The organism is Azonexus sp. R2A61 (genome assembly GCF_021401135.1).
Classification (GTDB): Bacteria; Pseudomonadota; Gammaproteobacteria; order Burkholderiales; family Rhodocyclaceae; genus Azonexus.
On the sequence record NZ_JACBFO010000003.1, the window covers coordinates 1 to 56,351 of the forward strand.

53 protein-coding genes (1 of these 53 running past the window's edge) are annotated in these 56,351 nt (G+C 63.0%); 29 read left to right on the forward strand and 24 right to left on the reverse strand.

Features of this window, described 5'->3' with window-relative positions; genetic code table 11:
• Positions 1-245 precede the first annotated feature (245 nt).
• From htpG to L0962_RS09700, 4 genes are all read left to right on the forward strand, one after another.
• The gene (gene htpG, locus L0962_RS09685) at positions 246-2,162 is read left to right on the forward strand and encodes a molecular chaperone HtpG (protein ID WP_234086234.1); all 1,917 of its coding nucleotides are present in this window, start codon (positions 246-248) and stop codon (positions 2,160-2,162) included.
• Positions 2,163-2,274: 112 nt separating this feature from the next.
• Entirely contained in the window at positions 2,275-2,496 is a 222-nt protein-coding gene (locus tag L0962_RS09690) for a DUF3820 family protein (protein WP_234086235.1), read from the forward strand.
• Between the two features lie 63 nt (positions 2,497-2,559).
• Entirely contained in the window at positions 2,560-4,335 is a 1,776-nt protein-coding gene (locus tag L0962_RS09695) for a GspE/PulE family protein (RefSeq protein ID WP_234086236.1), read from the forward strand.
• A 77-nt stretch (positions 4,336-4,412) separates the two neighbouring features.
• Positions 4,413-5,186: an MBL fold metallo-hydrolase gene (locus tag L0962_RS09700; RefSeq protein WP_234086237.1), complete on the forward strand. Its 774-nt coding sequence runs from the start codon at positions 4,413-4,415 to the stop codon at positions 5,184-5,186.
• Here L0962_RS09700 and L0962_RS09705 read toward each other — a convergent pair.
• Genes L0962_RS09705 through nth form a run of 4 tightly spaced genes read right to left on the reverse strand, consistent with a single transcriptional unit; the run spans position 5,180 to position 7,934 of the window.
• Positions 5,180-5,833, reverse strand: a complete 654-nt coding sequence (locus L0962_RS09705; protein WP_234086238.1) for a hypothetical protein — start codon at positions 5,831-5,833, stop codon at positions 5,180-5,182. The genes L0962_RS09700 and L0962_RS09705 overlap by 7 nt on opposite strands.
• A gap of 40 nt (positions 5,834-5,873) precedes the next feature.
• A complete protein-coding gene (locus L0962_RS09710) occupies positions 5,874-6,305 on the reverse strand; it encodes a DUF1841 family protein (protein ID WP_234086239.1) in 432 nt (143 codons plus the stop codon).
• A complete protein-coding gene (locus tag L0962_RS18310; RefSeq protein ID WP_234086240.1) occupies positions 6,286-7,305 on the reverse strand; it encodes an FIST C-terminal domain-containing protein in 1,020 nt (339 codons plus the stop codon). The genes L0962_RS09710 and L0962_RS18310 overlap by 20 nt, the downstream gene beginning before the upstream one ends.
• Positions 7,302-7,934 (reverse strand): endonuclease III, encoded by a 633-nt coding sequence (gene nth, locus L0962_RS09720; protein ID WP_234086241.1) that lies wholly within the window; start codon positions 7,932-7,934, stop codon positions 7,302-7,304. Before nth ends, L0962_RS18310 begins: the two co-directional genes overlap by 4 nt.
• Positions 7,935-8,027: 93 nt before the next feature.
• On the opposite strand from nth, the gene L0962_RS09725 reads away from it, so the two are divergent.
• The 3 genes from L0962_RS09725 to L0962_RS09735 are packed head-to-tail and all read left to right on the forward strand — an operon-like array spanning position 8,028 to position 13,050.
• Positions 8,028-9,437, forward strand: a complete 1,410-nt coding sequence (locus L0962_RS09725) for a sensor domain-containing diguanylate cyclase (protein ID WP_234086242.1) — start codon at positions 8,028-8,030, stop codon at positions 9,435-9,437.
• Positions 9,434-10,453, forward strand: a complete 1,020-nt coding sequence (locus L0962_RS09730; protein ID WP_234086243.1) for a cytochrome-c peroxidase — start codon at positions 9,434-9,436, stop codon at positions 10,451-10,453. The genes L0962_RS09725 and L0962_RS09730 overlap by 4 nt, the downstream gene beginning before the upstream one ends.
• Positions 10,450-13,050 (forward strand): EAL domain-containing protein, encoded by a 2,601-nt coding sequence (locus tag L0962_RS09735; RefSeq protein WP_234086244.1) that lies wholly within the window; start codon positions 10,450-10,452, stop codon positions 13,048-13,050. The genes L0962_RS09730 and L0962_RS09735 overlap by 4 nt, the downstream gene beginning before the upstream one ends.
• Here the strand turns inward: L0962_RS09735 and L0962_RS09740 are convergent.
• The 8 genes from L0962_RS09740 to L0962_RS09775 form a co-directional block, all read right to left on the reverse strand.
• Complete coding sequence (locus L0962_RS09740; RefSeq protein ID WP_234086916.1) at positions 13,004-14,074, reverse strand: RNA methyltransferase; 1,071 nt, start codon at positions 14,072-14,074, stop codon at positions 13,004-13,006. The genes L0962_RS09735 and L0962_RS09740 overlap by 47 nt on opposite strands.
• Positions 14,075-14,099: 25 nt before the next feature.
• Positions 14,100-14,786, reverse strand: a complete 687-nt coding sequence (locus tag L0962_RS09745) for an electron transport complex subunit E (protein ID WP_234086245.1) — start codon at positions 14,784-14,786, stop codon at positions 14,100-14,102.
• Positions 14,783-15,445, reverse strand: a complete 663-nt coding sequence (gene rsxG / locus L0962_RS09750; protein ID WP_234086246.1) for an electron transport complex subunit RsxG — start codon at positions 15,443-15,445, stop codon at positions 14,783-14,785. Before rsxG ends, L0962_RS09745 begins: the two co-directional genes overlap by 4 nt.
• A complete protein-coding gene (locus L0962_RS09755) occupies positions 15,442-16,461 on the reverse strand; it encodes an RnfABCDGE type electron transport complex subunit D (protein WP_234086247.1) in 1,020 nt (339 codons plus the stop codon). Before L0962_RS09755 ends, rsxG begins: the two co-directional genes overlap by 4 nt.
• Complete coding sequence (rsxC, locus tag L0962_RS09760) at positions 16,458-18,185, reverse strand: electron transport complex subunit RsxC (RefSeq protein WP_234086248.1); 1,728 nt, start codon at positions 18,183-18,185, stop codon at positions 16,458-16,460. Before rsxC ends, L0962_RS09755 begins: the two co-directional genes overlap by 4 nt.
• On the reverse strand, positions 18,185-18,757 hold the full coding sequence (rsxB, locus tag L0962_RS09765) for an electron transport complex subunit RsxB (RefSeq protein ID WP_234086917.1): 573 nt from the start codon (positions 18,755-18,757) through the stop codon (positions 18,185-18,187). The genes rsxC and rsxB overlap by 1 nt, the downstream gene beginning before the upstream one ends.
• Before the next feature lie 5 nt (positions 18,758-18,762).
• Positions 18,763-19,347, reverse strand: coding sequence for an electron transport complex subunit RsxA (rsxA, locus tag L0962_RS09770; protein WP_234086249.1), 585 nt, complete (start codon positions 19,345-19,347; stop codon positions 18,763-18,765).
• Between the two features lie 71 nt (positions 19,348-19,418).
• Positions 19,419-20,465 carry a quinone-dependent dihydroorotate dehydrogenase gene (locus tag L0962_RS09775; RefSeq protein ID WP_234086250.1) on the reverse strand — a complete coding sequence of 349 codons (1,047 nt, stop codon included), beginning with the start codon at positions 20,463-20,465 and terminating at the stop codon, positions 19,419-19,421.
• Positions 20,466-20,573: 108 nt separating this feature from the next.
• On the opposite strand from L0962_RS09775, the gene L0962_RS09780 reads away from it, so the two are divergent.
• Genes L0962_RS09780 through L0962_RS09795 form a run of 4 tightly spaced genes read left to right on the forward strand, consistent with a single transcriptional unit; the run spans position 20,574 to position 25,124 of the window.
• Positions 20,574-21,956 (forward strand): TolC family protein, encoded by a 1,383-nt coding sequence (locus L0962_RS09780; RefSeq protein WP_234086251.1) that lies wholly within the window; start codon positions 20,574-20,576, stop codon positions 21,954-21,956.
• Entirely contained in the window at positions 21,953-23,203 is a 1,251-nt protein-coding gene (locus L0962_RS09785; protein ID WP_234086252.1) for an efflux RND transporter periplasmic adaptor subunit, read from the forward strand. Before L0962_RS09780 ends, L0962_RS09785 begins: the two co-directional genes overlap by 4 nt.
• Entirely contained in the window at positions 23,203-23,901 is a 699-nt protein-coding gene (locus L0962_RS09790) for an ABC transporter ATP-binding protein (protein WP_234086253.1), read from the forward strand. Before L0962_RS09785 ends, L0962_RS09790 begins: the two co-directional genes overlap by 1 nt.
• Positions 23,898-25,124, forward strand: coding sequence for an ABC transporter permease (locus L0962_RS09795; RefSeq protein WP_234086254.1), 1,227 nt, complete (start codon positions 23,898-23,900; stop codon positions 25,122-25,124). Before L0962_RS09790 ends, L0962_RS09795 begins: the two co-directional genes overlap by 4 nt.
• Positions 25,125-25,128: 4 nt before the next feature.
• Here L0962_RS09795 and L0962_RS09800 read toward each other — a convergent pair whose 3' ends face one another.
• The 5 genes from L0962_RS09800 to L0962_RS09820 form a co-directional block, all read right to left on the reverse strand.
• Positions 25,129-25,755 carry a YbaY family lipoprotein gene (locus tag L0962_RS09800; protein WP_234086255.1) on the reverse strand — a complete coding sequence of 209 codons (627 nt, stop codon included), beginning with the start codon at positions 25,753-25,755 and terminating at the stop codon, positions 25,129-25,131.
• Positions 25,752-26,489 (reverse strand): arginyltransferase, encoded by a 738-nt coding sequence (locus L0962_RS09805; protein ID WP_234086256.1) that lies wholly within the window; start codon positions 26,487-26,489, stop codon positions 25,752-25,754. Before L0962_RS09805 ends, L0962_RS09800 begins: the two co-directional genes overlap by 4 nt.
• 2 nt (positions 26,490-26,491) lie before the next feature.
• On the reverse strand, positions 26,492-27,196 hold the full coding sequence (gene aat, locus L0962_RS09810; RefSeq protein WP_234086257.1) for a leucyl/phenylalanyl-tRNA--protein transferase: 705 nt from the start codon (positions 27,194-27,196) through the stop codon (positions 26,492-26,494).
• A 67-nt stretch (positions 27,197-27,263) separates the two neighbouring features.
• The gene (locus L0962_RS09815) at positions 27,264-27,905 is read right to left on the reverse strand and encodes an ankyrin repeat domain-containing protein (RefSeq protein WP_234086258.1); all 642 of its coding nucleotides are present in this window, start codon (positions 27,903-27,905) and stop codon (positions 27,264-27,266) included.
• Positions 27,906-28,054: 149 nt separating this feature from the next.
• Positions 28,055-28,558, reverse strand: coding sequence for a C40 family peptidase (locus L0962_RS09820; RefSeq protein WP_234086259.1), 504 nt, complete (start codon positions 28,556-28,558; stop codon positions 28,055-28,057).
• Positions 28,559-28,695: 137 nt separating this feature from the next.
• Here L0962_RS09820 and L0962_RS09825 point away from each other — a divergent pair, with 137 nt between their 5' ends.
• The 4 genes from L0962_RS09825 (at position 28,696) to ppx (ending at position 34,397) form a co-directional block, all read left to right on the forward strand.
• Positions 28,696-29,691 carry an oxidoreductase gene (locus L0962_RS09825; protein ID WP_255680790.1) on the forward strand — a complete coding sequence of 332 codons (996 nt, stop codon included), beginning with the start codon at positions 28,696-28,698 and terminating at the stop codon, positions 29,689-29,691.
• Position 29,692: 1 nt separating this feature from the next.
• Entirely contained in the window at positions 29,693-30,808 is a 1,116-nt protein-coding gene (locus tag L0962_RS09830; RefSeq protein ID WP_234086260.1) for a diguanylate cyclase, read from the forward strand.
• A 51-nt stretch (positions 30,809-30,859) separates the two neighbouring features.
• Positions 30,860-32,755 (forward strand): propionate--CoA ligase, encoded by a 1,896-nt coding sequence (locus L0962_RS09835; protein WP_234086261.1) that lies wholly within the window; start codon positions 30,860-30,862, stop codon positions 32,753-32,755.
• A 133-nt stretch (positions 32,756-32,888) separates the two neighbouring features.
• Positions 32,889-34,397 carry an exopolyphosphatase gene (ppx, locus tag L0962_RS09840; protein WP_234086262.1) on the forward strand — a complete coding sequence of 503 codons (1,509 nt, stop codon included), beginning with the start codon at positions 32,889-32,891 and terminating at the stop codon, positions 34,395-34,397.
• Here the strand turns inward: ppx and L0962_RS09845 are convergent.
• Positions 34,394-34,912: a TetR/AcrR family transcriptional regulator gene (locus L0962_RS09845; RefSeq protein ID WP_234086263.1), complete on the reverse strand. Its 519-nt coding sequence runs from the start codon at positions 34,910-34,912 to the stop codon at positions 34,394-34,396. The genes ppx and L0962_RS09845 overlap by 4 nt on opposite strands.
• 218 nt (positions 34,913-35,130) lie before the next feature.
• On the opposite strand from L0962_RS09845, the gene L0962_RS09850 reads away from it, so the two are divergent.
• The 9 genes from L0962_RS09850 (at position 35,131) to dnaB (ending at position 42,327) form a co-directional block, all read left to right on the forward strand.
• A complete protein-coding gene (locus L0962_RS09850) occupies positions 35,131-35,880 on the forward strand; it encodes an electron transfer flavoprotein subunit beta/FixA family protein (protein ID WP_234086264.1) in 750 nt (249 codons plus the stop codon).
• On the forward strand, positions 35,880-36,812 hold the full coding sequence (locus L0962_RS09855; RefSeq protein WP_234086265.1) for an electron transfer flavoprotein subunit alpha/FixB family protein: 933 nt from the start codon (positions 35,880-35,882) through the stop codon (positions 36,810-36,812). The genes L0962_RS09850 and L0962_RS09855 overlap by 1 nt, the downstream gene beginning before the upstream one ends.
• A 9-nt stretch (positions 36,813-36,821) precedes the next feature.
• Entirely contained in the window at positions 36,822-37,487 is a 666-nt protein-coding gene (locus L0962_RS09860; RefSeq protein WP_234086266.1) for an energy-coupling factor ABC transporter permease, read from the forward strand.
• A 42-nt stretch (positions 37,488-37,529) separates the two neighbouring features.
• Entirely contained in the window at positions 37,530-39,278 is a 1,749-nt protein-coding gene (locus L0962_RS09865) for a FimV family protein (protein WP_234086267.1), read from the forward strand.
• Positions 39,279-39,425: 147 nt separating this feature from the next.
• Positions 39,426-39,797, forward strand: coding sequence for a 30S ribosomal protein S6 (gene rpsF / locus L0962_RS09870; protein ID WP_234086268.1), 372 nt, complete (start codon positions 39,426-39,428; stop codon positions 39,795-39,797).
• A 37-nt stretch (positions 39,798-39,834) separates the two neighbouring features.
• Entirely contained in the window at positions 39,835-40,149 is a 315-nt protein-coding gene (gene priB, locus L0962_RS09875; protein ID WP_234086269.1) for a primosomal replication protein N, read from the forward strand.
• Positions 40,121-40,396 (forward strand): 30S ribosomal protein S18, encoded by a 276-nt coding sequence (gene rpsR, locus L0962_RS09880; protein ID WP_234086270.1) that lies wholly within the window; start codon positions 40,121-40,123, stop codon positions 40,394-40,396. The genes priB and rpsR overlap by 29 nt, the downstream gene beginning before the upstream one ends.
• Before the next feature lie 18 nt (positions 40,397-40,414).
• Positions 40,415-40,861 carry a 50S ribosomal protein L9 gene (gene rplI, locus L0962_RS09885; RefSeq protein ID WP_234086271.1) on the forward strand — a complete coding sequence of 149 codons (447 nt, stop codon included), beginning with the start codon at positions 40,415-40,417 and terminating at the stop codon, positions 40,859-40,861.
• 59 nt (positions 40,862-40,920) lie between these two features.
• Entirely contained in the window at positions 40,921-42,327 is a 1,407-nt protein-coding gene (gene dnaB / locus L0962_RS09890) for a replicative DNA helicase (protein WP_234086272.1), read from the forward strand.
• A gap of 79 nt (positions 42,328-42,406) precedes the next feature.
• Here dnaB and L0962_RS09895 read toward each other — a convergent pair whose 3' ends face one another.
• The 3 genes from L0962_RS09895 to L0962_RS09905 form a co-directional block, all read right to left on the reverse strand.
• Positions 42,407-43,678 carry a transglutaminase-like domain-containing protein gene (locus L0962_RS09895; protein WP_234086273.1) on the reverse strand — a complete coding sequence of 424 codons (1,272 nt, stop codon included), beginning with the start codon at positions 43,676-43,678 and terminating at the stop codon, positions 42,407-42,409.
• 74 nt (positions 43,679-43,752) lie between these two features.
• The gene (locus L0962_RS09900; protein ID WP_234086274.1) at positions 43,753-45,171 is read right to left on the reverse strand and encodes a PhoH family protein; all 1,419 of its coding nucleotides are present in this window, start codon (positions 45,169-45,171) and stop codon (positions 43,753-43,755) included.
• Between the two features lie 25 nt (positions 45,172-45,196).
• Positions 45,197-45,652 carry a peroxiredoxin gene (locus tag L0962_RS09905; RefSeq protein ID WP_234086275.1) on the reverse strand — a complete coding sequence of 152 codons (456 nt, stop codon included), beginning with the start codon at positions 45,650-45,652 and terminating at the stop codon, positions 45,197-45,199.
• 78 nt (positions 45,653-45,730) lie between these two features.
• On the opposite strand from L0962_RS09905, the gene L0962_RS09910 reads away from it, so the two are divergent.
• Entirely contained in the window at positions 45,731-47,872 is a 2,142-nt protein-coding gene (locus L0962_RS09910; protein WP_234086276.1) for an ABC transporter substrate-binding protein, read from the forward strand.
• A 27-nt stretch (positions 47,873-47,899) separates the two neighbouring features.
• Here L0962_RS09910 and ubiG read toward each other — a convergent pair whose 3' ends face one another.
• The 3 genes from ubiG to L0962_RS09925 form a co-directional block, all read right to left on the reverse strand.
• Positions 47,900-48,604, reverse strand: a complete 705-nt coding sequence (gene ubiG, locus L0962_RS09915; protein WP_234086277.1) for a bifunctional 2-polyprenyl-6-hydroxyphenol methylase/3-demethylubiquinol 3-O-methyltransferase UbiG — start codon at positions 48,602-48,604, stop codon at positions 47,900-47,902.
• A gap of 63 nt (positions 48,605-48,667) precedes the next feature.
• Complete coding sequence (locus L0962_RS09920) at positions 48,668-49,330, reverse strand: OmpA family protein (protein ID WP_234086278.1); 663 nt, start codon at positions 49,328-49,330, stop codon at positions 48,668-48,670.
• Between the two features lie 55 nt (positions 49,331-49,385).
• On the reverse strand, positions 49,386-50,720 hold the full coding sequence (locus tag L0962_RS09925; RefSeq protein ID WP_234086279.1) for a TRZ/ATZ family hydrolase: 1,335 nt from the start codon (positions 50,718-50,720) through the stop codon (positions 49,386-49,388).
• A gap of 101 nt (positions 50,721-50,821) precedes the next feature.
• On the opposite strand from L0962_RS09925, the gene gyrA reads away from it, so the two are divergent.
• The 4 genes in view from gyrA to hisC are tightly spaced (at most 9 nt apart) and all read left to right on the forward strand, a layout consistent with a single transcriptional unit that may run on beyond the window.
• A complete protein-coding gene (gene gyrA, locus L0962_RS09930) occupies positions 50,822-53,440 on the forward strand; it encodes a DNA gyrase subunit A (RefSeq protein WP_234086280.1) in 2,619 nt (872 codons plus the stop codon).
• A gap of 1 nt (position 53,441) precedes the next feature.
• On the forward strand, positions 53,442-54,527 hold the full coding sequence (serC, locus tag L0962_RS09935) for a 3-phosphoserine/phosphohydroxythreonine transaminase (protein ID WP_234086281.1): 1,086 nt from the start codon (positions 53,442-53,444) through the stop codon (positions 54,525-54,527).
• A 4-nt stretch (positions 54,528-54,531) separates the two neighbouring features.
• A complete protein-coding gene (pheA, locus tag L0962_RS09940) occupies positions 54,532-55,635 on the forward strand; it encodes a prephenate dehydratase (RefSeq protein ID WP_234086282.1) in 1,104 nt (367 codons plus the stop codon).
• A gap of 9 nt (positions 55,636-55,644) precedes the next feature.
• Positions 55,645-56,351: the 5' portion of a histidinol-phosphate transaminase gene (gene hisC, locus L0962_RS09945; RefSeq protein ID WP_234086283.1), read on the forward strand. 382 nt of this gene lie beyond the right edge of the window; 707 of the gene's 1,089 nt are visible here — the first part of the coding sequence; it begins with the start codon at positions 55,645-55,647; its stop codon lies beyond the right edge, outside the window.

The following is a 56,351-nucleotide window of genomic DNA, read 5'->3' on the forward strand; positions in this document are numbered from 1 at the left end:
GAAACAGCAACGCGCCAATGATAGTGAGCTTCCGCTCGCGAAAGTAGGTCACCGCCAGGCTCCCCATAACACTCGAGGCCCGTTACAAATACGTAACGGGCCTCCGTGCGTCTACTCAAAAAATCCTCTCCGCGTCCACACCAAAAATAATCGCTCAGATACTCCTCGCACTCTTGAAAACGCCCGATTAGTCTCCATCTTCGAAAATACCTTTTCGTCGATATTTCGATTTAGGAGTTTGAAGCATGTCTGAGTCTGTCGCCGCAAGCCGCGAAACCCTGGGTTTCCAGGCCGAAGTCAAACAACTGCTGCACCTGATGATCCATTCCTTGTACAGCAACAAGGAAATCTTCCTGCGCGAGCTGGTCTCCAACGCTTCCGACGCCTGCGACAAGCTGCGTTTCGAGGCGCTCAACAACGCCGCGCTGTACGGCGATGACGGCGAACTGAAGATTCGCGTCGCCTTCGACAAGACAGCCCGCACCATCACCATTTCCGACAACGGCATCGGCCTGTCGCGCGAGGAGGCCATCGCCCACCTCGGCACCATCGCCAAGTCCGGCACCAAGGAATTCTTCTCGGCGCTGACCGGCGACCAGGCCAAGGATGCCCACCTGATCGGCCAGTTCGGCGTCGGTTTCTATTCCTCCTTCATCATCGCCGACAAGGTCACGGTGATCTCCCGCCGCGCCGGTCTGGCCGCCGATCAGGCGGTCAAGTGGGAATCGGCCGGCGAGGGCGAGTACGCCATCGAGATGGTCGAGAAGGCCGGCCGCGGCACCGACGTGATCCTGCATCTGCGCGAGGGTGAGGACGATTTCCTCTCCGGCTGGAAACTGAAGTCGATCATCCGCAAGTACTCCGACCACATCACCCTGCCCATCGTCATGAAGAAGGAAGAGTGGAAGGACGGCGAGCAGGTCGAGACCGACGAGGACGAAACGGTCAACCAGGCCAACGCCCTGTGGGCACGCGGCAAGTCGGACATCACCGACGAGCAGTACAAGGAGTTCTACAAGCACGTCGGCCACGATTTCGAGGACCCGCTGTGCTGGACGCACGCCCGCGTCGAAGGCAAGCAGGAATACACGCAACTGCTCTACATCCCGGCCCGTGCGCCGTTCGACCTGTGGGATCGCAACGCCCGCCACGGCGTCAAGCTCTACGTGCGCCGCGTCTTCATCATGGACGACGCCGAGAAGCTGATGCCGCTGTACCTGCGCTTCGTGCGCGGCGTCGTCGATTCGGCCGACCTGCCGCTCAACGTGTCGCGCGAGATCCTGCAGGAGTCGAAGGATATCGACAATATCCGCCACGGCTGCACGCGCAAGGTGCTGTCCATGCTGGAAGGTCTGGCCAATTCGGACGATGCGGCCGAGAAGGAAAAGTACACGACGTTCTGGGAAGCTTTCGGCGCCGTGTTGAAGGAAGGCGTCGGGGAAGATCAGGCCAACAAGGACAAGATCGCCGGCCTTCTGCGCTTCGCTTCCACGCATGGCGACGGCGACAAGCAGATCGTCTCGCTGGCCGACTACATCGGCCGCATGAAGGAAGGCCAGGACAAGATCTACTACGTCACCGCCGACAGCTTCAACGCCGCGAAGAACAGCCCGCACCTGGAAATCTTCAAGAAGAAGGGCATCGAGGTGCTGCTGCTGTCCGATCGCGTCGATGAATGGGTGGTCGGCCATCTGACCGAGTTCGAAGGCAAGCAACTGCAGTCCGTCGCCAAGGGCGGCCTGGACCTCGGTTCGCTGGAAGACGAGGCCGAGAAGCAGGAAGCCGAGAAGGCCGCGGACGAATACAAGGAACTGCTGGAGAAGGTCAAGACGGCGCTCGGCGAGCGCGTCAAGGACGTGCGCATCACGCACCGCCTGACCGATTCGCCGTCCTGTCTGGTGGCCGACGAATTCGATCCGTCCGGCAACCTGGCGCGCATGCTCAAGGCGGCCGGCCAGCCGGTGCCGAACGCCAAGCCTATCCTCGAGATCAATCCGCAACACCCGGCGGTGCTGCGTTTGAAGTATGAAGAGTCCCGTTTCGACGACTGGGCGGCCCTGCTGTTCGAACAGGCGACGCTGGCCGAAGGTGGCCAGCTCGATGACCCGGCCGGCTTCGTCAAGCGCATCAACGACCTGATGCTGGCGCTGTCGGGCAAGTAACTTTGCCCAAGGAAGTCCTGCGGTCGACGCCGCAGGATGGACAAAATCCTGCGGAAAACCGGTTTTCCCGTGGTCGACCGCAGGATTTTCAATTTTTTACCCCGGGCCGTTCATGACCCCGCTATCTCCCGATGACCTGCTGTGCCTGGTCAGCCTGACCATGCCCTACGGCAAATATGAAGGGCGCCTGCTGGCCGATCTGCCCGGACATTACCTTGGCTGGTTCGCGCGTGAGGGCTTTCCCAGGGGGGAACTGGGACGTCTGCTGGCCTTGATGTACGAGATCGATCACAACGATCTGCGCGGCCTGCTGGCGCCCCTGAGGCAGCGCTGAAGCTGCGGTCCGCGGCCGGTTGCAGCGGAATTCGGTGGCTAATGGCATGTTATATTGCCGGCCATGAATGACAAGACGGTTCATGAACATCGCCTGACGCTGGTCGAATTGCTCGACGGCTTGGTTGCCGACGGGATGGTCGATCAGGCCGATGCCGATGCGCTGAAGGCCGAACGGCGGCTGCACGGCGGCAAACTTCACCCGCTGGTCGTCATCGCCGACCAGAAATGGCGCCATCAAGGCCGTGTGCTCAACCTCGAAGCGCTGACCGAATGGTTCGCTGGCCGCTGCGGCCTCGATTACCTGCACATCGATCCGCTGAAGATCGATTTCACCGGCGTCGCCGAAGTGATGTCCAGCGCCTATGCCGCGCGTTTCGGCATTTTGCCGGTTCAGGTGACGACGCGGGACGTGGTGATTGCCACTGCCGAACCTTATGTCCGGGAATGGGAAGCCGAGCTGAAGCATATCCTGCGCAAGGATATCCGGCGGGTGATGGCCAGCCCTCAGGATATCGCGCGCTACCTGGTCGAATTCTTCAACCTGGCAAAATCGGTCAAGAAGGCCGTTGCCAAGGGCGACGTCACTGCCGGCGTGTCCAGCTTCGAACAACTGGTCGAACTGGGCAAGGGCAACCGCCAGTACGACGCCAATGACCAGCATATCGTCCATATCGTCGACTGGCTCTGGCAGTATGCCTTCGACCAGCGTGCTTCCGACATCCACATTGAACCGCGACGCGATCTCGGCATTGTCCGCTTCCGTATCGACGGCGTGCTGCATCAGGTGTATCAGATCCCGATGGCGGTGATGAACGCGATGACCAGCCGCATCAAGCTGCTCGGTCGCATGGACGTGATCGAGAAGCGGCGGCCGCAGGATGGCCGGGTGAAGACGCGTACGCCCGGCGGCCAGGAAGTCGAACTGCGTTTGTCGACCTTGCCGACCGCCTTCGGCGAAAAACTGGTGATGCGCATTTTCGATCCGGAGGTGCTGGTCCGCGATTTCCGCTCGCTCGGCTTTTCCGAAGAGGACCAGGCGCGCTGGCAGCAGATGACCGGATCGCCGAACGGCATCGTGCTGGTGACCGGTCCGACCGGATCGGGCAAGACGACGACGCTGTACACCACGCTCAAGCAACTGGCGACGCCGGAGGTCAACGTATGCACGATCGAGGACCCGATCGAAATGATCGAATCCTCGTTCAACCAGATGCAGGTCAATCCGGCCATCGAACTCGGTTTTGCCGACGGCGTCCGGGCGCTGATGCGCCAGGATCCGGACATCGTCATGATCGGCGAAATCCGCGATCTGGAAACCGCGGAAATGGCCATTCAGGCAGCGTTGACCGGACACCTGGTGCTGTCCACGCTGCATACCAACGATGCGGCGTCGGCGATCACCCGCCTGCTCGACCTCGGCGTGCCGGCCTACCTGATCAATTCGACGCTGCTCGGCGTCATGGCGCAGCGCCTGGTACGCACCCTGTGCCCGCATTGCAAGAAGACAGCGCCGATTACCGACGAGGAACGCAATGCCTGGCGATCGCTCGTCGCGCCCTGGAAAGCCGGCGAACCGACCCATCTCCACCACGCGGTCGGTTGCCTCGAATGCCGGATGACCGGTTACAGCGGCCGTGTCGGCATTTACGAAATCCTGCTCAACAGCCCCGACGTACGCCGCCAGGTCAAACCGGTCACCGAGATTCCGCGGGTTCGCGAACAAGGCTTCCGCGAAGGCATGCGCCCGCTGCGGATTTCGGGTGCCTTGAAGGTGGCGCAAGGGGTGACGACACTCGAGGAAATCATCAAGGTGGCGCCGCCATCGGATGACGAATAGCTATCCGTGTTGTCCGTTTCGCTGGTCAAGACATCATACTGGGTGGATAATGTGACCCCTTAACTTGAGGGGATATCATGGCCGTTGAACTGTTCAATGACGGTAATCACATCGTTCATGCCTTTTACGATCTGGTCGATGATTCCCCCGGCGGCGCCGTCCAGTGCAACCAGTTCCTGGTGGTCGACAGCGGTCACGGTGCGCTGATCGATCCCGGTGGCAACATGACTTACACCGGGCTGCTGATGGACATGCAGAAGTATTTCTCGTCCAAGGATCTGGACTTCATCCTGGCCTCCCATCCCGATCCGGACATCATCGCCTCGGTCAACAAGTGGTTCGTCGCGTCGCACTGCAAGGTGATGATTTCCAGCCTGTGGACGCGCTTCGTCCCGCACTTCACGACCGGCAAGGATGTCTCCGACCGGATTCTCGGCATTCCCGACCAGGGTGCGGTGATTCCGCTCGGGCAGTGCAAGCTGCTCGCGCTACCGGCGCATTTCATGCATGCCGAAGGCAATTTCCAGTTCTACGACCCGATTGCCAAGATCCTGTTCTCCGGCGATCTCGGGACTTCGCTGGTGCCGCACGAAAAGGCGGCCGAACCGGTGACCGACTTTCATGCTCACGTTCGCTACATGGAAGGCTTCCACAAGCGCTACATCGTTTCCCGCAAGGTCTGCCGTTACTGGGCGAACATGGTGCGGCAACTGGATATCCAGCAGATCGTGCCGCAGCACGGGGCGCGGTTCGTCGGCAAGCAGGCGGTGCAGGACTTTATTGCCTGGGTCGAGGGCATCGAGTGCGGTGTCGACTTGATGACCCAGAACCACTACCAGATTCCTCAGTAACTGCCTTTGTAGCCGCTGTTGTAGAACGGCGGCAGGCGGCCGACCAGTTCCTCGAGCAGGATCAGTTCGAGGTCGGTGTGGTTGATCACGCTCGCCGGCACCATCATCCGCTCGCCGTCGGCATGCAGGTACAGCGGATGGTCGTGATAACGGGTGGTGATCGTTTCCCGTTGTGCCGGATCCTTGTGCGGCACAACGTCCGCCATGCCGTAGCACAGGCAGAAATAGACCTTGTCCGCGGTCGATTCGATGTAGCAGCCGGTGCCGCGGATGCCGATGGTCGCGGTGGCGGTTTCCAGACGTTTGTCGCCCTTGCCGAACACCGACAGCAATTTGCCGTTGATGATGCGCAGTCCATCCTTGAGCCGGTCGGCTGCGAAGCTGACGACCGAGTCGTCGCGCTGCAGGTAGGCGTCCTGGCCGATCACGTAGATGGCTTCGCTGGCGGGGCCGGTGCTGACCGTGTCGCCGGGCTTGACCGGCATGCCGACGCGGGCCGGCTGTCCGTTGATGCGGACATCGCCCTGGATACGCTGGATGCCCGGTGTGGCAAGCTTGCGGCCGGCGGCCCAGGCGACATTCAGGACGCCGAGTCGGGTGGCCAGGGCGAGAGCGGCAAGCCGCTTGAGCGATAGACGGCGCGACATTTCTGCTCCGGAAGGATGGTTGACCGCAGGAACCGCGAGTCTAGCGCAGTCCGGCCTTGCGCTGGATCGCCTCGACATAGGCGGCGGCGTCCATCGGTCGGCCGCTGCGCTGCGCTTGCCAGATGGTTTCGCCCAGGCATTCGAGCAGGATGTGCTCGGCCTCGTGCGCTTCCAGGCGGCTGCGCAGCCGATCGTAGGCGGCGCGGATGCCGGGCGGCTGGTCGATGCTGGTCTGTTCGTGGATGGCGAGGTGCAGCGACAGGTGCAGGAAGGGATTCATGCCGCCGTCTTCCGGCGTCCATTCCTGCTGCAGCGAGTTTTCGGCATCGCCCAGCAGGGCGTGATATTCCGGATGGCGGGCGGCGATGTCGGCGGCGGCGACTTCGGCGCCGACCAGCGGCAGGCGTTCCAGGTGTTTCTTCCAGGCGGTGCAGAAGAACTGCCGGACCTGGTCACGGGTGGGGTTGAACATGGTCATTCTCGTGGATCAGCGTAAGGACGGCATTGTGGAACATCCGGTTGCCGGTGCGGGTATGGGCGATCTGCCCGATGCCGTAGGCGCCGAGCAGCGGCAAGCCGGGAAAATGCTCGCGGAAGGCGAGCAGGTCGCGATCGTCGTCGCCGTAGAACAGCGGGCCGCGACCGATGCAGGAAAACATCAGCGCGAAATCTGCCTGCCATGTCGGGTCGACCGCAAGCCTGGCCAATTGTTCGCGCATTTCGCGTTCGGCCTCCAGCGGTTGGCGCAGGGCCCAGTTCAGCGGCTGACCCGGGCTCGGCGGTTCGGCCAGCGTCAATGAGCCGTCGGCATTGATCGACAGGATCGGAATGCCGGGTTGTTCCGCTTCGGCGAGCAGGCACAGGCGATGCAGCGGCGGCCGTTCGCGCAATACGCCGGGCAACTGGCGGCGCAGGTGTTCAAGGGCGCTCATGCCGTCGATTTCGCGCAATTCGTGGCCTTCATTCGCGTCGACCGCAAAGCTTTGTCCCAATGGGCGCAATCCGCGAGCCAGCAGCGGGCGCAGGCGTCCCGGCAACTGGCAGAGGGCGCGGGCATCGCGGCTGAGCCGCGACATCTGCCAGGCGGCGCCGTCGCTATCGACCAGGCCATGCCGCGGTGTCTCGTCGAGCCAGTCGTAGGCCAGCCTTCCCTGGGCCGACAGCGACAGCCCGGTCCGTGTCGTTTCCCGGCCGGCGTCCATTACCAGTGCGGCGGCGGCCGGCCGGTCGATCTGCCAGCCTTCCTCGGTAAACACGCCGCTCGCCGTGCAGCCGGCGATCTGCAGCGTGCCGGCCGTTCTCGCGGCGAGCCTGAGTGCCTCGTCCGCCTGCCGGGCGAACTCCCGGCTGAGCAGCAGGATCACCTGTCCGGCGCGTTGCAGTCCTGCCCGCGCCAGCGCACGGTGAACCGCTTCCGCCGCCAGCGCCGCGCTGGCCTGGCTGCCGCTGGCCAGGCCGCTACCGGCGATCACGCGGTCTTGCCCCGGTAGGCACAGAGATCGAACACCACGCAGCGCGAGCATTCCGGCTTGCGCGCCTTGCACACGTAGCGGCCGTGCAGGATCAGCCAGTGATGGGCGTCGCGCTTGAATTCGTCCGGGGTGACCTTGAGCAGTTTGTGTTCGACGTCGAGCACGGTCTTGCCTGGTGCCAGGCCGGTACGGTTGCCGAGACGGAAGATATGAGTATCGACGGCAATGGTTGGCTGGCCGAAGGCGGTGTTGAGCACGACGTTGGCCGTTTTGCGGCCGACGCCGGGCAGGGCTTCGAGGGCCTCCCGCGATTCCGGCACCTGCCCGCCGTGCTGCTCGACCAGCATGCGACAGGTGGCGATGACGTTCCTGGCCTTGGTCCGGAACAGGCCGATCGTCTTGATGTATTCGGTGAGACCGGCTTCGCCCAGCGCCAGGATGGCTTCCGGCGTCGGCGCCGCGGGAAACAGCCGGGCGGTCGCCTTGTTGACGCCGACATCGGTCGCCTGCGCCGACAGGATCACCGCAATCAGCAACTGGAACGGGGTGGCGTAGGCAAGCTCGGTGGTCGGTGCCGGATTGGCATCGCGCAGGCGGCGGTAGAACTGTTCGATGTCGGCTTTTTTCACGGTTCCGGGCGGGCAAACAGGTTGTCAGAACAGCGCGGATGCGCGATATTGGAAGAACGATAATTCTAACTGATGAGAAACAGCGGGGGGCTTATGCACCTCTCATTGCAAGGCGATTCGGTCGCCCTTTCGCAACTGGTGGAAGGCAATCCGGTGGCGACGATCGTCATCGACGCCGAGCATCGCGTGACGCACTGGAACCGCGCCTGCGCCGTGCTGACCGGCGTGCCGGCCGCCGAAATGATCGGTCATTGCGAGCAGTGGCGGGCTTTTTATGCGGAAGCCCGGCCGATCATGGCGGACCTGATCGTCGATGGCGCGCTCGAAGGTGCGGTCGACCGCTTCTACCACGGAAAATTCCGGCGCTCCCTGCTGATCGAGGGCGCCTACGAAGCCGAGGATTTCTTTCCGGCGCTGGGCGATGCCGGACGCTGGCTGTATTTCACGGCGGCGGCGATCCGCGATGAAGCCGGCACGGTGATCGGCGCCATCGAAACCTTGCAGGACGTCAGCGATCGGCATCGAGCCGAACGTGCGCTGCGCGAGAGCGAAACCTCGCTCGCCCAGATCGTCGACGGTTCGCCGGTGGCGACGCTGGTGATCGATGCCGGGCACCGCGTCACGCACTGGAACCGCGCCTGCGAGGCTTTGACCGGGGTGCCGGCGGCGACGATGATCGGCTCGCGCGATCACTGGCAGCCGTTCTATCCGGCACCGCGGCCGATCATGGCCGATCTGGTGCTGGATGGCGTCGGCGAAGCTGCGGTCGACCGCCTGTATCACGGAAAATTTCATCCGTCGTCGTTGATTCCCGGTGCCTACGAAGCCGAGGATTTCTTTCCGCATTTCGGTCCGGGCGGCCGCTGGCTGTACTTTACCGCGGCGCCGATCCGCAATGCCGCGGGCGAGCCGGTCGGTGCCATCGAGACCCTGCAGGACGTCAGCGAGCGCCGGCTGGCCGAAGAAGCCCTGCGCCAAAGCGAGGAACGCTTCCGGGAGCTGAGCCGCACCGATCCGCTGACCGGCTTGTTCAACGCCCGTACGCTGCAGGAGCGGCTGCAGGAGGAAATGGCGCGCTGCCAGCGCTACGGACATCCGCTGTCGGTGCTGATGCTCGATTGTGACGATTTCAAGGCGATCAACGACAACTGGGGGCATCCGCAGGGCGATCGCGTGCTGATCGGGCTGGCCGAGGCGATCCGGCAATGCCTGCGGCGCAGCGACTGCGCTTGCCGTTGCGGCGGCGAGGAGTTCGTCGTGCTGTTGCCGGAAATCGATCGGCTGGCGGCGGGGCGCCTGGCCGAGCGCCTGCGCGATGGCTTTGCGCGCCGGATCTTCCCAGCCGACGACGGGCGCGAGGTGCGCTGTACGATCAGCATCGGCGTTGCGCAATGGCAGCACGGCGACGATGCGGCGACGCTGGTGCGCGCCGCCGATGACGCCGTTTATGCGGCCAAGGCCGCCGGCAAGAACTGCGTCCGGCAGGCGGAGGATCGCGCATGATGCGCTGGCTCGGCGGCGTGGCGCTGGGATGTGTCGTTTTCGCCGGGGCCTACTGGCTGGCGATGCCGGGAAAGTCGGTGGCACAGCTCGATCCGATCGAAACACTATCCGGCACGCTGGACGAATCGCTGTCGCCGACCCGCCCGTTGCCGGCACCGGTCAATCTGCCGGCCGCCCGTGTCGCCCTCGGCGAACAGTTGTTCAAGGATGTCCGCCTGTCGGCCGACGGTCAGCTCGCCTGTGTCTCGTGCCATCCGCTGGAGCGCGGCGGGGCCGACGGCCAGCGGGTATCGACCGGCATCAACGGCGCGCAGGGAACGATCAATGCGCCGACCGTGTTCAACGCGGCCTTCAACTTCGTGCAGTTCTGGGATGGCCGGGCCGGGTCGCTGGCCGAACAGGCGGCCGGGCCGATCCATAACCCGGTCGAGCTCGGATCGTCGTGGGCCGACGTCATCGCCCGCCTGTCGGCCGACGAAGCGCTGGTCCGGGCGTTCCGGAATGCCTATCCGGACGGCGCGCTGAATGCGAAGAACATCGCCGATGCGATCGCCAGCTACGAACGTTCGCTGATTACGGTCGACTCGCCTTTCGACCGTTTTTTGCAGGGTGACAAGGCGGCACTGAGCGAGCTCGAGCAGGAGGGCTATCGCCGGTTCCGCGAACTGGGCTGCATCAGTTGCCATCAGGGCGTGCTGTTCGGCGGCAACATGTTCCAGAAATTCGGCGTGATGGGCGATTACTTCGCCCGGCGTCCGCTCAGCAAGGCCGACCTGGGCCGATACAACGTGACCGGTCGCGACGAGGACAGGCATGTCTTCAAGGTGCCCAGCCTGCGCAATGTGGCGCTTACCGCGCCATACTTCCATGACGGTTCGGCGGCGACGCTCGAAGATGCGATTCCGGTGATGGGGCGTTACCAGCTGGGTCGCGAACTGTCGCCACAGGACATCAAGGCGATCAGTGCCTTTCTGCACACGCTGACCGGCAAGCCGCCGGGCGGAGTCCAGCCATGAGGATCGGCGATCAGCGGGGCTGGGTTCGGCACAGCTTGCTGGTGCTCGTACTCGGTGCCCTGGGTTTGCTGGTCACCTGGCTGTTCCTGAAGGCCGACGAGATTTCGCCGGAAGCGCATTACGCCTATCTGCGCACGCTGCGGCAGATCCAGCAGGCGGACGTCCTGCTCAATTCGAGCGTGATCGCCAGTTATGCCGATCTGGTCCAGAACTACGACGGCATGCGCCGGCAGATCGACAGCATCCGGCGCGATCGCGAGGGCCTGATGCAGATTCCGGCAGCGCTCGACGAAGCCGAGCGACTCGAACTGATCGTTGCCATCGAACGCCTGATCGAAGCCCAGCAGGCCAAGGAAGAGGTGATCGACCGCTTCCAGCGCGCCAACGCGGTGTTGCGCAATTCCGAACTGTACTTGCCGCAAGCCGCCGAAATGGCGATGCGTACCCCGGCCGGTCGGCAGCAGCCGGCGCTGCACGATTTCGTCCGGCGCCTGCTGGGTTATGGGCGAGCTGCGCGTCTGGAGGACGGCGCGGCATTGTTGGCCGAAATGGCGCGCTTCGAGCCGCTGGCGCAGGAAGCGGCCGTCCGGCAACTGCTGGCACATGCCCGGCAGATTCTCGAACGGCGGCCGGAAGTCTACGACTTGGTGCAGCAGGTCATGCATTCGCCGACGGCCAGCCTGCACGAGGCGGTCGCCCGCCATTACATCCGCGACTACGAGGCGGCCAGCGAGCGTGCCGGGCGTTACCGGACGCTGCTGTACGCGGTGTCCCTGCTGCTGGTCGGTTATGCGTTGTACGCGGTATTCCGGATCGAACGTGACCGGCGCGAACTGAGCACTGCCCACGCCGATCTGGCGCAGCGCTACGAGGCCCAGCGTCGTGCCGAACTCGAACTGCGCCTGTACGGCCTGGTGTTCACCCATGCCAGCGAAGGGATGACCATTACCGACGGCAATGCCCGCATTGTTGCGGTCAACCCGGCTTTTTCGGCAATAACCGGTTATGCGCCGGAGGAAGTGATCGGCCATACACCGGCGATCCTGAACTCCGGCCGCCAGGACGAATCCTTCTATCAGAACCTGTGGGCCCAGCTCGCCGATCAGGGGCAGTGGCAGGGGGAAATCTGGAATCGCCGCAAGGATGGCGGGATTTTCCCGGAATGGCTGTCGATCGTTGCCGCGCGTGACGAGAACGGGCAGACCAGCAACTACATCGGCGTGTTCACCGACATTTCAGAACGCAAGCAGAGCGAGGCGCGCATCCATCATCTGGCGCATCACGATGCGCTGACCGGTCTGCCCAACCGATTGCTGCTCGACGACCGGATCCAGCAGGGCATCCTCAAGTCGCGGCGCAGTGCGCGGTCGATGGCGCTGATCTTCATCGACCTCGATCGCTTCAAGAACATCAACGACACACTCGGTCACGAGGTCGGCGACCTGTTGCTGGTACAGGCGGCGCAGCGCGGCCTGAGCGTGCTGCGCGACACCGATACGCTATGCCGGCAGGGCGGCGACGAGTTCGTCGCGGTGCTGCCCGAACTGGAGCTGCGGCAGGATGCCGCGCATGTGGCCCGCAAACTGCTCGCCGCCTTGTGCCAGCCTTATCTGCTGGCCGGGCACGAGCTGACGGTCAGCGGCAGCGCCGGTATCGCGCTGTATCCGGAGGACGGCGAGAACGTCTCCGAACTGCTGCGCAAGGCGGACGCGGCGATGTATCGCGCCAAGGAAGAAGGGCGCAACACCTTCCGCTTCTTCTCGGCCGAGATCAACACCGCGTCGCTGGGCGAACTGCTGCTCGAAAACGACCTGTTCGGCGCGCTTGATCGCCAGGAACTGCTGATCCACTACCAGCCCAAGGTCGATGCGCAAAGCGGTCGCCTGATCGGCGCCGAAGCGCTGATGCGCTGGCGCCATCGCCAGCAGGGAATGATCCCGCCCGACCGCTTCATTCCCCTGGCCGAGGAGAACGGGCTGATCAACGCCTTCGGCGAATGGGCGATCCGTACCGTTTGCGCGCAGCAGCGTGCCTGGCTGGATGCGGGCTTGCGCGTCGTGCCGGTGGCGGTGAATGTGTCGGCCCAGCAGTTCGCGCAGCAGGATCTGCCGAACGTCGTCGCCCAGATGCTGACCCGCTACCGGCTGCCGCCGCACCTGCTCGAACTCGAACTGACCGAATCGCTGCTGATGCGCAATGCCAGCCGGGCGGCCAAGGTGCTGCGGACCCTGCGGGCGATGCACGTACGCGTGGCGATCGACGACTTCGGCACCGGCTATTCCTCGCTCAGCTATCTGCACCAGTTCCCGGTGCAATCGCTGAAGATCGACCGCAGTTTCGTCAGCCAGATCGGCGAGTACGGCGAGACGGTGCGACTGGCGTCGGCGATCATCGCGATGGCGCACGAGCTCGAACTGTCGGTGATTGCCGAAGGGGTGGAAAGCGAAACCCAGAGCCGTTACCTTGCGGCGCATGGCTGCGACCAATTTCAGGGCTATCTCTACGGTCGACCGCAGCCGGCCGACGATTTTGCCGCGCGTCTGGCGGGGTTCACGACGACGTCGGCGACGCGCCCGGGCGACGGTTCGCCAGCCTGATCTCGCGTGCCGGTAGCGGTGCGCCGCCGGTTTCCCGGGCGCGTAGCTGGCCGCAGCCGCCATCGACGTCCTGACCGACCGAATTGCGCACCGTAGTGCGGATGCCTCGTCCGTGCAGGTAGCGCGCCAGTTCGGTGATGCGCAAAGGCGGCGGCCGCCGGTAATCGAGCGCCGCCGTCTGGTTGTACGGGATCAGGTTCATGATCGCGTACTTGCCGGCCAGCAGCCGGACGATGCCGTCCATTTCGTCGAAGCCGTCGTTGATGCCGGCCAGCAGCGTCCATTGGTACTGGATCGGGTAGCCGGTGCGGCGGGCGTAGTCTTCGGCCTGGTCGACCAGCATTTCCGGGGCGATGCGCGGTGCCCGCGGCAGCAGTTCGGCGCGTCGCTGCGCATCGGTGCTGTGCAGCGAAATGGCCAGGGCCGGCTTGACCGCCTGTTGCGGCAGCCTGTCGAACACCCGCGGGTCGCCGACCGTCGACAGCACCAGCTCCTTGTGCCCGAAGCCGCCGGCAGTGCCGAGCAGATCGATGGCGTCGAGCACGTTGTCGAGATTGTGCGACGGTTCGCCCATGCCCATGAAGACGACGCGGCGCAGCGGCTGACGCTGGCGCGCCAGGACCACCTGGGCAACCAGTTCGGCACTGCCCACTTGGCGGATCAGCCCGTCGCGGCCGGTCATGCAGAAGGTGCAGCCGACCGCGCAGCCGATCTGCGACGAGACGCAGACGCCGGCGCGCGGCAGTAGCACGCTTTCGACGGTCTGGCCGTCGCTCAGGCGGACCAGCAGGCGGGTTCCGTCGCCGCCGGGATGTTCGGAAACCACCTCGGCGAGGCCGGCCAGTTCGGCCTGCAGTTCAGGGATCGCCTGACGCAGCGCGAGCGGCAGGAAATCGGCGGCGGCCTGCCGGCGCGTGCCGTGATCGAGCGGCCTGGCCTGCAGCCAGGCGCGCAGCACGCGGGCTTCATGCGTCGGCTTGGCGCCCAGGGCGCGCAGCCGGCTGCGGATTTCGCCGATCAGCACGGTCGACCGCAGGAGCGAGCGATTTTCAGTGGCAACCCAGCGCCGCGGCCGGGGCCGGCGGCTGGCGCCGGGCGCGGGCGGCGGCGCGCGCATCCAGCCAGTTCTTCCAGGCGATCAGGCAGCCGAGCAGGATGAAGGCGCCGGGCGGCAGCAGACCGAGCAGGAAACCGGGGTAATCGGCCGGCAGCAGCTGGATCGGCTGCAGCGACGGAAAGACCATGTCGATGCCGCCGAACAGCGTGCCGTTGCCGAGCAGTTCGCGCAATCCGCCGAGCAGGGCCAGCGTCCACAGCATGCCGACGCCCATGAAGATGCCGTCGAAGGTCGATTGCAGCGGCGGATTCTTGGCGGCGAAGGCTTCGACGCGGGCGAGCACGATGCAGTTGGTGACGATCAGCGGAATGAAGATGCCGAGTACCAGGTAGAGCTGGTGCAGGTTGGCGTTGAACAGCAGGTCGACGACGGTGACCAGCGCGGCGACGATCAGGATGAACACCGGGATGCGGATTTCGTGCGGGATGAAATTGCGCAGCGAGGCGACGGCCACATTGGACAGTGCCATGACCAGGATGGTGGCCAGCGACAGCATGATGCCGTTCACCGCATTGGTCGTCACCGCCAGCAGCGGACACAGGCCGAGCACCTGGGCGAGCGAGGTGTTCTGCTTCCAGATGCCGTTCCAGGCGATGGTGGACAGTTCGTCGCGGGTCATTTCGCGTTCTCCATTGCGAACAGGCGGGCGTTTTCCCGGTCGGCCCAGCGTACCGCCTTGTGCACTGCCTTGGCAACGGCGCGCGGGGTGACCGTGGCGCTGGCATGGTAGTCGATTTCGCCACCGTCCTTGCGCACACGCCAGCCCTTGTCAGGGGTATTGGCCAGCGAGCGGCCGACAAACTGGCCGATCCACGGATGTTCCTTGTTGCGGTCCTTCTTCGGCTCGATGTAGTCGCCGAGGCCCGGCGTTTCCTTGTGCTGGGTGACGCGCACGCCGGCCAGCGAACCGTCGGCGCGCACGGCGATCAGCAGCCGGATGCGGCCGGCGTAGCCATCCGGCGCCACTGCTTCGAAGACCAGCGCCGCCGGTGTGCCGGCCTTGCGCGCCCGGTACAGCGTGCTGGCTTCCTTGAGGCCGAGTTCGGGCGTCGGCGGCAGTGTCACCGCATCGCGGATCAGATCGTTGTCGTAAGCGTCGACCGGCAGGACGTCGCCGAGCAGCTTGGTCTTCTCTTCCAGCGCCGAGGCCTCGATCGAAGGCTTGGTCCATTGGTAGGCACCGGACAGCAGGGCGGTGAAGATGATCACGAACAGGAACAGGATGGCCGCGGTGCGCAGGGCCATGCCGGGGGCGGAGAAGGCGCGGGCTTCGCTCACGATTCGTCCTTCATGCCGAAGATGCGCGGCTGGGTCAGCAGGTCGATGACCGGCGCCGACAGGTTCATCAGCAGCACCGCAAAGGCGACGCCGTCGGGATAGCCGCCAAAGACGCGGACGATGTAGGCGAGCAGGCCGGCACCGGCGCCGAAGATCAGTTTGCCGCGCGGCGTCGTGCAACCGGAAACCGGGTCGGTGACGATGAAGAAGGCACCCAGCATGGTGCCGCCGGAAAGCAGGTGGAACAACGGGTTGGCGAAAGTGGCCGGGTGATACAGCCAGAGCGCGCCGGAAATCGCCACGAAGGCCGCGATGAAGGCGAGTGGCGCATGCCAGCTGATCAGACGGCGTTGCCACAGCCACAGGCCGCCGATCAGGTAGCCGGCAGCGACGAATTCCCAGCCGCGGCCGGCGAAATTGCCGTAGATGTCCTGGTTGGCCAGCAGGTGGGCGACATCGATCTCGCCGTCGCCGAGCTTGAGCGCCGTCTTCATCGCATCGAGCGGCGTGGCCCCGGACAGCGCATCGACGCGCGGCGCCAGGCCGAGGATGATGTCGATCTGGTCGAGCAGCGGCATCTGCAGGCCGACGCTCGGCCACTGCGCCATCAGCGCGGGGAAGGAAACGATGCAGGTGGCGAAGGCGACCATTGCCGGGTTGAACGGGTTCTGGCCGAGGCCGCCGTACAGATGCTTGGCGACGACGATGGCGAACACCGTCCCGGTGGCGACCAGCCACCACGGCGCCAGCGGCGGGAAAGTCAGGGCGATCAGCCAGGCGGTGACGACGGCCGAACCGTCGGACAGGAACATTGCCAGCGGCTTGCCGCGCAGGCGGAGCATGACGGCTTCGGCGAGCAGCGCAGCGAGCGAGGCGATCACCAGCTGGATCAGCACGGCCGGGCCGACCAGCCAGGCGTAGGCGGCAATGCCGGGCACCAGGGCAAGGCAGACCTGGGTCATCACCCGGCTGACGCTGGCGTCCTTGAGCAGGAAAGGGGCGGGTGCGGTCATCATTCTTCGGTTTTCGCCTCGCGCGTCGCGTCGACCGCAGCAGTGCCGGCGGCAGCGTCGGTCAAGCCGGCCGCCTGGCGACGGGCCTCGATGGCGGCCAGTTCCTCGGCCTGTTGCGGGTTCAGCGTATCGGTATTCTTCGGCTGGGCGGCTTCGCGCTGGGCCTTGGCGCGCGCCATGGCGGCCTCGATCGCCGCCTTTTTGGCGGCCTGGGCCGGGTCGACCGCAGCCTCTGCCGGGGCGGCCGGGCTGCTGTCTGCCGCCGCGGCGGCCGCTTCAGCCGCCTTCTTGGCGGCTTGCGCGGCGGCCGCCTTGGCCAGTTTTTCGGCCTTTTCGGCCTTTTCGCGTTCCTCGCGGAACTGCTTGAACTCGAAGCGGGTTTTCGCTTCGTCGGCGGCGTTCTTTTCGCGCTCGCGTGCCCAGATTTCGCTTTTCGCAAAGCGGAAATACTGGACCAGCGGGATGCGCGACGGGCAGACGAAGGAGCAGCAGCCGCATTCGATGCAATCGAAGATGTGGTACTGCTGGGTCTTGCCGAAATTCTTCGCGCGGGCGTGCCAGTACAACTCGAACGGCTGCAGTTCGTGCGGGCAGGCGTCGGCGCAGGCGCCGCAGCGGATGCACGGCATTTCCGGCGCTTTGGGCGGGAACAGCCGGTCGGCGTGGGCGATCAGGCAGTTGGTCGCCTTGACCACCGGCACGTCCGGCGTCGGTACCAGAAAGCCCATCATCGGCCCGCCCATCACCGTGCCGTCGGTGTCCGGATGCGGCTGGGCGAGTGCCAGCAGTTCGTCCATCGGCGTGCCGATCAGCGCTTCGTAATTGCGTGGGGCGTGAACGTTGCCGGTTACCGTGACGATCCGCGAAACGACCGGTTCGCCGTAAGCGATGGCACGCCATGCGGTGTAGGCGGTGGCGACGTTGAAGCACTGTACGCCGAGGTCGGTCGAGCGTTTGGCGGCCGGCACTTCCTTGCCGGTCAGCACGCGGATCAACTGCTTGGCGCCACCGGCCGGGTAACGCGTCGGCACGCTGACGACTTCGAAGTTCTCGCCGAGTTCGGCGACGGCGGCCCGCATCGCGGCAGCGGCTTCCGGCTTGTTGTCCTCGATGCCGATCAGTACGCGCTTCGGTTGCAGCAGGTCGCGGAAGATGCCGATCCCGCGCACGATGTCCGCCGCACGTTCGCGCATCAGCAGGTCATCGCAGGTGATGTAGGGTTCGCACTCGGCGCCGTTGATGATCAGTTCGTCCATCGCCACGCTGCGCGATGCGGTCAACTTGCCGTGCGTCGGAAAAACCGCGCCACCCAGGCCGACGACGCCGGATTGCTGTAGATAGCGGCGGGTATCGTCGGGAGTGGCGTTGGCGTAGTCGAAAGGCTGGCGGTCGATCCATTCGTCGCGGCCGTCGGGCTCGATGACCACCGACAGCGCATCCAGCCCGGACGGGTGCGGCTGGGGCTGCATGGCGACGGCGAGCACGGTGCCCGACGTGGGGGCATGGACAGCGGCCGAAATCCAGCCGTCGGCCTCGCCGATCAACTGGCCCTTGCGCACCTTGTCGCCGGCCTGAACGACCGGTCGCGGCGTACCGCCGATGCTCTGATGAAGCGGCACGATCAGGCGCGACGGCAAGGGCGCCGCAGCGATCGGCAGGGTCACCGACTGGGTCTTGTTGGTTGGCGGCTTGACGCCGCCCTTGAATTTGAACAACTGGTGCAGCATCAGGCGGCTTCCTTGATGGCCGGACGGGCGGCATCGGCCGCCTTGATCTCGACCACCGGGTATTTCCACTTCCAGTTGTCGATGTTTTCGCCGATCGCTTCCATGCGGATGCATTCGACCGGGCAGGGCGGCAGGCAGAGTTCGCAGCCGGTGCATTGCCCGGCGATGATCGTATGCATCTGCTTGGCGGCACCGACGATCGCATCGACCGGGCAGGCCTGGATGCACAGCGTGCAGCCGATGCAGGTGTTTTCGTCGATGATGGCGATCTGCTTCGGCTTTTCCTCGGCATCCAGCGGCTTGACCTCGCGGCCGAGCAGATCGGCCAGGCGCTGCACGCCTTCCATGCCGCCCGGCGGGCACAGGTTGATGTCCACCTCGCCCTTGGCGATGGCCTCGGCGTAGGGCTTGCAGCCGGGAAAACCGCACTGGCCGCACTGGGTCTGCGGCAGGATGGCGTCGATCTTGTCGACCAGCGGGTCGCCTTCGACCTTGAACTTGATCGACGCGTAACCCAGCGCCGCGCCGAGCACGACGGCGCCGAGGGCCATGATGGCGATGGCGAGCAGGATGTCCATTACTGGTATTTGTCCAGGCCGGCGAAACCCATGAAGGCCAGCGCCATCAGGCCGGCGGTGACCATCGCGATGGCGGCACCGCGGAAGTGAAGCGGCACGTCGGCACCCTCGATACGTTCGCGGATGCCGGCGAACAGGATCAGCACCAGCGAGAAACCGACGGCGCTGCCGGCGCCGAACAGCAGCGATTCGACAAAGCCGTTGCCGTTGGCGATGTTGATCAGCGGTACGCCGAGCACCGCGCAGTTGGTGGTGATCAGCGGCAGATAGATGCCCAGCGTCTGCTGCAGCGTCGGCGAAGTCTTGGCGATGACCATCTCGGTCAATTGCACGATGGCGGCAATGGTGACGATGAACGACAGCGTGCGCAGGTACTCCAGCCCGAAGGGCAGCAGCAGGAAATGGTCAATGATGTAGCTGGCGCCGGTGGCCAGCGTCAGCACGAAGGTGGTCGCGGCACCCATGCCGTAGGCCGTCTCCAGTTTCTTGGAAACGCCCATGAAGGGGCACAGGCCGAGAATCTTCACCAGCACGACGTTGTTGACCAGCACCGCGCCGACGAGGATGAATAAGTAATGGCTCATATAGAGATCCGAGGAAGGGCGTTATTATCGGGCTTCGCTGCGGACCGGACAACTATACGATTTTTATAGGCTTATCCCGGCGATGTCCCGTGCCGTGCGGCGAGCGCCCTTCCGCAGTCGGCGACCAGTGCCGGACCGCGGTAGATGAAGCCGCTGTAAACCTGGACCAGGCTGGCGCCGGCCTGCATCTTGGCGAGCGCATCCGCACCGCTGAAGATGCCGCCGACGCCGATCACCGGAACTTCGCCGGCCAGCGCCGCCGATAATTTGCCCTGGACCTCGGTCGACCGCAGGAATACCGGTTTGCCCGACAGGCCGCCGGTTTCGCCGCCGTTCGGCAGGTGTTCGACGCCTTCGCGCGACAGCGTGGTGTTGGTTGCGATCACGCCATCGAAACGGTGGCGGCGCAGCGCGTCGGCGATCGCGGCAATTTGCGTGTCGTCGAGATCGGGGGCGATCTTCAGCGTCATCGGCACATATTTGCCATGACGATCGGCCAGTTGCAGCTGGCGAGCCTTCAGTTGCGCCAGCAGGTCATCAAGCGCCTCGTCCTTTTGCAGTTCGCGCAGGTTCTTGGTGTTCGGCGACGAGATATTGACGGTGATGTAGCTGGCTTCGTTGTAGACCTTGTCGAGACAGATCAGGTAATCCTCGGCGGCCTTGTCGATCGGCGTCGTCGCGTTCTTGCCGATGTTGATGCCGAGGATGCCGCCGCGTTTCGGAAATTGCGCGGCACGCACGTTTTCCAGCAGGCGGTCCACGCCGGCGTTGTTGAACCCCATCCGGTTGATGATGCCTTGCGCCTCCGGCAGCCGGAACAGCCGCGGCTTCGGATTGCCGTCCTGCGGTCGCGGCGTGATCGTGCCGATCTCGATGAAGCCGAAACCGAGCCGGGCCAGCGCGTCGATGTGATCGCCGTTCTTGTCGAGCCCGGCGGCCAGGCCGACCGGATTCGGGAAACGGAGGCCCATGACCTCGACCGGGCAGGCCGGCGCCGGTTGGGCGACGACCCCGAGCAGACCGGTGGATTCAAGGAAGGACATCGCGTTCAGCGCGATGCCGTGGGCCCGTTCGGCGTCGAGCGCGAACAGGCATTGGCGGAGGAGCGGATAAGTCATGATGCCGCGGATTTTACCGTATCGCCCCGCCACGCCGGCGATTCGCCGACATCTCGCGAAACAATCGGTAACAGCTGTCCCGCATCGGCTTACGCTACACTCTTGCACATGCGAATTCTTCCCATCTGCCTGTTGTTGACCGCAAGCCTGCCGGCACTGGCTCAGGGCGTGCGCGATCCGCTGGCCACCGACGCCCTGTTGCCCTTGCAGTCGGCGCATCAACTGGCCGCCCGGGTGGGCGAAGCGCCCTGCGCCGAAAATCTCCCCGAAGGGGCGTTGACCGCACTGGATGCGGTCGACATCGCCTTGTGCCGCAACCCGCAAACCCGTGAAAGCTGGGCCAACGCGCGGGTGCAGGCGGCGCAGGTCGGCGTTGCCCGCGGCGCCTGGTTGCCCTCGCTCGATGGGCGTGCCGCGATTGCCCGCAGTTTTGCCGACAGCGGCGATCTGACCCAGCGCAGCGCAGCGCTGACGCTGTCCTGGCTGCTGCTCGATTTCGGCCAGCGTTCGGCCAGCCAGCAGAATGCCGGACGGCTGCTCGATGCGGCGCTGGCGACGCGCGATGCGACGGTACAGAACCTGTTCCTGAGCACGCTGCAATCCTATTACACGGCCCAGGCCACGCGTGCCGCTGTCGGTGCAGCCGTGGAAGCCGAGCGGGCGGCCAGGGAAAGTCTGGCCGCCGCCGAATTGCGCTATCAGGTCGGCGCGGCGGCCCCCGCCGATCGCTTGCAGGCGCAGACCGCGGCATCGCAGGCGACGCTCAACCGTCAACGCGCCGAAGGCGATGCGCGCAATGCACTCGGCGCGCTGGCGTTCACGCTCGGTTTGCCGGCGCAGACCGGTTTGACGCTGGCCGAGGCGGCCGACCTGCAGGCGATCGACGCCTGGCGGCGCGACGTCGAATCGCTGATCGGCGACGCGCTGGCCCGGCGGCCTGACCTCAAGGCGGCACAGGCCCAGGTCGAAGCCGCCCAGGCTGCCGCCGATCTGGCCCGGGCCCAGGGCCGGCCGACGGTGTCGCTGGCGGCCGGGCCGACCTGGCAGAAGACCGGACCGCTCGAAAACGACGGCGGCAGCGTCGGCCTGACGCTGAACGTGCCTTTCTTCAACGGTTTCCAGACCACTTACCGGGTCCGCGCCGCGCAGGCCCAGGTCGATGCCCGGATGGCGCAACGCGATCGACTGCAGCAGCAGGTCGCGCTCGATGTCTGGAAAGCCTGGCAGAACCTGGGAACCGCCAATCAGTCCCTGCAGACGACGCGCGATCTGCTGGCCAGCGCCGAACAGTCGCAGCGCGTCGCCCTTGGTCGTTACAAGGCCGGCGTCGGCAGCGTGCTCGATCTGCTGAGCGCACAGAGCGCGTTGGCCAGTGCGCGGGTTCAACGAATTCAGGCGGAACTCGACTGGCAGGTTTCGCGGGCCACGCTGGCACAGGCGGTCGGCACACTCGATTACCGGCTGTTGCAGGCCGCGGAGGGAAATCCATGAAATTCGGAAAAGGGCGGCTGATCGTCGCGCTGCTCCTGGTCGGCGCGATCGGCGCCGGTGTCTGGTACGGCAAGCAGCGTTCGGCGCAGGATCCGGCCAAGCGCTACCGGACGGCCGAGATCGTCAAGGGCGAGGTGACGCAGACCGTGTCGGCCAACGGCACGCTGAACCCGGTGGTCCTGGTCAGCGTCGGTACCCAGGTGTCGGGCACCGTGCGCAAGCTGTACGTCGATTTCAACGACAAGGTGAAGCAGGGGCAGGCGCTGCTCGAACTCGACGATGCGCTGGTCTCCGCCACCGAGCGCCAGAGCGCGGCGAGCATCGCCAGCGCGCAGGCGGCGCTGGAACTGGCGCAGGCCAGCGAGGCGCGGATGAAGGCGCTGCTCGCCCAGGAATACGTGTCGCGCCAGGAATACGATCAGGCGGCGCAGGTGCTGAAATCGGCGCGTGCCCAACTGGCGCAGGCGCAGGCGCAGAACGCCCGCGACCGCGCCAACCTGAATTTCACGGTGATCCGTTCGCCGGTCGATGGCGTGGTCATCGACCGTGTCGTCGATCTGGGGCAGACCGTCGCTGCCAGTTTCCAGACGCCGACCCTGATCAAGATCGCCCAGGATCTGTCCGAGATGCGCATCGACACCAGTTTTGCCGAAGCCGACATCGGCGGCATCCGCGAGGGGCAGAAGGCAAAGTTTACGGTCGACGCCTTCCCGAACCGGAATTTCGAGGGCGTCGTCCAGCAGATTCGCTTGAATCCGACCAACCAGCAGAACGTCGTCACCTACAACGTGCGTGTTTCGGTATCGAATCCGGAGCAGATCCTGCTGCCGGGCATGACCGCTTACGTGACGATCGGCGTGCAGCAGCGCAACGACGTGCTGCTGGTGCCGAATGCCGCATTGCGCTTCAAGCTCGCGGACGCCGCGCAGAAGCCGGAAAACGGCTCGGCCCGGCCGTCGACCGCAGGCGGGCCGCCGAACGGCGCGCCAGGTGCTGCAGCGCCGGCCGGCGGCGCCCCGGCCGGGATGCCGCAAGGCGGCAAGCCGCGCAAGCGTGACGGTCAGCAAGGGCAGATCTACGTCCTGGAGAACGACGAACTGAAACCGGTCAACGTCCGCCTCGGCATTACCGACAACCGCAATACCGAACTGCTCGGCGACGAACTGGCGCCGGGAACGCGCGTCGTCGTCGGCGAGAACGGCGGGGCCGGCAAGCCGCCGTCGTCGGTCGGCATGCGGATGTTCTGATGACGCAGGCGGTCATCCGGGTGCTCGGCCTGGGCAAGTCCTACGTGACTGCCGCCGGCGACTTCACGGCCTTGCATTCGGTCGACCTGACGGTCGAGTCCGGCGAGTACATCGCGATCATGGGGCCTTCGGGCTCGGGCAAGTCGACCTTCATGAATCTGCTCGGCTGTCTGGACACGCCGACCCGGGGCGATTATTTCCTGGCAGGCGAGCGCGTGGCCGGGCTCGATGGCGATGCGCTGGCCCGGTTGCGCAACCGTACGCTGGGCTTCGTCTTCCAGGGCTTCAATCTGCTGCCGCGGATGAGCCTGCAGGATAACGTCGCGTTGCCGCTGGTCTATGCCGGCGTCGATCAGCCGACGCGCCGGGCCAAGGCGCGCGTGCTGCTCGAACGGGTCGGCCTCGGTCGCTATGCCGAGTCGCTGCCCAACCGGATTTCCGGCGGCCAGCAGCAGCGGGTGGCGATTGCCCGGGCGCTGGTCAACGATCCCAGCCTGATCCTGGCCGACGAACCGACCGGCAACCTCGACAGCCACACCAGCGAGGACATCATGGCGCTGTTCGGCGAACTGAACGCGGCCGGCATCACCATCGTGCTGGTCACCCACGAACCGGATATCGCCGAGCACGCCAAGCGTCAGGTCCGTTTCCTGGATGGCCGTATCGTCGACGACCGGCTGACGGAGGTTGTGCGATGACGCTGATCCGGCCGATGTTCCATGAAGCCTGGCTGGCGATGGGGGCCAACCGCCTGCGTTCGGCGCTGACCATGCTCGGCATGGTGATCGGCGTCGGTGCCGTGGTCATCATGCTGGCCATCGGCCAGGGCGCGCAGTACGCGGTGCAGCAGACGATCAGTACGATGGGGTCGAACCTGTTCATCGTGCTCGCCGGTTCGTTCACCGCCTCCGGCGTGCGCAGCGGCAGCGGCGGCGGGCCGACGTTGACCGTGGGCGATTCGGATGCGATCGCCGAACTGGACGGCGTCGTTGCCTCGGCGCCGACGCACATGGGGTCGCGACAACTGGTCTATGGCGCGCAGAACTGGAGTACGCAGGTCATCGGCACGACGCCGGATTATCTCGAAGCCCGCGCCTGGAACGTGGTCAACGGCGCCGGCTTCGGCGATTCCGACGTCCGCTCGGCGACGCGCGTGGCGGTGATCGGCAAGACGGTGGCCGAAAACCTGTTCGGCGACGAGGATCCGGTCGGCAAGACGATGCGCATCCAGCAAAGCCCGTTCATCGTCATCGGCGTGCTCGCGCCGAAGGGGCAGAACCTCGACGGTCGCGACCAGGACGATACCGTGATCATTCCGTTGTCGACCGCGCAGCGCAAGGTGTTCGGTACGCCTTTCCTGGGTTCGGTGCGGATGATCATGGTCCAGGCGGCGGCGGCCGACGGCATGGACCGGACGATGGCCAGCGTCTCGTCCTTGCTGCGCCAGCGCCATCGCTTGCGCGACGGCATGCCGGACGATTTCTTCATGCGCAACCTGTCGGCAGCGGCCGAGTCGGAAGCCGAGACGACGCGCACGATGTCCATCCTGCTTGGCGCCATCGCGTCGATCTCGTTGCTGGTCGGCGGTATCGGCATCATGAACATCATGCTGGTGTCGGTGACCGAGCGGACGCGCGAGATCGGCATCCGGATGGCGATCGGTGCGCGTCAGCAGGACATCCTGACGCAGTTCCTGCTCGAGGCGGTGATGATTTCCTTTGCCGGCTGCCTGCTCGGCCTGATTCTCGGCGTCGGCATCGCGCTGGCGATCAACGCCTTCACCGGCATGGTCGTCGTCATCTCCGGTTCGGCGGCGCTGCTCGCCTTTGCGGTGGCGGCCTTCGTCGGCATCTTCTTCGGCTGGTATCCGGCGCGCAAGGCGGCGCGGCTCGATCCGATCGAGGCCTTGCGCTACCAGTAATCGGTCAGCGAGCCGGCCGCAGCAGCAGATCGATGTGAGCGTCGTCGCCGTCGCGCAACCTGACGGCGGTGCGCTCGTTGACGAAGCGCAGCCGGCCGCCAGCTTCGATGCGCGCGCTCAAGACCAGTCCGACGGTTTTTCCGATCAGGCTGCGGTCGACCGCAAGCCGGAAGGGAATCGGTACTTGCGCACCGGCCAGTTCGTAATCCTGCTCGACCAGCGTCAGTCGGCGTTTCTCGTCGCGTAGACGCAGCGTCAGCGTGGCATCGGGCGGCAGGGCGATGCGTGCCAGATAGGAAACGCTGCCGGAGAGTTCGACGAAATGGCCGAGCGGTTCGAGGCTGCGGCATTGACGTGGGGCGTCGCGGCCATTGTCCAGGGTGGCTTCCCGACCCCGGGTGAACAGCGACAGCGGGCCGCGCTGGTAATGGGCGCCGGACGCCGAAACCACCTGCGGCAGTTCGACCTTGCCGCCCGGTCCGGCCAGCAGCGCGGCATCGGCGGTGAATTCGACCTGTAGCGACGAGCCGTCGGCGCAGTGGTAGGCGATCAGCGCCGCATTTGCGGTCGACAGTCCGTTCAGGGAAAAAAGCGCCAACAAGGCGGCCGTGCGGAATCTTGATCGTTTCATGCTTGCTCCGGCAGGCGGCGCCAATGGCCGTCGATCAAGCCTTCGAGGGGGCGGAATTTCGATTTGTAGGCCATCTTCCGGCTTTCGGCGATCCAGTAGCCGAGGTAGAGGTAAGGCAGGTCGAGTGCCCGGCATTGGGCAACCTGCCACAGGATGTTATAGACGCCATAGCTGGCGCCCGGTACGTCCGGGTCAAAAAAGGTATAGACCGATGACAGCCCGTCGTCGAGCACGTCGATCACGCTGACCATGCGTAGTTCGCCATCCTCGACGAACTCGACCAGCCGGGTATCGACGCGGCTCTGCAGCAGGAACTGCGCGTACTGCTCGTGGTTGTCGTCGTCCATGCCGCCGCCGGGGTGGCGGCTGTTCTGGTAGCGGACATAGAGCGCGTAATGTTCTGGAATGAAGTGCAGCGGCATTTCGCGGGCGACGAGCCCGGCATGGTGTCGGGTGGCCCGCCGCTGGCTGCGGTTCGGCTGGACGTCGGCCACCGGCAGGCGCACCGGAACGCAGGACTGGCAGGTGTCGCAGTGCGGCCGGTAGGTGAAGATGCCGCTGCGCCGGAAGCCGCGTCTGACCAGCGTGCTGTACACCCGTTCGTCGATCAGATGGGCGGGGGTTGCGACCTGCGAACGCGCCATATGGTCGTCGAGGTAACTGCACGGGTAGGGCGAGGTCGCGTAGAACTGCAGCAGCGAATAGGGCAGTTCGGCGTCGTCGGGAAGCGCCATCGTTACCAGGTCCAGTCGGCGTGGCGCGTTGCCCAGGGGCCGCGCTCGATGCCTTTTGCGGTCGACGCCTCGAGTTGGCGCAAAAAGTCGGTGCGGGGAATTTCGCGGCCGCCGAGCGAGGCGAGGTGGCTGGTGTGCATCTGGCAATCGATCATGGTGAAGTCGTTTTCGACAAGATAGCGTACGAGATGTGCGAAGGCGACCTTGGAGGCGTCGCGGCGCAAGGCGAACATCGATTCGCCGTAGAACATGCGTCCGATCGCCAGACCGTAGAGCCCGCCGACCAGTTCGCCACCGGCCCAGGTTTCGACCGAGTGCGCCCAGCCGAGTTCATGTAGCCGGACGTAGGCATCAAGCATTTCCGGGGTGATCCAGGTGCCGTCCTGTCCGGGACGGGGCGTGGCTGCGCAACGTGTCATCACGCCGGCGAAATCGGTGTCGAACTGCACCGTAAAGCCAGCATGCCGCAAAGTCTTGCGCAGCGAGCGGGTCAGCCGGAATTCGGCGGGGAACAGCACCATGCGGGGGGCCGGGCTGTACCACAGCGGATGTCCTTCGACGGTGCCCCAGGGAAAGATGCCGCGGCGATAGGCTTCGAGCAGGCGATCCGGCTGCAGTCCGCCGCCAACGGCGAGCAGGCCGCCCATTTCCGCTTGCGCCGAGGTGACGGGCGGGAAAGGGTCGGCCGGCCGCAGGTAGGTCAGCATGCTTGGACGGTCAGCCCGTCACCGGGGACACGAGGTCTGCAGGCGTCATCGCTGCGACCGGCTTCGTTCAGGAAGCGGCCCCGTCATCCTTGGAGGGGGCCGCACGCTCCACCTTTTCCCAGGAACCGGATGCCTTCTCGAAGTCGAGTGCCAGGACATTGGTGTCGACGCCATAGGCGCCGCCCTTGACGTCGACCTGCACGATTTCGGGCTCCGGCAGCGCGCTGACGAATTCCAGCACATTGTCGAGGTCGGCGGCTGGCGGGGTATCCGACACTTTCGATGCGGCTCCGCCAAAGGAGACCGCTTCGAATTCGAGGTCCGGAATGTAGTTTTCCGGAACGCGGCCGGCCAGTATTTCGGCGCGCTCGAGAAGCGCCGGGTCGACGTCGATGCCCAAAGGGATTTCGGCATCGCGGGCGATCAGCAACGCGGCAACTTCGCGATGGCCGGCACGCAGTGCCAGGCGAATCGGCGCGCCGCTGCCATCCGGCGTCGTCGCATTGACGTTTGCGCCGCGGTCCAGCAATTCACGGATGATCGGTACGTTGCCGCTGAAACACGCAGTTCTCAGCGGCAAGCCGGCATGCCCGTGGATATCCGCTTCATTCACGTCTGCACCCGCATCAAGGGCGGCAATGACCTGATTCAGGTTCGAAGTCCGGATTGCTTCGATCAACTCGCTGGATTTGAGATTTTTCGCACTCATCGTTCAAGCCTCGTATTGCCGGATTTTAAGACAAGCAGGGCTGACTGGCGAGTACCGGAAACTTCGCGTGGCTGGCCTGCGGGAGGCCGTCGGGACGATGGCGGGCGAAAAAAAAGCGGCTTTCGCCGCGTTTTTCGGGATGCTTCCGCTCAGCGGGTCTCGATGATGCGCCGGGCACCGTCAAAACGGTTCATCCAGTAGCTGTTGGCCATGTTTTCGACGCGAACTTCGGCACCGGTTCTCGGCGCATGCAGGAAATGATTGTCGCCCAGATAAATACCGACATGCGAGAAGGTGCGACGCATCGTATTGAAGAACACCAGGTCGCCGGGCTTCAACTGGTTGATGTCGATCTGCTGCCCGACTTCGCTTTGTTCGCGGGCGGTACGGGGCAGGTAGGCACCAATGCTCTCGCGGAAAACCGTCTGGACGAAAGAACTGCAGTCCAGTCCACGGTCTGCGTCATTACCGCCCAATTTGTAGCGGACACCGACCAGCTTCAGGCCTTCGAGAATCACATCCTGCGTGGCATTGGTGTAGCGTTCCAGCAGCGAGCGTGGTTCGGCGGCGGCGACGTCCTGCGCCACGGAGGGCGCTACCGGCCCGATGGCAAGAAGCAGGGCGAGGAAAAGGGAAGTGATCTTGCGATGCATAGCGCCGCAATGTATTTAATTTTGCCTCGCTTGTAAAGTCTGAATCAGACAAAAGTACTACCCTGAGCCGGTGGTATGTTCATCGTCTGTAATTATGAATACAATTTGAACCCTAAAAATGAGGAGACACTGAAACAATGGAGTCTTTCAAAACGCTTCTGATCGATAGCCAGGATGGCAAGGTCGGTCACCGTTTCGTGCGCATGACGCGCGACGATCTTGATGTGGGCGATGTACTCATCCGTACCGCCTATTCCAGCGTCAATTTCAAGGATGCCTTGGCGGCAACGGGAGCCGGCAAGATCATCCGGCGTTTTCCCTGTGTCGGCGGCATCGATCTGTCCGGCACGGTGGTCGAGAGTGCGGATCCTCGTTTCAAGGTCGGTGATCCGGTGATTGCCACCAGTTTCGATATCGGCGTTGCCCATCATGGCGGCTACGCCGAATATGCCCGTGTGCCCGCCGACTGGGTCGTGCCGTTGCCCGATGGTTTGTCGCTGTTCGACGCGATGGCGCTCGGTACGGCAGGGTTTACGGCGGCGCTCGGGATTATCCGGATGGAGGAAAACGGACTGAGCCCGGCCAAGGGCCCGGTGATCGTCACCGGTGCGACTGGGGGCGTGGGCAGTTTGGCCATCGACATGCTGGCACAGCGGGGTTATCACGTGGTGGCGTTGACCGGCAAGGCAAGTGAAGCGACGTACCTGCGTGGCTTGGGAGCGGCAGAAATCCTGCTGCGCCAGGAGCTTGATCTCGCGAAAATCCGTCCATTGGAGAGCGCTCGCTGGGCGGGTGCGGTCGACAATCTTGGCGGCGACATTCTGGCCTGGATTGCCGCCGGGATGAAGCAGGGCGGCACCATCGCCAGTATCGGTCTGGCCGCCAGCATGTCGCTGAATACCACGGTGGCGCCGTTCATTTTGCGGGGTGCCTGTCTGCTTGGCATCGATTCCGGTTATATCGGTGAGCCCTACCGCAGTGGCGTCTGGCAACGTCTGGCCAGCGATCTGCGGCCGCCGCACCTCGCCAGCATGTCGCGCGGCGTGGCTTTCGACGAACTGCCGGTACTGTTTGAAGAGTATGTCGGTGGCAAAGCCAGGGGGCGTGTCGTCGTCACGCTGGGTGGTGCCTGAGATGTCCGGGCTGCCGCGCGTCCTGATCGTCGACGATTCCCGGGTCGGCCGAGTCTCGCTGATGCAGCATGTGCGCGGCCACTTCGAGGTGCGCGAAGAGTCTGACGGCGAGTCCGCCTGGCAGACGCTGGTGCTGGATCAGTCGATCCGGGCCGTCGTTTCCGATCTGCAGATGCCGAAGATGGATGGCTTCGCATTGCTGGAGCGCTTGCGTGGCTCCAAGCTGCGACGGTTGCAGCAAATGCCGTTCATCCTGGTCTCCGGTGAGGAAAGTGAGGAAGAACGGGCAAAGGCCAGGACGCTGGGGGTTTCGGATTTCATCGGTAAAGGTTCGGGCAGTAACGAGATTCTGGCGCGTTTGAGCAATCTGCTGGCGTTGCAGGAGGCGAGGGAGAACGTTGAAGCGGGTCGCGATCACATGGTCAGCGATCCGGAGAGCGGACTCTATACCCGTAAGTATCTGGAGTTGCAGACGGCTCAGGCCTTGTCGCATGCGGCTCGACATGGTGGCGACGTCAGCGTGCTGGTGCTGGGCTTCGATGGTTTCGATGTGCTTTGCGGCTCTCTTGGTGCCGTGGTTGCCGACGAGGTGGCCAATCGTTTCGCAAAAATGCTTGCCGGAAAAATGCGGCACGAGGACAGTCTGGGTCATTTCGGTCCGGGTCAGTTTGCCGTTGTGTCTCCAGGAACAGCGCCGCAGTTCTGTGCGACTTTTGCCGAGCGCGTGCGGCAGGCGGTTGAGGTGGCCAAGCTCAGCGTACAGGGGCAGACGGTGTCGTTGACAGTCAGCGTCGGTATGGCGAGTGTTCCGACGGACCTGGTCAGCTCTGCTGGCGCCTTGCTGGATCTGGCTGGCGAACGTATGCGTGCCGCCGAAATTGCGGGGGGAAATCGTACGGATTCGGGTGGGGTGCTTCCGGCAACTCGTCCGATTTCGCTTCAACATGCCGTCGAGCTGCTGCAGGCAGGGCGTTCAGGCGTGGTTCTGCCTCATCTTGAGGCTTTGTTGCATCAATTGCGCCCTTTGCTCGCGTTGATGGACAAGGAACTGAGCCTGAACCTGCCCGCGTCGCTCACGTCTCGCAGTGTTCAGCCGGATGACACAGAAAAAGAATAAGTCATTTTTCATGATTTCAAGTGCAGGAAAACTAAACGTAGAGGGAGTTTTATGACGACGTACAAGGATTTTCACCAGTATTCGATCGAGAAACCGAACGAGTTCTGGACGGAACAAGCGCAATTGATTGACTGGAAGGAGCCTTTCTCCCAGGTTTGTGATTACTCGAAACCGCCCTTCGTCAAATGGTTCGTCGGTGGCAAGACCAACCTCTGCCATAACGCGATCGACCGTCATGCGGCCAAGCGGCCGAACGACCGCGCGCTGATCTACATCTCCACCGAGACCAACGAGGAGAAGGTCTACTCCTTCGCCGAACTGCAGGCCGAAGTCGAGCGCATGGCGGCGATCTACAAGAGCCTCGGCGTCAAGAAGGGCGACCGCGTGCTGATCTACATGCCGATGATCGCCCAGGCCGCCTTCGCGATCTTCGCCGCGGCGCGTATCGGCGCCATCCACTCGGTGGTGTTCGGCGGCTTCGCCTCCGGCTCGCTGGCGACCCGCATCGACGACGCCAAGCCGACGCTGATCGTCTCGGCCGATGCCGGCATGCGCGGCGGCAAGGCCGTGCCCTACAAGCACTTGCTGGACGAGGCCATCGAGCTGGCCGAGCACAAGCCGGCCAAGGTGCTGATGGTCAACCGCGGTCTCGATCCGGAATTCAACAAGGTCGCCGGGCGTGACGTCGACTACGCGGCGCTGCGCGAGCAGTTCATCGACGCCAAGGTCGAGTGCGAATGGCTGGAATCCTCCGAGCCGTCCTACATCCTCTACACCTCCGGCACGACCGGCAAGCCGAAGGGCGTGCAGCGCGACACCGGCGGCTACGCCGTGGCGTTGGCCTCGTCGATGAAGCATATCTACTGTGGTGGCGAAGGCGAGACCTATTTCTCCACGTCCGACATCGGCTGGGTGGTCGGCCACTCCTACATCATCTACGGCCCGCTGATCGCCGGCATGGCGACGATCATGTACGAAGGCACGCCGCTGCGCCCCGATCCGGGCATCTGGTGGCAGATCGTCGAGAAGTACAAGGTCAACGTGATGTTCTCCGCGCCGACCGCCGCCCGCGTACTGAAGAAGCAGGATCCGGCGTACATGCACAAGTACGACCTGTCGTCCCTGAAGCACATCTTCATGGCCGGCGAGCCGCTGGATCAGCCGACGCACGAGTGGTTCCAGAACGAGACCGGCAAGCCGGTCATCGACAACTACTGGCAGACCGAAACCGGCTGGCCGATGCTGGCCGCGCTGCACGGTGTCGAGAAGACGCCGATCAAGTTCGGTTCGCCGTCCTTCCCGGTCTATGGCTACAACCTGAAGATTTTCCGCGAGGACGGTTCCGAGTGCGGCCCGAACGAGAAGGGCATCGCCGCCGTCGTGCCGCCGCTGCCGCCGGGCTGCCTGTCCACCGTCTGGGGCCAGGACGAGCGCTTCGTTTCGACCTACTTCACGCTGTTCAAGGAGCCGCTGGTCTACTCGTCCTACGACTGGGCGATCAAGGATGACGAGGGTTACTTCACCATCCTCGGCCGCACCGACGACGTCATCAACGTCGCCGGCCACCGCCTGGGCACCCGCGAAATCGAGGAAGCGATCCAGAACCACGCCGCCATCGCCGAAGTCGCCGTGGTCGGTGTCGAGGACAAGTTGAAGGGCCAGATGCCGATGGCCTTCGCCGTGGTCAAGGACGCCGCCAAGATCGCCACGCCGGAACTGGTCAAGGCGCTGGAAAAGGAAGTCTTCGCCACCGTCGACGGCATCCTTGGCGCCATCGCCCGTCCGGCCCGCGTACATTTCGTCGTTGGCCTGCCGAAGACCCGTTCCGGCAAGATGCTGCGCCGTTCCCTGCAGGCGCTGGCCGAAGGCCGTGATCCGGGCGATCTGACGACGATCGAGGACCCGTCCACGCTGGAAAACATCAAGAAGCTGCTGGTCGCCGGTTAAGCCGCTTGCTTGGTGCAATAGTGAAAAGGCTCGCCGATGCAGATCGGTGGGCCTTTTTATTGACACTTGTAAGAATATCCATGAGGGGCGGGTGTTAGAATTTTTCCTTGCCTGAACCGCTGAATCCGCCTTCATGATTTACGAAACCGTAGCCGCCGTTGATTTGGGATCGAACAGTTTTCGATTGCAGGTCGGTCGGGTTGTGGACGATCAGATTTATCCGCTTGATTCGCTCAAAGAGCCGGTTCGTTTGGCTTCCGGATTGACACAAGACAAGCGCCTTGATGCTGCGGCCAGGGCGCGCGCCCTGGAGGCCTTGAAACGTTTTGGCGAGCGTCTGCGAGGGATGGAGTCCGGGGCGGTGCGGGCTGTCGCAACCAATACCTTGCGCGTGGCCAAGGATGCCTCCGAATTCCTGCCTCAGGCCGAGGCGGCCCTCGGTTTTCCAATCGAGGTGATTGCGGGCCGGGAAGAAGCACGGCTGATTTATCTGGGGGCCTCACATTCGTTGCCGACAGCTGCGCATAAGCGTCTTGTCGTGGATATCGGCGGTGGTTCGACTGAGTTCGTCATCGGCAAACGCCATGAGCCGCAGTTGATGGAATCCCTGTACATGGGATGCGTCAGCTTCACATTGAAGTATTTTCCAGATCGCCGAATCGACAAGAAGCGTTTTCGCGAGGCGCAGGCGGCGGCGGCCAAGGAAATCGAACTGATTGCCAGCGATTACCAGCGCTTGGGCTGGAAGGAGGCGGTCGGTTCTTCGGGGTCGGCTCGCGCCATTGCCGACCTGCTTGAGCTGAATGGCTTGAATCCCGGTGGGGATAGCGGGATTACCCGGGAAGGTCTGGACCGTCTGTGTTCCATGCTGCTGCGTGCAGGTAGTGCCGAAAACCTGAACCTGAAAGGGGTCAAGACCGATCGTCTGCCGGTGTTGCCGGGGGGGATTGCGATCATGTCGGCGATCTTCGAGCAATTCGACATTGATCGCATGACCTATGCCGATGGCGCCTTGCGCTTGGGGGTGCTCTACGATCTGCTTGGACGCTTCCATCACCATGACATGCGCGATGCGACGGTCAGGCAGTTCCGTCGCCGCTATCAGGTCGAGGGCGATCAGGTTGAACGCGTGGAAGCGACGGCCCTCTCCGCGCTGACCCAGCTTTGTGCGGGGGCTCCGTTCGAAGAGGATGTCCAGTTCTTGTCGTGGGCTTGCCGTTTGCACGAGATTGGTATTTCGATCGCCCATAATGCCTATCACAAGCACGGTGCCTATATCCTGACCTATGCCGACATGCCCGGATTCTCGAAAAAAGACCAAGCAAGGCTGGCAATGCTGGTGCTTGGGCATCGGGGAAAACTGGAAAAGCTGGGTGCCCTGCCTGCGGTCGACACGCTCTGGAAGCTGGTTTTCTGCCTCCGGCTTGCGGTTGCCCTGCATCGGACACGCGATGATCGAGCTTTGCCCGCCTGGCAGGTCAGGGGGACGGAAAAGGGGTTTGCCCTTGAGTTGCCGGCGGAGTGGCTCCGCAGCAATCCTTGGACGGCCGCGGCATTGGGTGAAGAGGCGGTGGTCTGGCGGCAGGTCGGTCGGGAGTTTCTGGTACGCCAAAAAAGTATCAGGTCGGCAGTTTCCGCCTAGGTTTCGACGATACGCTGAGCGATGCGTTGCTTGATCTCGAGTAGATTGTTGTCGAATCCGTCGTAGTGCATCAGCGAGAGACCGAATACGCAGGCATAGAGCAGCAGGCTACGACTTTTGGCCTCGCTGTCGCTCATTCCGCTCGCGGTAAACAGGCGGCGCGTGCATTCGAGGCGGTACAGATCCACGGATTCGACAACGCCGGCAGCATTGGCGTCACGACGTGCCCAGTCTCGAATGGCCAGTTCGATCGACATGCCTTTTCTGTTACGGCTGGCCCCGTAAACCTCAATGGCGTAATGCAGTTGTTCACGTTCGTGTCCAGGCTGGACGGCCGTGGTTTTTTCGATGTCCCGGATGCGTCCGGCCCGCCAGCGTTCGAGCACTGCGTCGAGCAGCGCCTGGCGATCCTTGAAGTGCCAATAGAAGCTGCCCTTGGTGACGCCGCAGCGCTTGGCCAGCACCTCGACGCGGAGGCCGGAGATGCCTTCTTTGGCGAGTACATCGGTTGCCATGTCGACCCAACGCTCCTGGTCGAGCTGGGTGCGTACCGTCGACGCCTTGCGCGTCTTTCCTGAAGGTGTGATAGTGCTAGAGGTCTTGACAGCGGCTTTTTCCATACGCTACCGTATGCTTCCCATACGACACAGTATGGTCATTGTGCGGCGTGGGTTGGTCGCTGTCAAACGCCGTCATGGTTTGCTGGAATAGTCTGACCAAAGAGGAGAGTCCTGTGAAAATTCTGGTTCCCGTCAAGCGGGTAATCGACTACAACGTCAAGGTCCGCGTCAAGGCTGATGGAAGCGGCGTGGATCTTGCAAACGTCAAGATGAGCATGAATCCGTTCGACGAAATTGCTGTCGAGGAAGCTGTTCGTCTCAAAGAAGCTGGCGTGGCAACGGAGGTCGTCGTGGTTTCCTGTGGTGTCACTGCGGCCCAGGAAACCCTGCGTACGGCCATGGCGATCGGCGCCGACCGCGGCTTGCTGGTCGAAACCGATGTTGAATTGCAGCCACTGGCTGTGGCTAAGCTGCTCAAGGCCGTCTGCGACCGGGAACTGCCCCAGCTTGTGATCTGTGGCAAACAGGCGATCGACGATGATGCCAATCAGACCGGCCAGATGCTGGCGGCACTCGCCGGGTGGCCGCAGGCAACGTTTGCGTCCAAGGTGGTTGTGGCTGATGCACGGGCTGTGGTTACGCGTGAAATTGACGGTGGCCTCGAAACCTTGAAAATCACGTTACCTGCTGTTGTCACGACGGATTTGCGTCTGAACGAACCTCGGTATGCGACTTTGCCCAATATCATGAAGGCAAAGAAAAAGCCGCTGGATGTGCTTACGCCGGATGTGCTTGGCGTTGATGTGGCACCTCGTCTGACGACGATCAGGGTTGTCGAGCCGGCGGGGCGTTCGGCTGGTGTCAAGGTCGCTGACGTTGGCGAGCTGGTGGCGAAACTCAAGAATGAAGCAAAGGTGATCTGATGGCTATTCTTGTCATTGCTGAACACGACCAGGGAAAGGTCAAGTCCGCCACGCTCAATACGCTGTCCGCAGCGCAGAAGATTGGTGGGAATATCCACGTTTTGGTTGCCGGCTCCGATTGTGCTGCTGTCGCACAACAGATTTCCGGTTTAAGTGGTGTGAGCAAGGTGCTGGTGGCGGATGCGCCTCACTATGCCGAGCAGACTGCCGAAAATCTGGCTGCGCTGGTGGTCGGGCTGAGCGGCGGTTATGGTCATATCCTGGCGCCGGCTTCTTCCTTCGGCAAGAATTTATTACCGCGAATCGCTGCTGTGCTGGATGTGGCACAGATTTCAGATATCGTTGCTGTCGAAGGGGCCGATACTTTCGTGCGCCCGATATACGCTGGGAATGCATTGGCGACGGTGCGAAGCGTTGATCCAATCAAGGTCGTTTCGGTTCGTACCACAGCGTTCGATCCGGTCGGCTCGGGGGCGTCGGCTGAGCTTGAAAATATTTCGCCGGTTGCTGCGACGGGACAGGTGGAAATGCTGGGGCGCGAGCTGACCAAATCTGAGCGTCCCGAACTCGGTGCGGCCCAGATCATCGTTTCCGGTGGTCGGGGTCTTGGCAGTGGTGAGAATTACCACAGCCTTCTTGAGCCGCTGGCTGACAAACTCGGCGCCGCACTGGGAGCGTCCCGGGCGGCTGTGGACGCGGGGTTCGTACCGAATGACTTTCAGGTCGGGCAAACCGGCAAGATTGTTGCTCCCCAGTTGTATCTGGCCATAGGGATTTCTGGTGCAATTCAGCACCTGGCCGGCATGAAGGATTCCAAGGTGATCGTTGCCATCAACAAGGATCCGGATGCGCCGATTTTCCAAGTGGCCGATTATGGTCTGGTCGCTGATCTTTTTGAGGTGGTTCCGCAACTGGTTCAGGCACTCGGCTAAAATGGCCATGTGAATCTGACCGATAACCTGTTGGGCGAAGCATGGTACTGGGTGGCTTGGGCCATCTGGATACCTTGCTTCGCCTTTTCTGTTTGGGCTGCTCCTTGGGGGCGTCTGAAGGTGTCCGAGCAGTCGAATCTTTGGTTGGGCATGATCGTTCTTCTGACTTTGGTCTGGAGCTTAAAGGCGGGCGTCAAGCCAGGTTTGACCTTGCATCTGCTGGGTGCCAATCTGTTTACCTTGGCATTTGGCCCTCACCTTGCCTTTGTTGGGTTGTGCCTGGTGTTGCTGGGGGTGACGTTGAACGGTGCTGCCGGGCACTTCGCCTATGCCTTGAACGCGCTGCTGTTGGCAGGGTGTGGCGTTCTTTTGAGCCATTTCTTGTTCAGGATTTTCTCGTCCTTCCTGCCCAGACATTTCTTTGTTTATGTATTTATCAATAGTTTTATTTCTTCGGCCATTGTTGTTGTTTTGATAGGCGTTGTCTCAACGGCTCTGCTATCCGCTGCTCAAGTTTATGAAATTTCATATTTATTTGATGAGTACTTGCCTTATTTTCTGCTATTGGCATTTTCGGAGGCCTGGCTCAGTGGCATGCTCATGACGCTTTTTGTCATCTATCGGCCGCAATGGGTTAGTTCGTTTGAAGATTCTCGTTATCTATCCGGCAAATAAGCGCTACAATTCAGAAAAATTTTGTCATTGAGGGCTGAGTCGTTGAATCGACGGGTTTTCCATGTTCTGCTTTGTGTCTTTGGGCTGGCTGTTTCTAGCCAGGTGTCGGCTATTGGGCTGGGGGAGTTGCGAGGGCAGGCCGCACTCGGTGACAAGCTCAAATTGCGTGTCGATTTACTGGGCATTGGCAAGCCTTTGCTGGATGCGAGCTGTTTTCGGTTGATTCGACCGAAAGGCGGCGACTTGCCTTGGTTGCGTCAGGCCGATCTGGCCGTGCAGCAGGGAACCCCGCCTTATCTAGAGATCACGTCGAATGCGCCTTTGCGTGAGCCGGTGATACAAATTGCGGTTGCGGTTGGTTGCGGGCAGGATTTGAACCGCGAATATACATTGCTCGCTTCCCCGCGTTTTGCCGCTGATCCGGAGCAAGAGCCGGGCGTCCCCGCCGTAAAACTCGAAAAAGCCCAGGCGGCGCAACGCCTGAAACCTTCGGTCGGGGGGCGGAGCAAGGAGGCGAAGGCGACAAAGGCGGTTCCGCGGGAGGCTCGTGTTACGCCTGATTCTCCAATTCCGCCGGCCACCAATTCTGCCATGCCGAGCGGAGATCGTTTGTTGCTCTCGAGCGGCGTGATTGCCGGCGATCCTGCGCTGGCGCTGACTGATGTTTTGGCCCCATTGGCTCCTGATAGTGAGACGCTTGCCGCGCAGCGCGAAATGCTTCGTCTGGAATTTCGCATGTTGATGGCGCTTCAGGAGCAAGCCACCAATCAGCTGGAAGCAGCGGAGAAGCTGCGTGCCATGGAGTCTACGTTGGGGGAGCTAAAGGCCAAGGCCGACGGTCTTGTTCGGCAGACCGAGAATGTTCCACCGGCCGGCGTGCCTCCTCAGCAAGTGCTCCCTTCGCCACAATCGCCGCAAGAAGACGATTCGCTGTTTTCCGACTGGGGGTTGTACGGCCTGTTGCTTGGCGTTGTGCTCGGCGGCGCAGGATGGCTCCTCTGGAAACGGCGTCGTACTGACGATGATGGTGATTATCCTTTGCCGCATGCAGGGCAGGTCATTTCCAGCGAATATGATGGGCATGCGGTAGTTCCGAGGGCAGATGAAGGCGAGGCCGAGGTCGACTTGCCGGTCGATGCTGCGACTGGTGGGCCTCTGCCGGTTGATGTCGAACTTGATGGTGGTGCTCGTGCCATACAGGATTCGCCAGTCGGGAAAGCGACGATGGCAGGTGCGGCCGATTCACTGCTGTCGATTAGTGCTACTACGGTCGACGAGCATTTTGAAGCCAATCCCGTTATGGAACTGGCTGACATCATGCTTTCGTTCGGTCGAGTGAAGGGGGCTGCTCAAGCCTTGCAGGAATATATCGATAACAATCCCCAGGAGGCACTGCAGCCCTGGATTCGTTTGATGGATGTTTATCGGATGGCGGGCATGCGGGATGAGTTCGAAGCGGTTTCCCGCAACCTCAATCAGAACTTCAACGTCGAGGTGCAGCGCTGGGAGGCTGCGCAAGCGGTCGACCTCGATCTGGATTCGCCGGTGCAGGAAGCTGAGGATTCCGCGTTACGCAAACCCCAGGGGCTTGAAGATATGCCACGAATTATGGCAACGGTCGCTGAGTTGTGGCAGGAGGGCGATGTTGTTGGGTATCTCTATCAATTGTTACGTGACAATCGGGGTGGGCAGCGCCTGGGTTTTGCCCTGCCGGTGGTTGAGGAGATTCTCTTCCTGATCGAGTTGAAAGAGACGGTCAATCGCATGGGACCGGGTGATGCGGCAGGCTGATTTCTGATTGGCGATTGCCTGTACGAAAAGCGGCCTATTTCGGGTCGCTTTTGTTTTTCTGCTGTGCAGTTCTGATATAATCGCGGGCTTTTCAACCTTGCCCTACCGCAAACGCATGGCGGAGGGTTCATCCCAAAAGGAGTTTGCATGCGCCATTATGAAATCGTCTTTATCGTCCACCCGGACCAAAGCGAACAAGTGCCCGGCATGGTCGAGCGTTACCGTTCGATCGTCACTGCCAAGGGTGGTGTCGTGCACCGTCTTGAAGACTGGGGCCGCCGCCAGCTGGCTTACCCGATCCAGAAGATTCACAAGGCACACTATGTGCTGATGAATATCGAATGCGATGGTGAGACGCTGAACGAACTTGAGCATTCCTTCAAGTTCAACGACGCCGTATTGCGCCATCTGACCGTCAAGATGAAGGCTGCCGTGACCGCCCCGTCGCCGATGATGAAGGAAGAGAAGTCCAAGTCTCTGCTTTCCGGCGAGGCTGAGTCCGCCGAGCAGGCCGCCTAATCGACGTTTCGCGGGATTTAGACTGAACAGCGTCCGGTTGTCGGGCCAACTGATCGAGCGCAAGAACCTGCGCTACACCCCGGCAGGGGTGGCGGTCAGTGAAGGCAGGCTGAAACATGAATCCGGGTTAATCGAGAATGGATTGCCCCGGTTGGTGGAAGTCGAGATAGCCGTGTTTGCGCTGGGAGATGCCGCACGCTGGCTGGAAGCCGCCCCACTGGGTAGCCGAGTAAGCGTCGAGGGATTTCTAGCCGCACGAGGCAGAAACAGTCGAACTCCCGTGATACACGCGAACACTATCGAATATTTGGAAGGAAACGAAAATGGCACGATTCTTCAAGAAGAAGACTGACGACAAGAAAAAGCGTCGCGGCAACAGCCTGTTCAAGCGCCGCAAGTTCTGCCGCTTCACCGCGGAGAAGGTTGAACAGATCGACTACAAGGACGTCGACGTCCTCAAGGAATACATCCAGGAAAACGCCAAGATCATGCCGGCTCGTCTGACCGGCACGAAGGCCGGCTACCAGCGCCAGCTGGGCGCTGCGATCAAGCGCGCCCGCTTCCTGGCCCTGCTGCCTTACACCGACAACCATCAGTAATTTCGAGGGAGACGAAACATGCAAATCATTCTGCTCGAGAAGGTTGTCAACCTGGGTAACCTGGGTGACGTGGTCAAGGTCAAGGACGGCTACGCCCGCAATTTCCTGATCCCGCAAAGGAAGGCAAAGCGCGCCACCCCGGCAGCTCTGGCCGAGTTCGAAACCCGTCGTGCCGAACTGGAAAAGGCGGCTGCCGAGAAATTGGCTGCTGCTCAGGGTGTTGCCGACAAGATGAACGGCCTGGCCGTCGCCGTGTCGCGCAAGGCCGGTATGGACGGTCGCCTGTTCGGCTCGGTTGGCAATGCCGATATCGCCGAAGCGCTGAAGGTTGCCGGCTTCGACATCGACAAGTCGGCTGTCCGTCTGCCGGAAGGTCCGTTCAAGGCAATTGGCGAGTTTCCGGTCGAAGTTGCCCTGCACACCGATGTGCTGGCCAACATCACGTTGTCCGTGGTTGCCGAGTAAGTCGCTTTCACTTACGCTTCAAGGCCTCGCAAATGCGGGGCCTTTTTCATTGTGATCTCATGAACCAACGCCCAGCCAAACCCAGAACGCCGGATGCCGCCATCGATCAGTTGCGGGTCCCGCCGCATTCGATCGAAGCCGAGCAGTCGGTGCTCGGCGGCCTGTTGCTTGATAATCAGGCTTGGGACCGCATGGGTGACCTGATCACCGACAGCGACTTTTACCGCGACGAGCATCGCCGCATCTTCCGGCAGATTCGCGGCTTGCTCGAGAAAGCCAAGCCGGCCGACGTCGTGACGGTGGCCGAAGCGCTCGATGCCGCGGGCGAGAGCGACCAGACCGGCGGTCTGGCCTATCTCGGTGAATTGGCCGCCAATACACCCTCGGCCGCCAATATCAAACGCTATGCGGAGATCGTGCGCGAACGCGCGGTGCTGCGGCAACTGGTTGCCACCGCCGACGAGATCGCGGCCGATGCACTCAATCCCCTTGGCCGCGATGCGGAAAGCCTGCTCGACGAAGCCGAATCGAAGATCTTCAAGATTGCCGAAGCCGGTGCCGGGCATACCGAGGGCTTCGTCCACATCAATCCTTTGCTGACCCAGGTCGTCGAGCGGATTCAGGAATTGCACGACCGCGACAACCCCTCCGACATTACCGGCGTACCGACCGGTTTTGCCGATCTGGACCAGAAGACCTCGGGTTTCCAGCCGGGAGATCTGATCATCGTTGCCGGACGCCCGTCGATGGGCAAGACGGCGTTTGCCCTGAACATTGCCGAGAACGTCGGCGTCGATACCGGCTTGCCGGTCGGCGTGTTTTCGATGGAAATGGGCGGCGCCCAGCTGGCCATGCGGATGCTGGCGTCGATCGGTCGCCTGAACTCGCAGAACCTGCGTACCGGCCGGATGTCCGACGATGAATGGTCGCGTTTGTCCTTCGCGCTGGGCAAGCTGCATGAAGCGCCGATCTATATCGACGAAACCGGCGGCCTGAGCCCGGCCAACCTGCGTGCCCGGGCGCGTCGTCTGGCGCGTCAGTACGGTGGCAAGCTCGGCCTGCTGGTCATCGACTACATCCAGCTGATGTCCGGCAACAAGGCGGGAGAGAACCGGGCGACCGAGGTTTCTGAAATCTCCCGCTCGATCAAGTCACTGGCCAAGGAACTGCAGGTGCCGATCATTGCGCTGTCGCAGCTCTCGCGAAAGGTCGAGGAACGTACCGACAAGCGGCCGATGATGTCCGACTTGCGCGAATCCGGCGCCATCGAGCAGGATGCCGACGTGATCCTGATGATGTATCGCGACGAGTATTACAAGCCGGATTCGCCGGACAAGGGCATGGCCGAAGTGATCATCGGCAAGCAGCGTAACGGTCCGACCGGTACCGTCCGGCTGGCCTTCCTCGGCGAATTCACCCGCTTCGAGAATCTGGCCAGCGGCGGCTTCCAGGACGCCCGCGATTGACCTCGGGCGTTGCTGCCATCATTCCCGTTGTTGCGGTCGACGGCAGATTTCTGCGTTTTTTGCCGGTCGACCGCAAGATTTAGAGTTCGACCTGTCTGGCGCTGATGGTGTAGGGCGTGGTGGCCGGGTTTTCGTCGCTGAGCAACTGGTTGCCCTGGGTCATCCTGGGGTGCAGCAGGAAGGGCAGGACGCCGTTATGGTCCGGCAGACGCACATCGTTGCCGATGTTTAGGGCGATCCAGTTCATTTCCCAGACGCCGAACAGCACCCGTTTCAGCGAAATCAGGCGGCTGTCGGTGTCCGATAGCACCTCGCGCGACATGGCGCGCCGGACATCGCTGGGATCGACAGGAATCCACCCGTAACCGGGAATGTAGAACTCGGCCCGGACGTGCTGGGCGCGGGTGGCTTCGTCGCCACGCAGGCCGAGGCTCTGGAACAGCCGGGAGCGGCCGACGCGCAGCCCCTGGACCGTTCTGGCGGGAATGCCGATGCTGCGGCAAAGCGAGACGAACATTCCGTTGATGTCTGCCGAACGTCCGCCGTAGCGGCCGTTCATCAGTTGCTTGTTGATGTCGCCGGTGCCACAGCCGGGAAGGGTCGGATCATAGATGCTGTTCTCGACGACCCAGTCGTAGATGGCCTTTGCCTGGGCAACCGGATCCTTGATCCGGCCGACGATGCGTTCACCCAATTGGCGGGACAGGCCTTCGTTCGGGATGTGGCGGGAAGATTGCAGGTAACGGCGCAAAATGTCGTCGCGCTCCGGTGCGACCGTGCGACGGGTAACGTCGAAATGTCGGTCGGCGGTGGTCACGTGCGTCGTCAGGCGCAGGCTGGCATCGTCTTCGGGGCGCCAGTCGCAGACAAGGATTTCCAGTTCGCCGTCGGGTTGCCTGCGCATCGCCGCGTTGAGCGGATTACCCTGCCAGGCGTGGCTCAAGGTGCGCTGGTACAGCGTGTCCTGAGCGAAGGGCAGGGGCAGCCACAGGCGTGTCCTGGCCTGGAGTGCCGCTTTCAGGTTGATCGTGGTGACGATTTCGAAGGTTCGCCAGTCGCTGGGCAGTTCGGGGGGTCTGACCGGCGGCAGGCGTGATGCCGATGTGCCTTCCGGCGGGTTGTCCACCACCGAGTTTTCGGCGGACTGGACGGCTGGCCGGTAGCTGGTGCCGCTACTGCGGGTCGCGGGTTTCTTTTTGCTGGTGGTGGCGGTGCTTTTCTTGCTCTTCGTCGCGGCAGGCTTGGCGGTGCTGCCCGCTTTTTTCTTGTTACTGGACGATTTTGCCGGTGCCGCAATGGCGTCAACCGTCAGCAAGGCCGCTGCCGCAGCCAGGAAATCTCTGCGTTTCAAACTCTTACTCCAGCGCACTCGGGTTCAAACGAAAAGGCCGTGTCGATGACACGGCCCCGTTATTTCTGCGGCAACTATAGCACGTCGGCGGCGTGGTCCGCGAGGCGCGAGCGCTCGCCTCTTTGTAACGTGATGTGACCGGAATGCGTCCATCCCTTGAAGCGGTCGACCACATAAGTCAGGCCGGAACTGCCTTCGGTCAGGTAGGGTGTGTCGATCTGTGCGATGTTCCCCAGGCAGATCACCTTGGTACCCGGGCCGGCCCGGGTGACCAGCGTTTTCATCTGCTTCGGCGTCAGGTTCTGCGCCTCGTCGATGATCAGGTATTTCTTCAGGAAAGTACGGCCACGCATGAAGTTCAGCGACTTGACCTTGATCTTCGAACGGATCAGGTCGTTGGTTGCCGCCTTGCCCCAGTCGCCGCCGTAGGGGCTGTTTTCCTCGGTGTGCGTGAGGACCTCCAGGTTGTCTTCCAGGGCCCCCATCCATGGCGCCATCTTCTCTTCCTCGCTGCCGGGCAGGAAACCGATGTCCTCGCCGACCGGCACGGTGACGCGGGTCATGATGATCTCGGCGAACTGCTTGCTCTCCAGCGTCTGGGTCAGACCGGCGGCCAGCGTCAGCAGCGTCTTGCCGGTGCCGGCCTGGCCGAGCAGGGTGACGAAATCGATGTCCGGATTCATCAGCAGATTGAGCGCGAAGTTCTGTTCGCGGTTGCGCGCGGTGATGCCCCAGACGGCATTCTTGGGGTGCGTGTAGTCGATCAGCGTCTCGAGCACCGCCGTCTTGCCGGCGGTTTCCTTGACGATTGCAGCAAAGCCGTCCTTTTCCAGCCAGACGAATTCATTGACCAGCAGCTGCGGACAGAGCGGGCCGGTGACCTTGTAATAGGTCTTCGAGTCCTTCTTCCACGATTCCATGCCCTTGCCGTGCTTGTCCCAGAAGTTCTCGGGCAGGGCGCGGGTACCGGCGTAGAGGATATCGGTATCCTCGAGCACCTTGTCGTTGAAGTAATCCTCGGCGAGCAGGTTCAACGCGCGCGACTTGATGCGCATGTTGATGTCCTTGGACACCAGGATGACCGGCCGTTTCGGGAATTTCTTCTGCAGATGGATGACCACCGACAGGATCTGGTTGTCCACTTTCGAGGTCGGCAGGCCCTGCGGCAGTTCGCCGCTGATCGCTTCCGTCTGCAGGAAAAGCCGGCCGCTGGCCAGCTTGTTCGACGGGCCGTACAGGGCGATGCCTTCCTCGATATCCACATCGTCGCCAGCCAGCATCTCGTCGAGCATGCGCGAGGCCTGGCGGGCGTTGCGGGCGATTTCCGACATGCCCTTCTTGTGGTTGTCGAGTTCTTCCAGCGTCATGATCGGCAGGAAGATGTCGTGTTCCTCGAAACGGTAAAGGCAGCTGGGGTCGTGCATCAGCACGTTGGTGTCGAGAACGAAGATCTTGGTCGGGACGGGCTTCTTGGCTGCGGGTTGGCGCGGCATGGAGGGGGCCTTTGGCGGAGTGGGATCAGAGGGACTTGACGAAATCGAGGACTTCCTGCGCATGGCCGGCCACCTTGAGGCCGCGCCATTCGCGACGCAGCACGCCGGCACGGTCGATGACGAAGGTCGAACGCTCGATGCCGCGGCAGGGTTTGCCGTACATCACCTTGTCCTTGATCGTGCCGAACAGTTTGCAGACGGCTTCGTCGGTATCGGCACCCAGTTCGAACGGGAAGGACTGCTTGGCCTTGAAGTTTTCGTGCGATTTCAGGCTGTCGCGAGAAATGCCCAGAACAACGGCGTCGACCGCAAGAAACTGTTCGTAAAGGTCGCGGAAGTTCTGGCCTTCGGTGGTGCAGCCGGGGGTGCTGTCCTTGGGGTAGAAGTAGATGACGACGATCCTGCCGCGTTGTTCGCTCAGCGTGAAGGTCTTGTCGCCGGTGCTGGGGAGGGAGAAATCGGGGACAGCGGTGTCGAGCATGGTTGCGTCCTGTTGTTGTCGTTGAGGCCATTGTGTTCGGACGGCACGGCGGCGGTCAAGCCTTGATACACTGCGGCCATGCGCAATTTCGTCGTCCTGCTCGCGTTGACCGCAATGCTCGCCGCCTGTGGCGAGGCCTGGAACAATCCCTATCCGTCGGCCGATGCCGGGCGCAACGTTCTTTACACCGCCTTTGTCGACCGCCCCAAGCATCTCGACCCGGCGCAGTCCTATACCGAGGACGAGGCGGTTTTCCATGCCCAGATCTACGAGCCGCCGCTGCAGTACCACTACCTGAAGCGCCCCTATACGCTGATACCGGCCACCTTGAGCGAAATGCCGCAGGTCCGCTTTGTCGACGCCGCCGGACGTCCGTTGGCGGAGAACGCGCCGGAGGCGGCAATCGCCGAGAGCATCTACGACCTGCAGTTGAAACCCGGCATCCGTTATCAGCCGCATCCGGCATTTGCGCTCGATACCGACGGTCGACCGCGCTATCTGGGCGAAAATGCCGCGGCGGGCCGGCAGACGATCGCCGACTTTCCGGAGACCGCGACGCGCGAATTGCACGCCGACGACTACATTTACCAGATCAAGCGCTTGGCCCATCCGCGTCTGCATTCGCCGATCTACGGCATGATGGCGGCCAAGATCGTCGGCCTGCAGGAACTCGGTGAGCGTTTGCGGGCCGACGCACGGCAACTGCCGGCCGACGCCTGGATCGACCTCGACGCTTACCCCTTGCGCGGCGTCGAGCGCATCGACGCCTACCATTGGCGAATTCGCATCAAGGGCAAGTACCCGCAGTTTGCCTACTGGCTGGCGATGCATTTCTTTGCCCCGGTGCCGCGCGAGGTCGACCGTTTCTTCGCCCAGCCCGGCATGCGCGAGAAGAACCTGACGCTGGACTGGTGGCCGGTCGGCACCGGTCCTTACATGCTGACCGAAAACGATCCGAACCGGCGCATGGTGTTGACCCGGAATCCCAACTTTCACGGCGAAAGCTACCCCTGCGAAGGCGATGCCGAGGATGCTGCGGCCGGGCTGCTGGCCGACTGCGGCAAGCCTCTGCCGCAGATCGACCGTGTCGTGTTCTCGCGCGAGAAGGAGGCGATTCCTTACTGGAACAAGTTCCTGCAAGGCTATTACGACGCTTCCGGCATTTCTTCCGACAGTTTCGATCAGGCGGTGCGCATCGGCGCCGATGGCGATGTCTCGCTGACCGACGACATGCGGGCGCGCGGCATCCGCTTGCTGACCTCGGTGCGTACGTCGACGTTCTACATGGGCTTCAACATGCTCGATCCTGTCGTCGGCGGGCTGGACGCGCGGTCGACGCGCTTGCGGCAGGCCATTTCCATCGCCATTGATCAGGAGGAGTTCATTTCCATTTTCCTGAACGGACGAGGAATCCCGGCACAAGGACCGCTGCCGCCCGGTATCTTCGGTTACGAAACCGGTGAAGCGGGAATCAACCCCAGTGTTTACGACTGGCTGGATGGCAAGCCGCAGCGCAAGTCGGTGGCGGTCGCCAGGCGTTTGATGGTCGAGGCCGGCTATCCGAACGGGCGGCACGAAAAAAGCGGTGAGCCGCTCGTCCTCAACCTCGATTCGACCGGTGGCGGGCCGGGCGAAAAGGCCCGGCTGGACTGGTTGACCCGGCAATTTGCCAAGATCGACATCCAGCTGGTTGTCCGACCGAGCGATTTCAATCGTTTCCAGGACAAGTTGCGCAAGGGCAACGTGCAGATGTACTACCTCGGCTGGAACGCCGATTATCCGGATCCGGAGAATTTTTTCTTCCTGCTGCATGGGCCGGAAGCGCGCGTTGCCTCGGGTGGCGAGAATTCGTCGAACTACGTCAATCCGGAATTCGACCGGCTGTTCGACACCATGAAATACATGGACAACACGCCGCGACGTCTGGCGCTTGTCCGTCGCATGAATGCCCTGCTGCAGCACGATGCGCCCTGGGTCTTCGGCTTCCACCAGAAGAGCTATACGCTCAGCCATCGCTGGGTGAGGAACCGCAAGCCGAATGACGTGGCCAACAATACGCTCAAGTATCAGCGCATCGACCCGGCCGACCGCGAGCAGGCGCGACGCCAGTGGAACACGCCGTCGCGCTGGCCCTTGCTGATCATCGCCGCGCTGGGATTGGCTGCGTTCCTGCCAGCCGTACTTGCCTACCGACGGCGGGAGCGCTCGGCCGGGCGGTGAGCCCGGCTTCAACAGACCGGCGGCCGGTCAGGCTTGCCGGATGGTCCGCATCAGGTAATTGACGCTGGTGTCGGCGCCCAGACTGTATGTCTTGCTGAAGGGGTTGTAGCTCATGCCGATCAGTTCGAGCGGTTCGAGCTGGCCCAGCTTGGCCCAGCGCGCCAGTTCGGATGGCTTGATGAACCTGGCGTAATCGTGCGTGCCCTTGGGCAGCATGCGCAGGATGTATTCAGCACCGAGTACCGCGAACAAATATGACTTGGGATTGCGGTTCAGGGTCGAGAAGAAGACCTGACCACCGGGTTTCACGAGGCGGGCGCAGGCGGTGATGGTGCTCGATGGGTTGGGCACGTGTTCAAGCATTTCGAGGCAGGTGACGACGTCGAAACTGCCCGGCATTTCGTCGGCCAGCTGTTCCGCGGCGATTTGTCGGTAATCGACTTGTCGACCGCTTTCCAGCAGGTGCAGACGGGCCACGCCCAATGGTTTTTCCGACAGGTCGATGCCGGTTACCGTCGCGCCGTAGTCGGCCATTCCTTCCGACAGCAGTCCGCCGCCGCAGCCGACGTCGAGTACACGCTTGCCGGCCAGACCGACATGACGGTCGATCCACGCCAGGCGCAATGGGTTGATGTCGTGCAGCGGTTTGAATTCGCTGTTCGGATCCCACCAACGGTGGGCAAGGTCGCCGAACTTCTGAAGTTCGGCCGGATCGGCGTTGAGTGTGCTCATGTTTCGGTCACGGAAATGAAAAAGCCCTGCCGAAGCAGGGCTTTGCATTGTAGCAGCGGCGTCTTACTTGGTGCCGATGACTTCGATGTCGACGCGACGATCCGGTTGGAGGCAGTCGATCAGGGCCTTGGTCTTGACGTTGCCCTTGCACTTGTCGCCGGTCACCGGCTGGGTCTTGCCCTTGCCTTCGGTGTAGACGCGGTTGGCTTCGATGCCCTTGGCAACCAGGTATTCCTTGACCGCGGCAGCGCGCTTCTCGGATAGCTTCTGGTTGTAGGCGGCACCGCCGATGCGGTCGGTGTGGCCGACGGCCAGGATCACTTCCAGCTTGATGGCGTTGGCCTTGGAGACCAGCTCGTCGAGCTTGGCCTTGCCTTCCGGACGCAGCACGGCCTTGTTGAAGTCGAACAGGGCATCGGCGGCGACGGTGATCTTCTCACCGGTCGGCTTCGGACCGGCGACGGCCGGAGCGGCCGTCGCAGCAGCGGCGGTCTTGGCTTCGCAGGCTTCCTTCGGCAGCAGGTCCTTGTCGCACTCGCAACCGGCCTTGTCGGCGGCGGCAGCGGCCGGGGTCCAGTAGCCGGTACGCCAGCACAGGCCGAAGCCCGACTTGGCGACGACGTCGCGCTGGTCAATCACATAGACGCGTTCCTGGGCGACGGCGGAGAAGCCGATGCCGGCAAGCAGCGCTACGGCCAGAGACTTCTTGACGATGTTTTGGATCATTGTTTTCCCTCGTTGAAGAAAATGTCAGCAAACTCGTACTCCGCAACCGGCAAACTCAGGATTGGCCGCGGAATTGGAGAGCATTCTGCCATAGGGTAATAGTCGCTTCCAGTTGCGGGAGCGAGTCATAGCGTAAATTTTTGTGGTGTACGCAACACTTTCCGGCAATCCAGACATCCGAGACATCCTCCCGGCCGGCGACGTATACCAGATGCGAAACCGGGTCGAAGCAGGGTGAGGCGTGAAGTGTGCCCAGATCCACTGCGCATAAATCGGCCTGCTTTCCGGGAGTGATGGAACCCAGGCGATGGCCCATGCCGAGCGCGATCGCGCCGTTCAGGGTAGCCATTCGGAGAGCCTCGCTGGCCGGTACGATGGCGGCGTTGCCGCTGCTGCCTTTGGCCAGCAGTGCGGCGAGGCGCATTTCCTGAAACAGGTCGAGCCGGTTGTTGCTGGCTGCGCCATCGGTACCCAGGCCGACATTGATGCCACGCTGTTGCATCGCCGCGACATCGGCCAGGCCGCTGGCCAGTTTCAGGTTCGACGTCGGGCAATGGGCGATCGAACAGTTCGCTTCAGCCAGCAGGCGTCGATCGGCATCATCGAGATGAACCGCGTGGACACCGATCAGCCCGGGGCCGAGCAGACCGAGATCGCGTAGTCGCGCGACGGGCCGGCGGCCATCCTGTTGCAGCGCGTCGCTGATTTCCTGGCGGGTTTCGTGCAGATGGCAGTGGATGGGCAAGCCCAGTTGTGCAGCCAGCATCGCGATGCGTTCGAAACTTGCGTCGGAAACGGTGTAAGGCGCATGCGGCGCCAGGCTGAAGCTGATCAACGGGTTGGTCAGCCAGCGCTCGCGAACGGCCAGACCCTTGTTCAGATAGTCATTGGCGTCGGCGGCGTAATTGGTCGGAAACTCCAGCGTGGTCACGCCGAGCACCGCGCGCATGCCGAACTCCGTCGCTGCCTGGGCGGCGGCATCCGGGAAGAAGTACATGTCGTTGAAGCAGGTGATGCCGCCACGCAGCATTTCGGCGCAGGCAAGGCGGGTGCCGTCGAGTACAAACTGGGCGGAGACATGCGCGGCTTCGGTTGGCCAGATGTGTTGCTGCAGCCATTCCATCAGCGGCAGGTCGTCGGCGATGCCGCGCATCAGTGTCATGGCGGCATGCGTGTGCAGATTGATCAAACCCGGAATCAGGAGGTGATTATCCAACTGCCGGTGTTCTGCCGCCGAGAAGCGGCTACGCGCCTCGCCGGCCGGCAGGACGGCGACGATCTTGTCGCGGTCGACGGCCACCGCATGGTTTTTCAGGACTTCGCCGGTGTCGACCGTGGCGATCCAGCGGGCTTCAATCAACAGGTCGATGGCTTGGGGAGTGTGTTGCATGGGAAACGGGCAGCGGCAGGCCAGGATCGGCGTGGTAAACTAACAAATTACGCGTGCTACAACCAAACCGGCGTGGGCCAGCCCTGCGCGGACAGAGAGACATGGATCAATTCGCCAAAGAAACCCTGCCGATCAGCCTCGAAGACGAGATGCGGCGTTCCTATCTCGATTACGCGATGAGCGTGATCGTCGGCCGGGCGCTGCCGGATGCGCGGGACGGCCTGAAGCCGGTGCATCGCCGCGTGCTTTATGCCATGCACGAGACGAACAACGTCTGGAACCGGCCTTTCGTCAAATGTGCCCGCGTCGTTGGCGAGGTCATGGGTAAATACCACCCGCACGGCGACTCGGCGATCTACGACACGCTGGTCCGGATGGCGCAGGATTTCTCGCTGCGCTACACTCTGGTCGATGGCCAGGGCAACTTCGGTTCCATCGACGGCGACAACGCCGCCGCCATGCGTTACACCGAATGCCGCCTGGACCGCATCGCTTCCGACCTGACCGCCGATATCGACAAGGAAACCGTCGATTTCGTGCCCAACTACGACGGCAAGGAACTGGAACCGTCGGTGCTGCCGACGCGCATTCCCAACCTGCTGATCAACGGTTCCGCCGGCATCGCCGTCGGCATGGCGACCAATATCCCGCCGCACAACCTCAACGAGGTGATCGCCGGCTGTCTGGCGCTGCTGGAGAATCCCGCCACCTCGATCGACGACCTGATCGACCTGATCCCGGCGCCGGACTTCCCGACGGCCGGCCTGATCTACGGCGTGATGGGGGTTCGCGAAGGTTACAAGACCGGTCGCGGTCGCGTCGTCATGCGTGCCCGCACGCATTTCGAGGACATCGGCCGCGGCGATCGTCAGGCGCTGATCGTCGACGAGATTCCCTACCAGGTTAACAAGAAGAGCCTGATCGAGAAGATCGCCGAGCTGGTCAACGACAAGAAGATCGAAGGCATTTCCGACATCCGTGACGAGTCCGACAAGTCGGGCATGCGCATCGTCATCGAGCTGAAGCGCGGCGAGGTCGGCGAGGTCATCCTCAACAACCTGTACAAGCAGACGCAGCTGCAGGACAGTTTCGGCATGAACATGGTGGCGCTGGTGGACAACCAGCCGCGCCTGCTCAACCTGAAGCAGATGCTCGAATGCTTCCTGTCGCATCGCCGCGAGGTGGTGACGCGGCGTACCGTCTTCGAATTGCGCAAGGCGCGCGAACGCGGCCACATCCTCGAAGGTCTGGCCGTCGCACTGTCCAACGTCGACGAGATCATCGCACTGATCAAGGCGGCGCCGACGCCGGCCGATGCCAAGGTCGGCCTGATGGCGCGCCAGTGGCGCAGCCCGGTGGTCGAGGAAATGCTGCAGCGTGCCGCCTCCGACGCGTCGCGGCCGGACGGTCTGTTGCCCGAATTCGGTCTGTCCGCACAAGGCTATCGTCTCTCCGATGCACAGGCCCAGGCCATTCTGGAACTGCGCCTGCAGCGCCTGACCGGCCTGGAGCAGGACAAGATCGTCGGCGAATACAAGGAAGTGATGGACAAGATCGTCGATCTGCTCGACATCCTGGCCCGTCCGGAACGCATCACCGCAATCATTGTCGACGAGCTGAAGGCGGTACGCGAGCAGTTCGGCGACGAACGTAAGTCCGAGATCGTGCTGCACACGCAGGAACTCGGCATCGAAGACCTGATCACGCCGCAGGACATGGTCGTCACCATGTCGCACGGCGGCTACGTCAAGGCGCAGCCGCTGGCCGACTATCGTGCCCAGCGCCGCGGCGGCCGCGGCAAGCAGGCGGCGGCGATCAAGGATGAGGATTTCATCGATCACCTGTTCGTCGCCAACACGCACGATTACATCCTGTGTTTCTCGAACCGTGGCCGTTGCTACTGGCTGAAGGTTTACGAAGCGCCGCAAGGCAGCCGCAACAGCCGCGGCAAGCCGATCGTCAACCTGTTCCCGCTCGAGCCGGGCGAGAAGATCAACGCCGTGCTGCCGGTCAAGGAATTCGCCGACGACAAGTTCATCTTCATGGCGACCCATACCGGTACGGTCAAGAAGACGCCGCTGTCCGACTTCTCCAACCCGCGCAAGGCCGGCATCATCGCCATCGACCTGCTGGACGACGACTACCTGATCGGCGTCGAACTGACCACCGGCCAGAGCGACATCGTGCTCGTCTCCAACGCCGGCAAGGCGGTCTGGTTCGACGAGGAAGACGTCCGCCCGATGGGCCGTGGCGCCCGTGGCGTGCGCGGCATGAAACTCCAGGAAGGGCAGACTGTCATCTCCTTGCTGGTTGCTGAAGACGATCAGCAGACGGTGCTGGTCGCCACCGAAAACGGCTTCGGCAAGCGCACCGTGCTTGCCGATTTCCGCCACTCCGGTCGCGGCACGCAGGGCGTCAAGGCGATTGCCGATTCCGAGCGCAACGGCGTCGTGGTCGGTGCCAAACTGGTCGGCGACGACGACGAGGTGATGCTGATCACCACCGGCGGCGTGCTGATCCGCACCCGCGTTTCGGAAATCCGCGGCATGGGCCGGGCAACGCAGGGCGTCACGCTGATTTCGCTCGACGAGGGCGAAAAGCTGGCCGGCCTCGAGAAGGTTGCCGAATCGGTAGTCGGCGCCGATGACGATGCGGCGGTCGACGCCGAAAATGCACCGGAAACGCCGTCGACCGCAGAAGGCACCGAAGGGGATAACTGAGATGGCCCGCCAGCATAATTTCAGCGCCGGTCCGGCTGCACTTCCCGAGGAAGTCCTGCGCCAGGCGCAGGAAGAAATGCTCGACTGGCAGGGCGCCGGTTGCAGCGTCATGGAGATGAGCCATCGCGGCAAGGAGTTCATGTCCATCCTCGAGCGGGCCGAAGCCGACCTGCGCGAGTTGATGGGGATTCCCGAGCCGTACCAGGTGCTCTTCCTGCAGGGCGGCGCGACGCAGCAGTTCGCCCAGATTCCGATGAACCTGCTGGCCGGCCGCTCGGCCGACTACATCGTCACCGGTTCGTGGTCGAAGAAGGCGGTCAAGGAAGCGCAGCGCATCGGCAACGTCCGCGTCGCCGCGAGCACCGAGGACAGCGGTTTCACCCGACTGCCGACGGCCGAGGAAATCAGGCTCGACCCGTTCGCTGCCTACCTGCACGTGTGCACCAACGAGACTATCCACGGCGTCGAGATTCCCGCCGAGCGGATCGCCGACACCGGTGTGCCGCTGGTTGCCGACATGTCGTCGCACATCCTGTCGCGGCCGGTCAATGTCGAGAAATTCGGCCTGATTTATGCCGGCGCGCAGAAGAATATTGGTCCCTCGGGCGTCACGCTGGTGATCGTTCATCGCGACCTGCTCGGCATGGCGCCGCTGACCATCCCGACGGTGATGGATTACGCGGTGATGGCCGAGAACGACTCGATGCTGAACACGCCGCCGACCTTCGGCATTTACATTGCCGGCCTGGTCTTCCAGTGGTTGAAGCAGCAGGGCGGCCTGGCCGGCATCGATGCGGTCAACGCCGAAAAGGCGCGGATTTTGTACGAGTGCATCGACCATTCCGGCGGTTTCTACACCAATCCAGTCGATCCCGACTGCCGTTCGCGCATGAACGTGCCCTTCGTGCTGGCCGATGCCGCGCTCGACGCGCCTTTCCTGGTCGCCGCCAAGGATGCCGGCATGCTTGGCCTGAAGGGGCACAAGTCGGTCGGCGGCATGCGCGCGTCGATCTACAATGCGGTGTCGCTGGGTTCGGTTCGTGCGCTGGTTGAATTCATGAACGATTTTGCCAAGAGGAACGGTTGACCGCATGAGCGAGCACCCGCAGAACGACTTGCAGAGCGCGTTGTCCGGCGTGCGCGCGGACATCGACCGGATCGACGGCGACATCCTGCGCCTGCTCAACGAACGCGCCCGCTGCGCGCAGAAGGTCGGCGAGATCAAGGCCGAATTCGGCGACGCCGGCTTCATCTACCGGCCGGAGCGCGAGGCGCAGGTGCTGCGCCGCCTGCAGGAACTCAACCCGGGTCCCCTGCCGAACGAGAACATCACCTTTTTCTTCCGCGAAGTGATGTCGGCCTGTCTGTCGCTCGAACAGCCGCTGTCCATCGCCTGCCTCGGGCCGCTCGGCTCCTTCACCTGCGCTGCCGCCACCAAGCATTTCGGCCATGCCGCGCGCTTGCTGCCGCAGGCCTCGATCGACGACGCCTTCCGCGAAGTCGAGTCGGGGCGCGCGCATTATGTCGTCGCACCGATCGAGAATTCGACCGAAGGCGCCGTCGGTCGCAGCATGGACATCCTGCTCGGCACGCCGCTGAAGATCTGCGGCGAGGTCGTGCTGCGCATCCATCAGAACCTGATGACGCGGGCGGCGACGCTCGGCGAGATCACCAAGGTCTATTCGCATGCCCAGTCGCTGGCGCAGTGTCACGAATGGCTCAACCGCAACCTGCCCGGCGTGCCGCGCGTGTCGGTGGCAAGCAACTCGCTGGCGGCGCAGATGGCGGCGGGCGAGCCGGGCGCGGCGGCGATTGCCGGGCGCGCGGCCAGCGAACAGACCGGCCTGCCGATGTTCGCCGAGAACATCGAGGACGAGCCGAACAACACCACGCGCTTCCTGATCCTCGGCAAGCACGACGCCGGTGTGACCGGGCGCGACAAGACCTCGCTGATCATGTCGGCGCCGAACCGCACCGGTGCCTTGCACGAACTGTTGCAGCCGCTGGCCGTAGCCGGCGTGTCGATGTGCCGGCTGGAATCGCGCCCGGCGAAGAATGCGTTGTGGGAATACGTGTTCTATGTCGATATCGAAGGCCACCGCAGCGAAGCGCCGATTGCCGCCGCACTCGACCGGCTGGCCGCCAATGCCGCCTACCTGAAGATTCTCGGCTCCTACCCGGTTGCCGTTTACTGAGGAATGTCCATGAGCCTCGCCGATCAGGCCCTCGCTTACGTCCGCGCCATCTCGCCCTACCAGCCGGGCAAGCCGATCACCGAACTGGCCCGCGAAACGGGGATTCCGGTCGACCGTATCGTCAAGCTGGCTTCCAACGAGAATCCGCTGGGCATGAGCCCCAAGGCGAAAGCGGCGGTGGCAGCGGCCATTGCCGGTGTCGAGCGCTACCCGGACCAGTTCGGCCTGATCGCCAAGATTGCCGAACGTTGCCGGGTCGACCGCAAGCAAGTGGTGCTCGGCAATGGCTCGAACGATCTGCTCGACCTGGTCGCCCGCGTCTTTCTGGCGCCGGGGCGGTCGGCGGTGTTTGCGCAATATGCCTTTGCCGTTTATCCGCTGGCCACGCTGTCGACCGGTGGCGAGCCGCTCCAGGTGCCGGCCAAGGATTTCGGCCACGATCTGGCGGCGATGCGTGCGGCGATCCGGCCGGACACCCGTGTCGTGTGGATTGCCAATCCGAACAACCCGACTGGCAATTTCCTGCCTTACCCGGAACTCCGGGCTTTCCTGGCCGACGTGCCGAAGGATGTGCTCGTCGTGCTCGACGAGGCCTACAACGAATACATTCCGCCCGCCGAACGCGTCGATACGGCGGCCTGGCTGGCCGATTTTCCGAACCTGGTGATCTGCCGGACCCTGTCGAAGATCTATGGTCTGGCCGGTCTGCGCATCGG

What these genes read in the sequence shown, in the direction of transcription:
- htpG (WP_234086234.1), top strand. Translation starts at nt 246, where the DNA reads ATGTCTGAGTCTGTCGCCGCAAGCCGCGAAACCCTGGGTTTCCAGGCC.
- L0962_RS09690 (WP_234086235.1), top strand. Translation starts at nt 2,275, where the DNA reads ATGACCCCGCTATCTCCCGATGACCTGCTGTGCCTGGTCAGCCTGACC.
- L0962_RS09695 (WP_234086236.1), top strand. Translation starts at nt 2,560, where the DNA reads ATGAATGACAAGACGGTTCATGAACATCGCCTGACGCTGGTCGAATTG.
- L0962_RS09700 (WP_234086237.1), top strand. Translation starts at nt 4,413, where the DNA reads ATGGCCGTTGAACTGTTCAATGACGGTAATCACATCGTTCATGCCTTT.
- L0962_RS09705 (WP_234086238.1), bottom strand. Translation starts at nt 5,833, where the DNA reads ATGTCGCGCCGTCTATCGCTCAAGCGGCTTGCCGCTCTCGCCCTGGCC.
- L0962_RS09710 (WP_234086239.1), bottom strand. Translation starts at nt 6,305, where the DNA reads ATGTTCAACCCCACCCGTGACCAGGTCCGGCAGTTCTTCTGCACCGCC.
- L0962_RS09725 (WP_234086242.1), top strand. Translation starts at nt 8,028, where the DNA reads ATGCACCTCTCATTGCAAGGCGATTCGGTCGCCCTTTCGCAACTGGTG.
- L0962_RS09730 (WP_234086243.1), top strand. Translation starts at nt 9,434, where the DNA reads ATGATGCGCTGGCTCGGCGGCGTGGCGCTGGGATGTGTCGTTTTCGCC.
- L0962_RS09735 (WP_234086244.1), top strand. Translation starts at nt 10,450, where the DNA reads ATGAGGATCGGCGATCAGCGGGGCTGGGTTCGGCACAGCTTGCTGGTG.
- L0962_RS09745 (WP_234086245.1), bottom strand. Translation starts at nt 14,786, where the DNA reads ATGACCCGCGACGAACTGTCCACCATCGCCTGGAACGGCATCTGGAAG.
- L0962_RS09755 (WP_234086247.1), bottom strand. Translation starts at nt 16,461, where the DNA reads ATGATGACCGCACCCGCCCCTTTCCTGCTCAAGGACGCCAGCGTCAGC.
- rsxC (WP_234086248.1), bottom strand. Translation starts at nt 18,185, where the DNA reads ATGCTGCACCAGTTGTTCAAATTCAAGGGCGGCGTCAAGCCGCCAACC.
- rsxA (WP_234086249.1), bottom strand. Translation starts at nt 19,347, where the DNA reads ATGAGCCATTACTTATTCATCCTCGTCGGCGCGGTGCTGGTCAACAAC.
- L0962_RS09775 (WP_234086250.1), bottom strand. Translation starts at nt 20,465, where the DNA reads ATGACTTATCCGCTCCTCCGCCAATGCCTGTTCGCGCTCGACGCCGAA.
- L0962_RS09780 (WP_234086251.1), top strand. Translation starts at nt 20,574, where the DNA reads ATGCGAATTCTTCCCATCTGCCTGTTGTTGACCGCAAGCCTGCCGGCA.
- L0962_RS09785 (WP_234086252.1), top strand. Translation starts at nt 21,953, where the DNA reads ATGAAATTCGGAAAAGGGCGGCTGATCGTCGCGCTGCTCCTGGTCGGC.
- L0962_RS09790 (WP_234086253.1), top strand. Translation starts at nt 23,203, where the DNA reads ATGACGCAGGCGGTCATCCGGGTGCTCGGCCTGGGCAAGTCCTACGTG.
- L0962_RS09795 (WP_234086254.1), top strand. Translation starts at nt 23,898, where the DNA reads ATGACGCTGATCCGGCCGATGTTCCATGAAGCCTGGCTGGCGATGGGG.
- L0962_RS09800 (WP_234086255.1), bottom strand. Translation starts at nt 25,755, where the DNA reads ATGAAACGATCAAGATTCCGCACGGCCGCCTTGTTGGCGCTTTTTTCC.
- L0962_RS09805 (WP_234086256.1), bottom strand. Translation starts at nt 26,489, where the DNA reads ATGGCGCTTCCCGACGACGCCGAACTGCCCTATTCGCTGCTGCAGTTC.
- aat (WP_234086257.1), bottom strand. Translation starts at nt 27,196, where the DNA reads ATGCTGACCTACCTGCGGCCGGCCGACCCTTTCCCGCCCGTCACCTCG.
- L0962_RS09815 (WP_234086258.1), bottom strand. Translation starts at nt 27,905, where the DNA reads ATGAGTGCGAAAAATCTCAAATCCAGCGAGTTGATCGAAGCAATCCGG.
- L0962_RS09820 (WP_234086259.1), bottom strand. Translation starts at nt 28,558, where the DNA reads ATGCATCGCAAGATCACTTCCCTTTTCCTCGCCCTGCTTCTTGCCATC.
- L0962_RS09825 (WP_255680790.1), top strand. Translation starts at nt 28,696, where the DNA reads ATGGAGTCTTTCAAAACGCTTCTGATCGATAGCCAGGATGGCAAGGTC.
- L0962_RS09830 (WP_234086260.1), top strand. Translation starts at nt 29,693, where the DNA reads ATGTCCGGGCTGCCGCGCGTCCTGATCGTCGACGATTCCCGGGTCGGC.
- L0962_RS09835 (WP_234086261.1), top strand. Translation starts at nt 30,860, where the DNA reads ATGACGACGTACAAGGATTTTCACCAGTATTCGATCGAGAAACCGAAC.
- ppx (WP_234086262.1), top strand. Translation starts at nt 32,889, where the DNA reads ATGATTTACGAAACCGTAGCCGCCGTTGATTTGGGATCGAACAGTTTT.
- L0962_RS09845 (WP_234086263.1), bottom strand. Translation starts at nt 34,912, where the DNA reads ATGGCAACCGATGTACTCGCCAAAGAAGGCATCTCCGGCCTCCGCGTC.
- L0962_RS09855 (WP_234086265.1), top strand. Translation starts at nt 35,880, where the DNA reads ATGGCTATTCTTGTCATTGCTGAACACGACCAGGGAAAGGTCAAGTCC.
- rpsF (WP_234086268.1), top strand. Translation starts at nt 39,426, where the DNA reads ATGCGCCATTATGAAATCGTCTTTATCGTCCACCCGGACCAAAGCGAA.
- rpsR (WP_234086270.1), top strand. Translation starts at nt 40,121, where the DNA reads ATGGCACGATTCTTCAAGAAGAAGACTGACGACAAGAAAAAGCGTCGC.
- rplI (WP_234086271.1), top strand. Translation starts at nt 40,415, where the DNA reads ATGCAAATCATTCTGCTCGAGAAGGTTGTCAACCTGGGTAACCTGGGT.
- dnaB (WP_234086272.1), top strand. Translation starts at nt 40,921, where the DNA reads ATGAACCAACGCCCAGCCAAACCCAGAACGCCGGATGCCGCCATCGAT.
- L0962_RS09900 (WP_234086274.1), bottom strand. Translation starts at nt 45,171, where the DNA reads ATGCCGCGCCAACCCGCAGCCAAGAAGCCCGTCCCGACCAAGATCTTC.
- L0962_RS09905 (WP_234086275.1), bottom strand. Translation starts at nt 45,652, where the DNA reads ATGCTCGACACCGCTGTCCCCGATTTCTCCCTCCCCAGCACCGGCGAC.
- L0962_RS09910 (WP_234086276.1), top strand. Translation starts at nt 45,731, where the DNA reads ATGCGCAATTTCGTCGTCCTGCTCGCGTTGACCGCAATGCTCGCCGCC.
- ubiG (WP_234086277.1), bottom strand. Translation starts at nt 48,604, where the DNA reads ATGAGCACACTCAACGCCGATCCGGCCGAACTTCAGAAGTTCGGCGAC.
- L0962_RS09920 (WP_234086278.1), bottom strand. Translation starts at nt 49,330, where the DNA reads ATGATCCAAAACATCGTCAAGAAGTCTCTGGCCGTAGCGCTGCTTGCC.
- L0962_RS09925 (WP_234086279.1), bottom strand. Translation starts at nt 50,720, where the DNA reads ATGCAACACACTCCCCAAGCCATCGACCTGTTGATTGAAGCCCGCTGG.
- gyrA (WP_234086280.1), top strand. Translation starts at nt 50,822, where the DNA reads ATGGATCAATTCGCCAAAGAAACCCTGCCGATCAGCCTCGAAGACGAG.
- serC (WP_234086281.1), top strand. Translation starts at nt 53,442, where the DNA reads ATGGCCCGCCAGCATAATTTCAGCGCCGGTCCGGCTGCACTTCCCGAG.
- pheA (WP_234086282.1), top strand. Translation starts at nt 54,532, where the DNA reads ATGAGCGAGCACCCGCAGAACGACTTGCAGAGCGCGTTGTCCGGCGTG.